Annotated in this window: 43 protein-coding genes and 1 pseudogene (1 of these 44 running past the window's edge); 17 read left to right on the top strand and 27 right to left on the bottom strand. The window is 73.7% G+C overall.

Annotated features, from left to right (window positions below; all coding sequences use genetic code 11):
* Nucleotides 1-761 precede the first annotated feature (761 nt).
* The gene (locus ACQP0T_RS13210; protein WP_433873356.1) at nt 762-2,486 is read right to left on the bottom strand and encodes an AMP-binding protein; all 1,725 of its coding nucleotides are present in this window, start codon (nt 2,484-2,486) and stop codon (nt 762-764) included.
* Nucleotides 2,487-2,677: 191 nt separating this feature from the next.
* Here ACQP0T_RS13210 and ACQP0T_RS13205 point away from each other — a divergent pair, with 191 nt between their 5' ends.
* From ACQP0T_RS13205 to ACQP0T_RS13195, 3 genes are read left to right on the top strand one after another with little or no spacing between them, the layout of a single operon-like run.
* Complete coding sequence (locus ACQP0T_RS13205; protein WP_433873354.1) at nt 2,678-4,519, top strand: glycoside hydrolase family 2 protein; 1,842 nt, start codon at nt 2,678-2,680, stop codon at nt 4,517-4,519.
* Complete coding sequence (locus ACQP0T_RS13200; protein WP_433873353.1) at nt 4,516-5,529, top strand: aldose 1-epimerase family protein; 1,014 nt, start codon at nt 4,516-4,518, stop codon at nt 5,527-5,529. The genes ACQP0T_RS13205 and ACQP0T_RS13200 overlap by 4 nt, the downstream gene beginning before the upstream one ends.
* Before the next feature lie 50 nt (nt 5,530-5,579).
* Nucleotides 5,580-6,419 carry an alpha/beta fold hydrolase gene (locus ACQP0T_RS13195; RefSeq protein WP_433873351.1) on the top strand — a complete coding sequence of 280 codons (840 nt, stop codon included), beginning with the start codon at nt 5,580-5,582 and terminating at the stop codon, nt 6,417-6,419.
* Nucleotides 6,420-6,552: 133 nt separating this feature from the next.
* Here ACQP0T_RS13195 and ACQP0T_RS13190 read toward each other — a convergent pair whose 3' ends face one another.
* Nucleotides 6,553-7,455 carry an alpha/beta hydrolase gene (locus tag ACQP0T_RS13190; protein ID WP_433873349.1) on the bottom strand — a complete coding sequence of 301 codons (903 nt, stop codon included), beginning with the start codon at nt 7,453-7,455 and terminating at the stop codon, nt 6,553-6,555.
* A 115-nt stretch (nt 7,456-7,570) separates the two neighbouring features.
* Between ACQP0T_RS13190 and ACQP0T_RS13185 the strand changes: the two genes are divergently transcribed.
* Nucleotides 7,571-9,112: an acetolactate synthase large subunit gene (locus ACQP0T_RS13185; protein WP_433873347.1), complete on the top strand. Its 1,542-nt coding sequence runs from the start codon at nt 7,571-7,573 to the stop codon at nt 9,110-9,112.
* 51 nt (nt 9,113-9,163) lie between these two features.
* On the opposite strand, the gene ACQP0T_RS13180 is transcribed toward ACQP0T_RS13185, so the two are convergent.
* Both ACQP0T_RS13180 and ACQP0T_RS13175 read right to left on the bottom strand, forming a co-directional pair.
* Nucleotides 9,164-10,228, bottom strand: coding sequence for a 2-oxoacid:ferredoxin oxidoreductase subunit beta (locus tag ACQP0T_RS13180; protein ID WP_433873345.1), 1,065 nt, complete (start codon nt 10,226-10,228; stop codon nt 9,164-9,166).
* On the bottom strand, nt 10,225-12,114 hold the full coding sequence (locus ACQP0T_RS13175; RefSeq protein ID WP_433873344.1) for a 2-oxoacid:acceptor oxidoreductase subunit alpha: 1,890 nt from the start codon (nt 12,112-12,114) through the stop codon (nt 10,225-10,227). The genes ACQP0T_RS13180 and ACQP0T_RS13175 overlap by 4 nt, the downstream gene beginning before the upstream one ends.
* A 390-nt stretch (nt 12,115-12,504) precedes the next feature.
* Here ACQP0T_RS13175 and ACQP0T_RS13170 point away from each other — a divergent pair, with 390 nt between their 5' ends.
* Nucleotides 12,505-13,449: an alpha/beta hydrolase gene (locus ACQP0T_RS13170; RefSeq protein ID WP_433873342.1), complete on the top strand. Its 945-nt coding sequence runs from the start codon at nt 12,505-12,507 to the stop codon at nt 13,447-13,449.
* 120 nt (nt 13,450-13,569) lie between these two features.
* A complete protein-coding gene (locus tag ACQP0T_RS13165; protein ID WP_433873340.1) occupies nt 13,570-14,943 on the top strand; it encodes a dihydrolipoyl dehydrogenase family protein in 1,374 nt (457 codons plus the stop codon).
* A gap of 31 nt (nt 14,944-14,974) precedes the next feature.
* Here the strand turns inward: ACQP0T_RS13165 and ACQP0T_RS13160 are convergent, their stop codons facing one another.
* Nucleotides 14,975-16,204, bottom strand: coding sequence for a PAS domain S-box protein (locus ACQP0T_RS13160; RefSeq protein WP_433873338.1), 1,230 nt, complete (start codon nt 16,202-16,204; stop codon nt 14,975-14,977).
* Nucleotides 16,205-16,347: 143 nt separating this feature from the next.
* Between ACQP0T_RS13160 and ACQP0T_RS13155 the strand changes: the two genes are divergently transcribed.
* The 6 genes and pseudogenes from ACQP0T_RS13155 to ACQP0T_RS13130 all read left to right on the top strand — a co-directional run bounded on the left by ACQP0T_RS13155 (nt 16,348) and on the right by ACQP0T_RS13130 (nt 22,797).
* Nucleotides 16,348-17,034, top strand: coding sequence for a GntR family transcriptional regulator (locus tag ACQP0T_RS13155; protein WP_433873336.1), 687 nt, complete (start codon nt 16,348-16,350; stop codon nt 17,032-17,034).
* A gap of 119 nt (nt 17,035-17,153) precedes the next feature.
* Nucleotides 17,154-17,936, top strand: a complete 783-nt coding sequence (locus ACQP0T_RS13150; protein ID WP_345366643.1) for an enoyl-CoA hydratase/isomerase family protein — start codon at nt 17,154-17,156, stop codon at nt 17,934-17,936.
* A gap of 79 nt (nt 17,937-18,015) precedes the next feature.
* A pseudogene (locus tag ACQP0T_RS13145) lies at nt 18,016-19,932 on the top strand (acetate--CoA ligase family protein); the annotation flags it as partial.
* 139 nt (nt 19,933-20,071) lie between these two features.
* A complete protein-coding gene (locus tag ACQP0T_RS13140) occupies nt 20,072-21,160 on the top strand; it encodes an acyl-CoA dehydrogenase family protein (RefSeq protein WP_433873334.1) in 1,089 nt (362 codons plus the stop codon).
* Nucleotides 21,157-22,119: an acyl-CoA dehydrogenase family protein gene (locus tag ACQP0T_RS13135; RefSeq protein ID WP_433873332.1), complete on the top strand. Its 963-nt coding sequence runs from the start codon at nt 21,157-21,159 to the stop codon at nt 22,117-22,119. Before ACQP0T_RS13140 ends, ACQP0T_RS13135 begins: the two co-directional genes overlap by 4 nt.
* A gap of 66 nt (nt 22,120-22,185) precedes the next feature.
* Nucleotides 22,186-22,797, top strand: a complete 612-nt coding sequence (locus tag ACQP0T_RS13130) for a TetR/AcrR family transcriptional regulator (RefSeq protein WP_433873330.1) — start codon at nt 22,186-22,188, stop codon at nt 22,795-22,797.
* Nucleotides 22,798-22,816: 19 nt separating this feature from the next.
* Here ACQP0T_RS13130 and ACQP0T_RS13125 read toward each other — a convergent pair whose 3' ends face one another.
* Genes ACQP0T_RS13125 through ACQP0T_RS13100 form a run of 6 tightly spaced genes read right to left on the bottom strand, consistent with a single transcriptional unit; the run spans nt 22,817 to nt 30,898 of the window.
* Nucleotides 22,817-24,595 (bottom strand): acyclic terpene utilization AtuA family protein, encoded by a 1,779-nt coding sequence (locus tag ACQP0T_RS13125; RefSeq protein WP_433873328.1) that lies wholly within the window; start codon nt 24,593-24,595, stop codon nt 22,817-22,819.
* Nucleotides 24,592-25,632, bottom strand: coding sequence for a phosphotransferase family protein (locus ACQP0T_RS13120; protein ID WP_433873326.1), 1,041 nt, complete (start codon nt 25,630-25,632; stop codon nt 24,592-24,594). The genes ACQP0T_RS13125 and ACQP0T_RS13120 overlap by 4 nt, the downstream gene beginning before the upstream one ends.
* A 1-nt stretch (nt 25,633) precedes the next feature.
* Nucleotides 25,634-27,316, bottom strand: a complete 1,683-nt coding sequence (locus ACQP0T_RS13115; RefSeq protein WP_433873324.1) for a class I adenylate-forming enzyme family protein — start codon at nt 27,314-27,316, stop codon at nt 25,634-25,636.
* 20 nt (nt 27,317-27,336) lie between these two features.
* The gene (locus tag ACQP0T_RS13110; RefSeq protein ID WP_433873322.1) at nt 27,337-28,257 is read right to left on the bottom strand and encodes an SMP-30/gluconolactonase/LRE family protein; all 921 of its coding nucleotides are present in this window, start codon (nt 28,255-28,257) and stop codon (nt 27,337-27,339) included.
* Nucleotides 28,254-29,639, bottom strand: a complete 1,386-nt coding sequence (locus ACQP0T_RS13105; RefSeq protein ID WP_433873320.1) for a phosphotransferase family protein — start codon at nt 29,637-29,639, stop codon at nt 28,254-28,256. The genes ACQP0T_RS13110 and ACQP0T_RS13105 overlap by 4 nt, the downstream gene beginning before the upstream one ends.
* Nucleotides 29,636-30,898 (bottom strand): acyl-CoA dehydrogenase family protein, encoded by a 1,263-nt coding sequence (locus tag ACQP0T_RS13100; protein WP_369774872.1) that lies wholly within the window; start codon nt 30,896-30,898, stop codon nt 29,636-29,638. Before ACQP0T_RS13100 ends, ACQP0T_RS13105 begins: the two co-directional genes overlap by 4 nt.
* A 189-nt stretch (nt 30,899-31,087) precedes the next feature.
* Here ACQP0T_RS13100 and ACQP0T_RS13095 point away from each other — a divergent pair, with 189 nt between their 5' ends.
* Nucleotides 31,088-31,906, top strand: a complete 819-nt coding sequence (locus ACQP0T_RS13095; RefSeq protein WP_433873318.1) for a crotonase/enoyl-CoA hydratase family protein — start codon at nt 31,088-31,090, stop codon at nt 31,904-31,906.
* A gap of 36 nt (nt 31,907-31,942) precedes the next feature.
* Here ACQP0T_RS13095 and ACQP0T_RS13090 read toward each other — a convergent pair whose 3' ends face one another.
* Entirely contained in the window at nt 31,943-32,836 is an 894-nt protein-coding gene (locus ACQP0T_RS13090; RefSeq protein WP_433873317.1) for a crotonase/enoyl-CoA hydratase family protein, read from the bottom strand.
* A complete protein-coding gene (locus ACQP0T_RS13085) occupies nt 32,821-33,615 on the bottom strand; it encodes an enoyl-CoA hydratase/isomerase family protein (RefSeq protein WP_433873316.1) in 795 nt (264 codons plus the stop codon). Before ACQP0T_RS13085 ends, ACQP0T_RS13090 begins: the two co-directional genes overlap by 16 nt.
* 177 nt (nt 33,616-33,792) lie before the next feature.
* Here ACQP0T_RS13085 and ACQP0T_RS13080 point away from each other — a divergent pair, with 177 nt between their 5' ends.
* Entirely contained in the window at nt 33,793-34,485 is a 693-nt protein-coding gene (locus ACQP0T_RS13080) for a histidine phosphatase family protein (RefSeq protein WP_433873314.1), read from the top strand.
* 12 nt (nt 34,486-34,497) lie between these two features.
* Here ACQP0T_RS13080 and ACQP0T_RS13075 read toward each other — a convergent pair whose 3' ends face one another.
* The 4 genes from ACQP0T_RS13075 to ACQP0T_RS13060 form a co-directional block, all read right to left on the bottom strand.
* Nucleotides 34,498-35,454 (bottom strand): LLM class F420-dependent oxidoreductase, encoded by a 957-nt coding sequence (locus ACQP0T_RS13075; RefSeq protein ID WP_433873312.1) that lies wholly within the window; start codon nt 35,452-35,454, stop codon nt 34,498-34,500.
* 15 nt (nt 35,455-35,469) lie between these two features.
* A complete protein-coding gene (locus ACQP0T_RS13070; RefSeq protein ID WP_433873310.1) occupies nt 35,470-37,005 on the bottom strand; it encodes an acyl-CoA synthetase in 1,536 nt (511 codons plus the stop codon).
* 230 nt (nt 37,006-37,235) lie between these two features.
* Nucleotides 37,236-37,889, bottom strand: coding sequence for a PaaI family thioesterase (locus ACQP0T_RS13065; RefSeq protein WP_433873308.1), 654 nt, complete (start codon nt 37,887-37,889; stop codon nt 37,236-37,238).
* The gene (locus ACQP0T_RS13060) at nt 37,886-38,650 is read right to left on the bottom strand and encodes a crotonase/enoyl-CoA hydratase family protein (protein ID WP_433873306.1); all 765 of its coding nucleotides are present in this window, start codon (nt 38,648-38,650) and stop codon (nt 37,886-37,888) included. The genes ACQP0T_RS13065 and ACQP0T_RS13060 overlap by 4 nt, the downstream gene beginning before the upstream one ends.
* Before the next feature lie 169 nt (nt 38,651-38,819).
* Between ACQP0T_RS13060 and ACQP0T_RS13055 the strand changes: the two genes are divergently transcribed.
* A complete protein-coding gene (locus tag ACQP0T_RS13055) occupies nt 38,820-39,770 on the top strand; it encodes a LysR family transcriptional regulator (protein ID WP_345366681.1) in 951 nt (316 codons plus the stop codon).
* Here the strand turns inward: ACQP0T_RS13055 and ACQP0T_RS13050 are convergent.
* The 5 genes from ACQP0T_RS13050 to ACQP0T_RS13030 form a co-directional block, all read right to left on the bottom strand.
* Nucleotides 39,676-40,560: a LysR family transcriptional regulator gene (locus ACQP0T_RS13050; protein WP_345366683.1), complete on the bottom strand. Its 885-nt coding sequence runs from the start codon at nt 40,558-40,560 to the stop codon at nt 39,676-39,678. The two genes, ACQP0T_RS13055 and ACQP0T_RS13050, sit on opposite strands and share 95 nt — an antisense overlap.
* A 307-nt stretch (nt 40,561-40,867) precedes the next feature.
* On the bottom strand, nt 40,868-42,013 hold the full coding sequence (locus ACQP0T_RS13045; RefSeq protein WP_433873304.1) for an acyl-CoA dehydrogenase family protein: 1,146 nt from the start codon (nt 42,011-42,013) through the stop codon (nt 40,868-40,870).
* 24 nt (nt 42,014-42,037) lie between these two features.
* Nucleotides 42,038-43,171, bottom strand: coding sequence for a thiolase family protein (locus ACQP0T_RS13040; RefSeq protein ID WP_433873303.1), 1,134 nt, complete (start codon nt 43,169-43,171; stop codon nt 42,038-42,040).
* An 89-nt stretch (nt 43,172-43,260) separates the two neighbouring features.
* Nucleotides 43,261-44,802 carry an AMP-binding protein gene (locus tag ACQP0T_RS13035; RefSeq protein WP_433873301.1) on the bottom strand — a complete coding sequence of 514 codons (1,542 nt, stop codon included), beginning with the start codon at nt 44,800-44,802 and terminating at the stop codon, nt 43,261-43,263.
* A gap of 16 nt (nt 44,803-44,818) precedes the next feature.
* Nucleotides 44,819-46,126 (bottom strand): MFS transporter, encoded by a 1,308-nt coding sequence (locus ACQP0T_RS13030; protein ID WP_433873300.1) that lies wholly within the window; start codon nt 46,124-46,126, stop codon nt 44,819-44,821.
* Between the two features lie 278 nt (nt 46,127-46,404).
* Between ACQP0T_RS13030 and ACQP0T_RS13025 the strand changes: the two genes are divergently transcribed.
* Nucleotides 46,405-47,160: an enoyl-CoA hydratase/isomerase family protein gene (locus ACQP0T_RS13025; protein ID WP_433873299.1), complete on the top strand. Its 756-nt coding sequence runs from the start codon at nt 46,405-46,407 to the stop codon at nt 47,158-47,160.
* A 311-nt stretch (nt 47,161-47,471) separates the two neighbouring features.
* Here ACQP0T_RS13025 and ACQP0T_RS13020 read toward each other — a convergent pair whose 3' ends face one another.
* The 4 genes from ACQP0T_RS13020 to ACQP0T_RS13005 all read right to left on the bottom strand — a co-directional run bounded on the left by ACQP0T_RS13020 (nt 47,472) and on the right by ACQP0T_RS13005 (nt 55,864).
* Nucleotides 47,472-48,923: a glutamate synthase subunit beta gene (locus ACQP0T_RS13020; RefSeq protein ID WP_433873298.1), complete on the bottom strand. Its 1,452-nt coding sequence runs from the start codon at nt 48,921-48,923 to the stop codon at nt 47,472-47,474.
* Nucleotides 48,916-53,481 (bottom strand): glutamate synthase large subunit, encoded by a 4,566-nt coding sequence (gltB, locus tag ACQP0T_RS13015; protein ID WP_433873296.1) that lies wholly within the window; start codon nt 53,479-53,481, stop codon nt 48,916-48,918. Before gltB ends, ACQP0T_RS13020 begins: the two co-directional genes overlap by 8 nt.
* Nucleotides 53,482-53,932: 451 nt before the next feature.
* Nucleotides 53,933-55,222 carry a glycosyltransferase family 87 protein gene (locus ACQP0T_RS13010; protein WP_433873295.1) on the bottom strand — a complete coding sequence of 430 codons (1,290 nt, stop codon included), beginning with the start codon at nt 55,220-55,222 and terminating at the stop codon, nt 53,933-53,935.
* A gap of 150 nt (nt 55,223-55,372) precedes the next feature.
* Nucleotides 55,373-55,864, bottom strand: coding sequence for a MarR family winged helix-turn-helix transcriptional regulator (locus tag ACQP0T_RS13005; protein WP_433873293.1), 492 nt, complete (start codon nt 55,862-55,864; stop codon nt 55,373-55,375).
* A 43-nt stretch (nt 55,865-55,907) separates the two neighbouring features.
* On the opposite strand from ACQP0T_RS13005, the gene ACQP0T_RS13000 reads away from it, so the two are divergent.
* Nucleotides 55,908-57,476, top strand: a complete 1,569-nt coding sequence (locus ACQP0T_RS13000; RefSeq protein ID WP_433873291.1) for an FUSC family protein — start codon at nt 55,908-55,910, stop codon at nt 57,474-57,476.
* Nucleotides 57,477-57,530: 54 nt separating this feature from the next.
* Here ACQP0T_RS13000 and ACQP0T_RS12995 read toward each other — a convergent pair whose 3' ends face one another.
* A protein-coding gene (locus ACQP0T_RS12995) for a CsbD family protein (RefSeq protein ID WP_433873289.1) crosses the window boundary here: on the bottom strand, nt 57,531-57,671 show its 3' portion. It continues 45 nt past the right edge of the window; the window shows 141 of its 186 coding nt (coding positions 46-186); its start codon lies off the right edge, out of view; it ends in the stop codon at nt 57,531-57,533.

The raw sequence follows: 57,671 nt of genomic DNA, 5'->3' as shown, positions 1-57,671 counted from the left end.
CACAAAAAGGCAACGCCCATGACAGGCGAGGGCGGCCGAGAAATGCTCAGGCCACACACCAGCACCCGTCACGAACCAGGTCGGCACCTTTGCCATCCCGGTTCGACGCGATTTCTTGCGTCGCTTAACCAACCTAGGCGAAGAAGATCCTGAAGCAAGCGTACGAACGTGTGACAACCATCACCGGAATACGATGATTGCGTGATTCCCCCGATCACCCAGGGTGAATAAATGCGCTGCTACCTGCACAAATTCTAGGGCATTTGAATGCGCGTAACGATCGTGAGAGTGCAGAAATTCGTCGAGTTGTGTACACTCGCGCGCAAGCGTTTACCACATCAACCGCACTCGGGGCAACAGCGGGAACCTGAGAATTCGATGATTTCGGGGGAGCGCGGGGAGTGGCACTTCTCCGCTCCCAGTCGTTGCATCGACGAGCGGAGATCGGATGTTACGATCCACCTCCGCCCGGCGCCAGGATTTTCGGCGAGTTCTTCGCCCCGGATCGCGGTACCGCCGCCGTGCGCCACCCGTTCGGGCGGCCCGGGCCATCGGGAGGTAGCACCGTCCGGCGGTACCGGCGGCCTCCCTACGCCCGTCGCCCGCATCAGCGCCCCGTTCCTCGCGCGGCGGTCCAGTCCGCCCGCCGGGTACCCGGACGCGGCGCGCTGAACCGATCACGCACCAGTGTGGCACGTGACACCGGTGGTGTTGCGCACCGCCCCCGGAGGACGGCGGCCCCGCCGCCCTCCGGGGAGCGGTCAGCTCCGGAGCTCCGGGAAGTCCTCCTCGCGGAACTCGCCGCCGAACCCGGCCGCGTGCGGGCCCTGCTCCTGCTCCCGAGCGCGCAGCTCGACGCGCCGGATCTTGCCCGAGATCGTCTTGGGCAGGTCCGCGAACTCCAGCCGCCGCACCCGCTTGTACGGCGCGAGGTGCTCGCGGGCGAAGCGCAGGATGGACAGCGCCGTGCTCCGGCTCGGCTCGTACCCGGCCGCCAGCACCACGTAGGCCTTGGGCACGGCGAGCCGGATCGCGTCCGGCGCGGGCACCACGGCGGCCTCCGCGACCGCCTCGTGCTCCAGCAGCGCGCTCTCCAGCTCGAACGGGGAGATCCGGTAGTCCGAGGCCTTGAACACGTCGTCGGTGCGGCCGACGTAGGTGAGGCAGCCCGCCGCGTCCCGCGATCCCACGTCACCGGTGTGGTAGTAGCCGCCCCGGGTCACCTCGGCGGTGCGCTCGTCGTCGTCGGCGTAGCCGGTCATCAGCCCGACCGGGCGGGGTTCCAGGGACAGGCAGATCTCGCCCTCGTCAGCCGGTTCACCGGTGACCGGGTCGAGCAGCACGACGTCGAAGCCGGGCAGCGGACGGCCCATGGACCCGGGCTGGACCGGCTGGCCCGGGGTGTTGGCGACCTGGACGCTGGTCTCGGTCTGGCCGAACCCGTCCCGGATCGTCACGCCCCAGGCGCGCCGGACCTGCTCGATGATCTCCGGGTTGAGCGGCTCCCCCGCGCCGACCACCTTGGCCGGCGGCCGGGACAGCCCGCTGAGGTCGGCCTGGATGAGCATCCGCCACACCGTCGGCGGGGCGCAGAAGCTGGTGACCCCGCAGCGCTCCACCTGCTCGAGCAGCGCGGCGGCGTCGAACCGGGTGTAGTTGTGGATGAACACCGTCGCCTCGGCGTTCCACGGCGCGAACAGGTTGCTCCAGGCGTGCTTGGCCCAGCCCGGCGAGGAGATGTTGAGGTGCACGTCCCCGGGTTCCAGCCCGATCCAGTACATCGTGGACAGGTGCCCGATCGGGTAGGAGGCGTGGGTGTGCTCGACGAGCTTGGGCTGCGCCGTGGTCCCCGAGGTGAAGTAGAGCAGCATCGCCTCGTCCGCCCGGGTCGGCCCGTCCGGGCTGAAATCGGTCGCCGCGGCGGCGTTGTCGGCGTAGTGCCGCCAGCCGGGCACCGGCCCGCCGACCGCGATCCGGGTGTAGTCGCCCGGCACGTCGTCGAACTTCGGGGCATCGGCGGCGGTGGTCACCACGTGCCGCACCCGGCCGCGGTCCACCCGGTCGCGCAGGTCGATCGGCCCGAGCAGCGTGGTCGCCGGGATGATCACCGCCCCGAGCTTGATCGCGGCCAGCACGGTCTCCCACAGCTCGACCTGGTTGCCCAGCATGAGGATCATCCGGTCGCCGCGGCCGACGCCGAGCTCCCGCAGCCAGTTGGCGACCTGGTTCGAGCGCCGGGTCAGGTCGCGGAACGACAGCCGCTGCTCCGATCCGTCCTCGTCGACGATCCACAGCGCCGTGCGGTCGTGGCGCTCGCCGATGGTGTCGAACCAGTCCAGGGCCCAGTTGAACCGGTCCGGCGCGGGCCACCGGAACTCGCGGCGGGCGGTGTCGTAGTCCTCGCGGTGGCGCAGCAGGAAGTCGCGGGCCGAGCGGAACGCCTCGCCCGGTGTCGCGGCGTCGTGGGTTCCCGGAACAGCGGTCACGTCCCCATCCTCCTGGTGTCGGCGGCGATGCCCGCCACAACGTAGCCGGACGCCCCCGTCCGGTTCCATCAGACTGCTCCGAATTGCGGGCGTTGATCCACCGGCGTTGACTGTGCGTTCGTTTCTGGTCACTGTTGTTGCCCTGTGGTGATTTCACGCCGCTCCACCGCTCTCGTCCCGGGAGGCCGCCGTTGCGCCGTCGCACCTCGCCGTCGGCCCTGCCCGCCACCGCCCTGCCCGCCACCACCCGGTGCGCCGCGGCGACCGGGGTTCCGGCCGCAGGAGCCGCCGAGCCGTGGCGCCCCGCAGCGCCGCCGCTGTCGACCCCCTGGACCGACCAGGTCGGTCCGGACAACGCCCTGCCGGAGTACCCGCGCCCCCAGTTGACCCGGCCGCGGTGGCGCAACCTCAACGGGCTGTGGGACTACGCGGGCGGCGCGCAGCGCCCGACCCGCACCGACGAACGGATCCTCGTCCCCTACCCGCCGGAATCGGCGCTGTCCGGGATCCGGCGCCACGACGACCACATGCTCTACCGCCGGGAGTTCGCCGTGCCCCGGGACTGGTCCGGCGACCGGGTGCTGCTGCACTTCGGCGCGGTGGACCAGCGCGCCGAGGTCTCGGTCAACGGTCGCGAGGTCGCGGTCCACGAAGGCGGTTGCACCGCCTTCAGCGCCGACATCACCGACGCGCTGCGCCCCGGGCAGCGGCAGGAGCTGGTGGTGGCCGTCGAGGACCGCAACGAGCGCGGCCCCCACCCGGTCGGCAAGCAGCGCGACGATCCCGGCGGCATCCTCTACACCGGCGCGTCCGGCATCTGGCAGACGGTGTGGCTGGAACCGGTGCCGGAGCAGCACATCACCTCGCTGGCGATCGTCCCGGACGTGCCCGGCGGCGGCTTCGAGCTCACCGCGCGCACCGCCGGTCCGGGCGCGCACCGGGTGCAGGCCGTGGTCACCGACGCCGACGGCCGCGAGGTCGCCCGCGCCACCGGACCGGCCGACCGACCGCTGCGGCTGCCCGTGGGCCCGCCCCGGCTGTGGAGCCCGGACGACCCGCACCTCTACGACTTCACCGTGCGGCTGCTGAACGACGCCGCACCGGTGGACGAGGTCGGCAGCTACGCCGGACTGCGCTCGGTCCAGCTCGTCGCGGACGCGCGGGGTCGGCCGCGGCTGGGGCTCAACGGCCGGATCCTGTTCCAGCACGGACCGCTGGACCAGGGCTACTGGCCGGACGGCATCCACACCGCGCCGACCGACGAGGCGCTGCGGTTCGACCTGGAGCAGACCAAGCGCCTCGGGTTCAACACCGTTCGCAAGCACGTCAAGGTGGAACCGGCGCGCTGGTACCACTGGGCCGACCGCCTCGGCCTGCTGGTGTGGCAGGACATGCCGTCGCTGCCCATCGACCTGGCCGACGAGCCGGGCAGCAACCCGCCGCCCGGTCCGGAGGCGCGAGCGCACTTCCGCGCCGAACAGCTCGACCTCGTCGACCAGCTCCGCAACTCCCCCTCGGTGGTCGTCTGGGTGCCGTTCAACGAGGGCTGGGGCGAGTTCGGGACGGCCGCGATCGCCGAGCTGGTCCGCACCGCGGACCCGACCCGGCTGATCGACATCAGCAGCGGGGTGAACTGCTGCTACTCCCTGCCCGACACCGGGGCCGGGGACATCTGCGACGACCACACCTACGTCGGTCCCGGCCGCCCCGAGGTGACCGGCGGACGCGCCTCGGTCGACGGGGAGTACGGCGGTCTCGGCCTCGCCGAAGAAGGGCACCTGTGGCCCGGGGAGACCAACGCCTACGAAATGACCACCAGCCGCGCCGAGCTGACCCGCCGCTACGTCGAGGTCAGCCGGGAACTCCTCGACGTGGTCCGCGACCGCGGGCTCAGCGCCGCGATCTACACCCAGCTCACCGACGTGGAGAACGAGGTGAACGGATTGCTCACCTACGACCGCCGGGTGCTCAAACCCGACCCGGCCACCACCCGGGCGCACAACCGCGCCGTGATCGAGGAGGGCACCCCATGAGCCCCATCAGCAGGCGCACCGCGCTGACCACGGCGCTGACCGCGGCCGGTGTCGCCACCGCGGCACCCGCCCAGGCCGCACCGGAGCAGCCGCCGTCCGGAACCGCCGTCGGACGGCTCCACGAGCTGCGCGCCGGCCGGCACCGCGTGGTGGTCGCCGGGGTGGCGGCGACCCTGCTGTCGTGGCAGGTGGACGGCGAGGAGGTGCTGCTGACCCACGGGCCGGACGATCCCGGCGAGGGCTACCGGGGCAAGACGATCCTGCCGTGGCCCAACCGGATCGACCGGGGCCGCTACTCCTTCGGCGGGCGGACCTGGCAGGTGCCGATCACGGAGCCGTCCCGGGACACCGCGCTGCACGGGCTGATGAACTTCGTCGAGTGGGAACCGGTGCACCACCGGCGCGACCGCGTGGTGCTGCGCTACGCGCTGCCGCCGCACTACGGGTACCCGTTCCCGATGCTGTTCGAGGCCGAGTACGCGGTGGACGACGACGGGGTGCGGGCCACCGTGACGGCCCGCAACACCGGCCGGACCCCGGCGCCCTACGGCACCGCGAACCACACCTACGTCGCGGCCGCGACCGAGCGCATCGACGACGTGGTGCTGGAGCTGCCCGCCCGCACCTACTACCGCACCGACGACCGGCTGATCCCGGTCGGCACCGCACCGGTCGCGGGCACCGGGTACGACTTCCGCACCGCCCGGCGGATCGGGGCGACCGCGATGGACACCGCGTTCACCGACCTGGACCGGGAGCGGGACGGCGAGGCGGTCGTGCGGATGCGGCGGCCGGGCGGCGTCGACGTCGAGCTGCGGGTGGACCGGGCGCACGGCTACCTGCAGGTCTACACCGACGACAGCCCGGAGGGCGAGCGCCCGGCGCGGCAGGGCATCACCGTCGAGCCGATGACCTGCGCGCCGAACGCGTTCGTCACCGGCGACGGGCTGGTGGCGCTGCGACCCGGCGAGCGGCACCGGGCCCGCTGGCGCTACCGCGCGCTGGGCTGAGCGGCTCGCCGGCGTCGGTCCGGCGGCCCGGCGCGCACTACAGTGGCCGGGTGGCCGAACACATCCAGATCCCCACGCCCGCAGGCACCTTCGACGCGCTGAGCGCCGGGCCGGAGGACGGGCGCCCGGTGCTGCTGCTGCACGGCTTCCCGGAGGCCGCGCAGCAGTGGACCGAGCAGCTCGCCGTGCTCGGCGGCGCGGAATGCCACGCCGTCGCACCGGACCAGCGCGGCTACTCCCCCGGCGTGCGGCCGGAGCAGGTGCTCGACTACCGGATGGAGGAGCTCGTCGGCGACGTGCTGAGCATCGCCGGGCACCTCGGCTGGGACCGCTTCGACCTGGTGGGCCACGACTGGGGCGCCGCGGTGGCGTGGGCGACCGCCGCCGCGCACCCGGACCGGGTCCGGACGCTGACGGCGGTGTCCGTGCCGCACCCGGACCCGTTCGGCGACGCCGTCCGCGGCGACGAGGACCAGCAGCAGCGCTCGGCCTACATGCGGGTGTTCCGCACCGCCGGTGCCGAGCGGACCCTGCTCGACGACGGCGCCCGCGCGCTGCGCGGCGTCTACGGCGGCGCCGTCCCGCAGCACCACGTCGACGACTACGTCCAGCGGCTCTCCGAACCCGGTGCGCTGACCGCCGCGCTGAACTGGTATCGCGCGATGCGCTACGGCGGCGGGCGGATCGGCCCGATCGCGGTGCCCACGCTCTACGTCTGGAGCACCGAGGACGTGGCCATCGGCTCCACCGCGGCGCTGGCCACCGCCGACCACGTCACCGGGCCGTACCGGTTCGAGATGCTGGAGGACATCTCGCACTGGATCCCGGAGCAGGCACCGGAGGCGCTGTCCCGGATGCTGCTGGAACACCTGCTGGCGCACCAGGGCTGACACCGGCCGAACCCGGCGAGGTCGATCCGTGCCCGGCGGTCTTCTCGCCCGGCGGTCCCCGGGACGCGAACGGGCCCGGGGCACCGGGACCGCCGCAGCGCGGATTCCCAGCGGAGCGGCGAATCCGCGCCGGTCAGTGGTCCACCGGCAGGCCCGCGGCGAGGAAGCGGATCATGTCCTCGCCGACGACCTCGAAGACGCTCCCGTCGTGGCCGCCCGGCAACACCGAGAGCACCGGGGTGTGCTCGTACCGCGCGGCGAGTTCCTCGGCGCCCGGCAGGAACGGGTCGGCGTCGCCGACCCACAGCCCGACCGGCACGTCGCCGAGGTCCTCGAGCCGCTGCAGCGGATCGGTCCGCACCCACTCCTGCTCGGTGCTGAAGGCCTGCTTCTCCCGCATGTGCTCCCAGGTGACGGGGAGCGCGGGCGCGAGCCCGGCCACCGCGGAGACGGGCCGACCCGCCAGGTTGCGGTCCGCGGCGTAGTTCAGCGCGCCGAAACCACCGGTCGATATCCCGGCCACCGCGTAGGGCAAGCCCTCCGGTCCGCCGAGACCGCGGTCGGACAGCCACCCCGGGAGCTCCTCGTGCAGCACCCGGGACAGATCGCCGTGCCAGTACGGGTTGTACCCACCGTCGACCACGGCGAGCGCGAACGGCGGGACGGCGCCGTCGCGGTGCAGGCGTTCCAGCGACGCGAGCGTGTCGTACGGGATCGGCGTCGGGTTCACCCCGTCGCGGCCGTGCAGGTAGAGCACCACCGGCAGGTCCTCGACGTCCTCGGTCCCGGTCGGGCGCGCGACGTAGAGCTCCACCTCGCGGTCCTGGATGTCGGAGTGCACCAGTTCGCGGGTGATCAACGGGGAATCCTGCTCGGACAGCGCGGGTTCGGCCTCGGCCGCGGGGGGCGGAGGCGGAGCGGGCGCCGGCGGAGGCGGCGGCGCAGCGCACCCGGCCAGCGCGACGGCGGACAGCGCCGCGGCGGTCACCAGGGCACGTCGGCCGGGAACACGGCGTCCGGACTTCAGAGCTCGCACCCCTTCCACGGTACCGGGCCCCGGATCCTTGCCTCGCGGGCAGGCGGCGGAGAGCATGGGCGAGCACAGATCCCGCCCGATCGGCGGGTTCCGCGACGCACGACAGGAGTAGCGCGTGAAGGGTTCCGAGAGCGTGCTGAGCACCGCGGCGGCGGCCGGGATGCGGGTCTGCTTCGCCAATCCCGGCACCACCGAGATGGCCCTGGTCGAAGCCTTCGACGCGACGACCGGCATCCGGCCGGTCCTGGCCCTGGCCGAGGGCGTGGTGACCGGCGCGGCCGACGGCTACACCCGGATGGCGGGCGTGCCCGCGCTCACCCTGCTGCACCTCGGTCCCGGGTTCGCCAACGGGATCGCGAACCTGCACAACGCACGGCGCGGGCGCACCCCGCTGGTCAACCTCATCGGCGAGCACGCGAGCTGGCACCAGGCCGCGGACGCCCCGCTGGCCAGCGACATCGACTCGCTCGCCGCCCCGGTCTCGGGCTGGGTGGGTCGCACCACCTCCGCGGCGCGGGCGGCCGAGGAGTTCGCGGCGGCCCGGCAGGCCGCGCTGCGGGACCGGATGCCCGCCACCCTGATCTGCGCCGCCGACCACATGTGGAGCGACGGCGGCGTCGAGGTCGCCGTGCCCGAGCCGCCCGCCCCGCCCGCGGTGGCGCCCGAGCGGATCGAGGAGGTCGCCAAGCTGCTCGCCGGCGCGGCCCGGCCCGCGCTGCTGCTCGGCGGTGACGCGCTGGACGCCGAGGGGCTGCGCACCGCCGCGCGGATCGCCGCCGCGGTCGGTGCCGAGGTCTTCGCCGAGCGCTCCCCCGCCCGGTTGGAGCGCGGACCGGACATCCCGGCGGTGCGCTCGGTGCCGTACTTCCCGGAGGACGTGCTCGACGCGCTGGACGGCTTCAGCGACCTGGTGCTCGTGGGCACCGGCACCCCGGTGGCCTTCTTCGGCTACCAGGGCCTGCCCAGCTTCCCGGTGCCGGACGGCACCGCGGTGCACCCGCTGGCGGACAAGGGCGACGACGTGCGCGGGGCGCTGCGCGCGCTGGCCGAGGCCGCAGGCGCCGCCGCGACCGCGCCGACCGCTCCCCCGCGCCCGGGACCGACCGCGCCGAGCGGCGCGCTCGACGCCCCCGCCGTGGCCGCGGCGATCGCGCTCACCCAGCCCGACGGGGCCATCGTGGTCAACGAGGGCGTCTCCTCCGGGGGCGCCTACCCGGCCGCGGCCACCGGCGCGCCGGCGCACACCGAGCTGACGCTGACCGGCGGCGCGATCGGTTCCGGGATGCCGATGGCCACCGGCGCCGCGATCGCCTGCCCGGACCGCGCGGTGATCGGCTTCCAGGCCGACGGCAGCGCCGCCTACACCGCGCAGGCGCTGTGGACGCAGGCCCGCGAGGAGCTCGACGTCACCACGGTGATCTGCGCGAACCAGCGGTACCGGATCCTGGAGGCCGAGCTCCGGCGCGCCGGGGTCGACGAACCCGGGCCGGGCGCGACGAGCATGACCAGGCTCGCCGGCCCCGTCCTGGACTGGACGGCGATCGCGCGCGGCTTCGGGGTGCCCGGGGTGCGCGTCAGCACCGGCGAGGAACTGCTCGACGCGCTGCGCCGCGCGCACGCCGAACCCGGGCCGCACCTGATCGAAGCCGTGCTGTGACCTGGTGAGCGGCGCCCACCGGGCGGTGGGCGCCGCTCATCAGGGGTGAACTCAGATCCGCCAGGTGTCGTTGCCGGTGAGCAGCGACTGCAGGTCCGGCGGCGAGGTCCGCTCCTCCTCGGCGACCTGGTCGCGGGCCAGGTCGTCGTAGGTGGGCCGCTGCGCGGCGCGGAAGATCCCGGTGACGGTGGGGTTCAGGTCCTGCCCGCCGAGCCGGGACAGGGCGAAGGCGTAGGACGGGTCGGCGCGGGTCGCGTCGTGCACCACCACGTCGGCCTCGTCCACTTCGGACAGCTTGGCGATCCGCAACGCGCCGGCCCGGTCGGACACGACCGCGTAGCGGGACTCCTCCGGCCCGAAGGTGATCGGCTCGCCGTGCCGCAGCGGGATGATCCGCCGCGCCTTCTCGTCGGCGTCCTTGAGCACGTCGAAGGCGCCGTCGTTGAAGATCGGGCAGTTCTGGTAGATCTCGACCAGCGCGCTGCCCCGGTGCTCGGCGGCGGCGCGCAGCGTCTCGGTCACCCCGGCGCGGTCCGAGTCGATCACCCGGCCGACGAACGAGGCCTCCGCGCCCAACGCCAGCGACACCGGGTTGAACGGGTGGTCCAGCGACCCCACCGGCGTCGACTTGGTGACCTTGCCGACCTCGCTGGTGGGCGAGTACTGGCCCTTGGTCAAGCCGTAGATCCGGTTGTTGAACAGCAGGATCTTCAGGTTGACGTTGCGCCGCAGCGCGTGGATCAGGTGGTTGCCGCCGATCGACAGCGCGTCGCCGTCACCGGTGACCACCCACACCGACAGGTCCGGCCTGCTGGTGGCCAGCCCGGTCGCGATGGCCGGCGCCCGACCGTGGATCGAGTGCATCCCGTAGGTGTTCATGTAGTACGGGAAGCGCGACGAGCAGCCGATGCCCGAGATGAACACGATGTTCTCGCGCTTGAGCCCGAGCGAGGGCAGGAAGCTCTGCACGGCGTTGAGCACGACGTAGTCGCCGCACCCCGGGCACCAGCGGACCTCCTGGTCGGACTTGAACTCCTTCGCGGACTGCTTGGCATCGGTGGTCGGCACACCGGCCAACCCGCCGGTCCCGGGCATGCCCAGGTCTGCGGTCGTCACGCGGACACCCCCTGCACGACGTCGGTGAGCACGTTCTCCAGCTCCTCCGCCCGGAACGGGAGCCCGGCGACCTTGGTGTAGGACTGCGCGTCCACCAGGTACCGGGCGCGGAGCAGCATCGCCAGTTGGCCGAGGTTCATCTCCGGCACGATCACCTTCTCGTAACGCCGGAGCACCTCGCCGAGATTCCCCGGCATCGGGTTGAGGTACCGCAGGTGGGCCTGCGCGACGGAGCGGCCCCCGGCGCGGACCCGGCGGCAGGCGGCGCCGATCGGCCCGAACGAGGACCCCCAGCCCACCACCAGCACCCGGGCATCGCCGTCCGGGTCGTCGACCTCGATGTCGGGCACGTCGATCCCGTCGACCTTCGACTGCCGCAACCGGACCATCCGGTCGTGGTTGTCCGGGTCGTAGGAGATGTTGCCCTTGCCGTCGGCCTTCTCCAGACCGCCGACCCGGTGCTCCAGGCCGGGGGTGCCGGGCACCGCCCACTGCCGGGCCAGCGTCTCCTCGTCGCGCACGTAGGGCCAGAACTCCCCCGAGCCGTCGGTCGCGTTGGGCTCGGCGGCGAAGTCCACCCGCAGGTCCGGCAGGTCGGCCACGTCCGGGACCAGCCAGGGCTCCGAGCCGTTGGCGATCGCGCCGTCCGAGAGCAGCAGCACCGGGGTCCGGTAGGTCAGCGCGATCCGCGCCGCCTCCAGGGCGATGGCGAAGCAGTCCGCGGGCGAGCTCGGCGCGATCACCGGCACCGGCGATTCGCCGTTGCGCCCGTAGAGGGCCTGCAGCAGGTCGGCCTGCTCGGTCTTGGTGGGCAGCCCGGTCGACGGACCGCCGCGCTGGATGTCGCAGATGATCAGCGGCAGTTCCAGGCTGACCGCGAGCCCCACCGTCTCGGCCTTGAGGGCCAGGCCGGGACCGGAGGTCGTGGTGACGCCCAGCGAACCGCCGAACGACGCGCCCAGCGCCGCACCGATGCCCGCGATCTCGTCCTCGGCCTGGAAGGTCGTGACGCCGAAGTTCTTGAGCCCGGCCAGTTCGTGCAGCACGTCCGAGGCCGGGGTGATCGGGTAGCTGCCCAGGAGCACCGGCAGCCCGCTGCGCTGCCCGGCGCCGACGATGCCGTAGGCCAGGGCGGTGTTGCCGGTGATCTGCCGGTAGGTGCCGGTGGGCAGCTTGGCCGGGGCGACCTCGTAGGTGACCGCGAACGCCTCGGTGGTCTCGCCGTAGTTCCAGCCGGTGCGGAAGGCCAGCACGTTGGCCTCGGCGATCTGCGGCTTCTTGGCGAACTTCTCCCGCAGGAACCGCTCGGTGCCCTCGGTCGGCCGGTGGTACATCCACGACAGCAGGCCGAGCGCGAACATGTTCTTGCACCGCTCGGCGTCCTTCTTGCCCAGCCCGGTGCTCTCCAGCGCGCCCTGCGTGAGGCTGGTCATCGGCACCCGGTGCACCGCGTAGGGCTCCAGCTCACCGCTGTCCAGCGGGTCGTGCTCGTAACCGACCTTGGACAGGTTGCGCTTGGTGAACTCGTCGGTGTTGACGATCAGGATCCCGCCGTGCGGCAGGTCGCCGATGTTGGACTTCAGCGCCGCCGGGTTCATCGCCACCAGCACGTCCGGGCGGTCCCCCGGGGTGAGGATGTCGTAGTCGGCGAAGTGGAGCTGGAAGCTGGACACGCCGGGCAGCGTCCCGGCGGGCGCGCGGATCTCGGCCGGGAAGTTGGGCAGCGTCGCGAGGTCGTTGCCGAAGGCGGCGGCTTCCGAGGTGAAGCGATCACCGGTGAGCTGCATCCCGTCACCGGAGTCCCCGGCGAACCGGATCACCACCCGGTTCAGCTTGCGGGATGCGGCCCCACCCGCTCCAGCCGTCGCGGTACCTGAGCCCGGCACCGGCGCGGACCGATGCCCATTCGTCGTGCTCAATTGACCGTTCCCTTTCACCTGCGGGCAACGTCGGTTCTGTGGCGAACGATACAGCCCGGACCCGTTGTCCCTACCCAGAGTAGGGGCGCGGGCACGTCCGCTCCCACCCGCGGTCGCCCCAGGTGCGGAGCCTCCAGCACCGCGGTGCGACCCGGTCCGCCCGGCGTCCGCGCCGGTCATGGCCCCTGGATCGAGCCGGTGCGGCGGACGGCCGAGCGCGCGGTCCGCCGACCGCGGTGATGCGCGTCACGCGCGGTCTGCTCCCAGGATTCGGGAGCACATCGCCGGTTCGGCCTATTCCGCCGCACGTTCGGGTCTAGTTGCATCGCTCGCACACGCCACGCGCAGGAGGACACCATGCCGCTGCACCCGGACGCCGAGCCCATCGCCGCGCTGCTGCGCGAAGCCCTGCCCAAACCGGGCGCCGCGACCCTGGAACCCGAGGAGGTGCGGGCGGCCCTGCGCGCCGGGGCGGCCGACCGGCCCCGCCAGGAGGTCAAGCGCGTCGAGGATCTGCGCATCCCCGGCCCGGCGGGCAACGAGATCCCGGTCCGGATCTACTGGCCGGACGTCCCGGGGGCCGCGCTGCCGGTGGTGGTCTACTTCCACGGCGGCGGCTGGGTGCTCGGCGACCTCGAGACCCACGACGGCGCGGCCCGCGCCCTGGCCAACGCCGCGGCGGCGATCGTGATCTCGGTGGACTACCGGCTGGCCCCGGAGCACCGGTTCCCGGCCGCCGTCGAGGACGCCTACGCCGCGACCCAGTGGGCCGCCGAGCACGCCGCCGAACTGGACGGCGACCCGTCCCGGCTCGCGGTGGCCGGGGACAGCGCGGGCGGCAACCTGGCGGCCGTGGTCGCCCAGCTCGCCGCCCGGGACAGCGGCCCGGACCTGGCGTTCCAGCTCCTCATCTACCCGGTGACCGACCACGACTTCAGCACCGAGTCGTACCTGGACAGCGCCGACGACTGCGTGCTGACCGCCGAGCACATGGTGTGGTTCTGGGACCACTACGCCCCGGACGTGGCCGACCGCGACGACCCGGTGGCCTCCCCGCTGCGGGCGCCCGACCTCGCCGGGCTGCCCCCGGCGCACGTGGTCGTCGCCGAGCGCGACCCGCTGTGCAGCGAAGGGCTGCGCTACGCCCAGCGGCTCCGGCAGGCCGGGGTGCCGACCACCGCGCAGCACTGCCCCGGCCTGTTCCACGGCTTCCTCGGTGCGGTCGACGCCCTGGAGCCCGCCGCGGCGGCCGTCGACGCGGCGCACCGGGCGCTCGCCGACGCGCTGGCCGAGCGGGGCTGACGGCCGCGGCGCGAGTGCGCAGCGGGCGGAAGCCCTCGTCCGGGCGCGTCCGGATGCGGGCGGGCCCGCCCCCGTGGTGGGCTGGACGGTGCACCGGACGCGGACAGCGGGAGGCTGCTCATGGACGCGGAAGTCGACGTCGTGGTCCTCGGGCTCGGACCGGGCGGCGAGGACGTCGCCGGGCGCCTGGCCACGGCGGGGCTCGACGTGGTCGGCGTGGAGTCGCGGCTGGTCGGCGGCGAGTGCCCGTACTACGCCTGCGTGCCGACGAAGATGATGGTGCGCGCCACCGACGCGCTCGCCGAGGCGCGCCGCGTGCCCGAGCTCGGCGGGAGCACCGAGGTGACGCCGGACTGGTCCCCCGTGCACCGGCGCATCCGGGACGAGGCCACGACCGACTGGGACGACACCGCCGCCGCCGAACGGCTCACCGGCAACGGCGCCCGGCTGGTGCGCGGCGTCGGCCGGATCACCGCGCCCGGCGAGGTCGCGGTCCGCACCGACGACGGCGAGCAGGTGCTGCGGGCGCGGCGCGGCATCGTGCTCAACCCCGGCACGGAGCCGACGGCGCCGCCGGTCGACGGGCTCGCGGACACGCCGTACTGGACCAACCGGGAGGCCGTCCGCACCGACCGGGCGCCGGAATCGCTGCTGGTCCTCGGCGCGGGTCCGGTGGGGCTGGAGTTCGCGCAGGTGTTCGCCCGCTTCGGCAGCCGGGTCACCCTGGTCGAGCGCGGGGAGCACGTCCTGGGCTCCGGCGAGCCGGAGGCCGCCGAGGTGCTGGCCGCGGCGCTGCGCGCGGACGGCATCGACGTCCGCGAGGGTGCCTCGGCCGAGCGGGTCGACCACGACGGCGAGGGGTTCCGGATGCGGCTGGACGACGGCACCGAGCTCACCGCGCAGCACCTGCTGGTCGCCACCGGCCGGCGGACCGATCTCGCCGCGCTGGGCGTCGGCGCGGTGGGCATCGACGAGAGCGGCACGACCATCCCGGTCGACGAGCGGCTGCGCGCCGCCGACGGGGTGTGGGCGATCGGGGACGTCACCGGCCACGGCGCGTTCACCCACGTCTCGGTCTACCAGTCGGCGATCGCCGCGGCCGACATCCTCGGGCGCGGGACCGAACCGGCCGACTACCGCGCGATGCCCGCGGTGACCTTCACCGACCCGGAGGTGGCCACGGTGGGGCTCACCGAGTCGCTGGCCGCGGCGCGCGGGCTGCCGGTGCGCACCGGGACGACGCGCCTGGAGGACTCCCCGCGCGGGTGGATCCACCAGGTCGGCGGCGAGGGCGTCATCAAGCTGGTGGCCGACGCCGACCGGGGCGTGCTGGTCGGCGCCACGGTGGCCGGCCCGCGCGGCGGTGAGATCGTCGGCGCGCTGGCCGTGGCGGTGCACGCCGAGGTACCCCTCGCCCGGTTGCGCGGCATGATCCTGGCCTACCCGACGTTCCACCGCGCGATCAGCTCCGCCTTGGCCGACCTGGACGCCTGAGCCCCTTCGCCGACGGCGCCAGGGTGGGCGCTCAGCGCTCGTCGGGGCGCCGCTGCCGCTTGCGCCGGTACATGTCGCGGTCGGCGGCGTGCAGCAGTTCCTCCGGAGAGGCCCGCGGGTCCGAGGTGGTGGCGTACCCGACGCTGCCGGAGAGGTCGACCGGGTCGCCCGCCTGCGTGGTGGACCGGGCGTTGAGCCGCTGCACCACCCGGTCGTGCAGCGCCTCGGCCGCCGCCAGGTCCGGTAGCAGGCTGAGCACCACGAACTCGTCGCCGCCGTAGCGCGCCACGGTGTCCCCGGCCCGCACCGCGCCCTCCAGCCCGCGGGCGGCGGCGATCAGGAGCTCATCGCCCACGGCGTGCCCGTAGCGGTCGTTGACCGGTTTGAGGCCGTCGAGATCGGCCAGCAGCACCACCAGCACGCCGTGCCCGGAGGCGAGCTGCTGGAGGCTGTGGTCCAGCCGGTCGGCCAGCAGCGCCCGGTTGGCCAGTCCGGTCAACGGGTCGTGCAGCGCGAGGTGGGCGAGGTGGGCGTCGACCAGCCGCTGCTCGCCGATGTCCTCGTACTGGCTGACCACGAAGGCGGGGCGGCCGTCGGCGCCGGGGACCGCGGTGGCGCGGATCAGGACCCAGATCGGGTGGCCGTCCTTGTGCCGGTAGCGCTTCTCCACGGTGGCGCTGTCCAGGCCCTCCGTCATCAGGGCGGACAGCGCCGCGAGGCCCTGGGACTCGTCGTCCTCGTAGGTGACCTCGTCGAAGCCCATCCCCACCATCTCCTCGTGGGTGTACCCGAGCATCGAGCAGAGCGCGTCGTTGACCTCGATCCAGTTGCCCTTGACGTCGAGCACCGCCATCCCGATCGGGGCGTTGGCGAAGCTGCGCGCCCACAGCAGTTCGGTCTCCCGGCGCACGGTGATGTCCTGGATCTGGGAGAGGAAGTAGATCGGCTCGCCGTCCTCGTCGCGGACGAACGTGCGCGACACCAGGGCCCACAGGACGGTGCCGTCGGCGCGGAGGTAGCGCTTCTCCAGCAGTCCGCGCGACTCGGTGGGGCCCTCGGGGTCGATGTCGTCCGGGTAGGTGACGTCGCGGTAGTCCCGACCGCAGAGCTCGTCGCAGGTGTAGCCGAGCATCCGGCACATGGCTTCGTTGACGTACAGGTACACGCCCTGCAAGTCGAGGATCGCCATCGCGGCAGCAGCCTGGTCGAACACGCTCTGCCACGGCACCCGGTCGGCGAAGTCGGGCTCCGAGGCTGCCATGAGAACCGCACCATAGCGCTCGGGCGCGGAGGTCGCAGCGCAGCCGGGCGCGCGTCGCCCGGAAGGCCCGGCACCGGGCTTTCCGTCCACTGTGCTCCCCGACCCCGCCGGTGCACTACGCTCGCGACGGTGCGCAACGGGCGGTGGCGGAAGTGACGGCGGGCGGGGCGGCGGGGCGCCCGGCGGACTCGGTGGGCCGCGCCGTCGAGCAGATCCGCCGGATGATGCGCTCCCACGAGCTGCTGCCCGGCCAGCCGCTGCGCCAGGAGGCCCTCGCCGAACGGCTGGGCGTGAGCCGGGTACCGGTGCGCGAGGCGCTCAAGGCGCTGGAGGCCGAAGGCGTGGTCCGGCACCGCCCCAACGTCGGCTACGCGGTGACCCGGTTCTCCGCCGAGGAGCTGCGGCAGGCCTACCTGATGCGGACGGCGCTGGAGGCGGCCGTGCTGCGCGAGCTGCCCCGGCCGGGCGCCGATGCGCTCGCCGAGCTCAGCGCGCTCAACGACCGGATCGCCGAAGCCGCGCAGGCGGTGGACGTGCAGCGGATGATCGCGCTCAACCACGACTTCCACTTCGCGATCTTCCGCAGTTCGGGCCTGCACCTGATCGTCGACGAGATCGAGCGGATCTGGAAGATGACCGAGGTGTACCGGGTGGTGTACCTCTACGACGAGGCGGCCCGCAAGCGCGTGGTGCGCGAACACCGCCAGCTCATCGGCGCGCTGCGGCGCGGCCGGACCGAACGCGCGATCGAGATCATGGACGCCCACCGCGACGCCACCCGCGTCGATCTCGGTGCCGCACCGGGATTCCCCGCCGCGCCGGCGGACTGACCCCGGCTCCCGCGCGCCACCCGGGCTCGGCCCGGATTGCATTCACTTTTGCATGGACTTCCGCCGCCGTGACGTGCTTCACTCCCGGCGGAGGACGTCTGCGGAAGGGATGCCGGGAGATGGCCGATCTGGAGTACACCGCGGCGGACGGCGTGGGCACCATCCTGCTCAACCGCCCCGCCCGCAAGAACGCCTTCACGCTGGAGATGATCGACGACTGGGCCGCCGCGATCCGGTCGGCGCGGTTCGACCCCGAGGTCCGGGTGCTGGTCCTCACCGGAGCTCCGGGCGCCTTCTGCTCGGGGGTGGACCTGGCCGACTTCACCTCCGGCGACAAGACCGTGCTGGACCACAAGCAGGTGCTCACCGAACGCATTCACCAGGTCCCGCTGGCGTTGGAGGACTTCGACAAGCCGGTGCTCGCCGCGGTCGGCGGGGTCGCCGTCGGCGCGGGCATGGACATGGCGCTGATGTGCGACATCCGCTTCGCCGGGGAATCGGCCCGGTTCTCCGAGGGCTACATCAAGGTCGGCCTGGTGCCCGGCGACGGCGGCTGCTACTACCTGCCCCGGCTGGTCGGCACCGCCAAGGCCCTCGAACTGCTGTGGACGGGCGACTTCATCGACGCCCGGACCGCGGTGGAGCTCGGCATCGCCAGCTACCGCTACCCCGACGACGAGCTGCTGGAGCGGACCTACGCGTTCGCCCGCAGGCTCGCCGACGCACCACCGGTGGCGGTCCGGGCCATCAAGCGCACCGTCATGCAGTCGGCGCGCACCGACCTGCGCACCTCCCTGGATCTGATCTCCTCGCACATGGCCGTGGTGCAGTCCACCGACGACTCCGCGGAGGCGATGGCGGCGTTCCGGGACAAGCGCACGCCGACCTTCCGGGGCCGGTGAGGCCGTCGTGGACACCGCGCTCGACAGCGTGCTGCGCCCCCGCTCGGTCGCCGTCGTCGGCGCCTCGCCGCGCTCGGCGATGGCCGCCCGGCTCACCGAACACCTGCGCGGCTTCAGCGGCCCGGTCTACCCGATAAACCCGCGTCACCGGGAGATCGCGGGCCTGCCCTGCTACCCGTCGCTGGCAGCGCTGCCCGGGCCGGTGGACCTGGTGCTGGTGCTGGTGCCCGCCGCGGGCGTGCCCGCCGTCGTCGAGGCGGCGGGCCGGGCCGGGGCCGGAGCCGTGGTGGTGCTGTCCTCCGGGTTCGCCGAGACCGGGGAGTCGGGGCGGGCGGCCCAGGAGGAGCTGGTGGCGTTGGCCCGCCACCACGGCGTGCGCGTGCTGGGCCCGAACTGCCAGGGGCTGATCCACCGCCCCACCGGGCTGACGGCGACCTTCACCGCGGCGGCCTCGGCGGCGAGCCCGGCCGACTCCGGCATCGCCTACGTCGGGCAGAGCGGCGCGCTGGGCGGCAGCTTCCTCGGCCTGGCCCGGGACCGGGGCGTCGGGCTCACCGCGTGGCTCAGCGTCGGCAACCAGGCCGACGTCACCGCCACCGAGGCGGCCGGGGCGCTGCTGGCCGATCCGCACGTGCGGGTGCTGGCGTGCTACTTGGAGGAACTTCCCGACGGCGCGGAGTGGGCGGCGCTGCTCGACCGCGCGGCCGGGACGGGCACGCGGGTCGCGGTGCTGCGCTCCGGCCGCTCGGCCACCGGCCGGCGCGCGGTCGCCTCGCACACCGGGGCGATGGTGCGCGCGGGCACCGCTTTCGACCTGCTCACCGCGCGGTCCGGGGCGGTGCGGGTCGACGACCTCGACGAGCTGCTGGACGCCTCGGTGGCGCTGACCGCCGCCGCGCGGCCCGCAGGCGGCCGGATCGGCGTCGTCACCAGCTCCGGCGGCGCGGGCGGGCTCGCCGCCGACCACGCCGAGTCGGCCGGGTTCGCGCTGCCCGCCTTGGCCGCGCCGACGCGGGACCGGCTGCGACGCCTCATCCCGGACTTCGGCAGCACGGCCAACCCGGTCGACGTCACCGCGCAGGTGATCAACGACGCCGGGCAGCTCGGCGCGGTCTGCGAAGCGGTCGCCGACGACGCCGACGTCGACGCGGTGCTGGTCGTGCTCACCACCCTCGGCGGCCGGGCCGCGGTGGAGATCGCGGAATCGGTGCGCACCGCCGCCGGGCGCACCGGCAAGCCCTACGCGGTCGCCTGGCTGTACTCGCACGAGGAGATCGCGCCCGCCGCCGCGGCGCTGCGGCAGGTCGGCATCCCGGTCGTCGGGACCACCGCGGCGGCGCTGCGGCTGCTCGCCCGACTGCTGCCCGCCGACACCGGACGTCCCGCGGCCACCGGGGCGCCGCGCGGGGCGGCTCCCCTGTTGGCCGCCGCGCGCACCGAGGCGGCGGGCGGGGCGCTGCTGGACGCGCTCGGGATCGCCCGGCCGCGCGGCGCGCTGGTCACCGACCCGGCGACGGCCGCCGACGCGGCCCGGGAGCTCGGCGAGCAGGTTGTGCTCAAGGTCCAGTCCGCGGACCTCGCGCACAAGAGCGAGGTCGGCGGGGTGCTGGTCGGGGTGCCCGCGGGCGAGGCCGCCGCGACGGCCCGGGCGATGCTCGCCGCCGTCACCGACGCCGCGCCCACCGCCGCCCTCGACGGCGTGCTGGTCCAGGAACTGCTGCCCCGCGGGGTGGAACTGCTGGTGTCCGTGCGCGGCGCGGAGCACGGCTACCCGCCGCTGGTCACCGTGGCGTGGGGCGGCACCGCCACCGAACTGCACCGCGACGTGGTCTCCGCGCTCGGCCCGGTGGACCCGGCGGGGGCCACCGCGCTGCTGCGGCGGCTGCGCTGCTGGCCGCTGCTGGCCGGGCACCGGGGGCGGCCAGGCCACGACGTCGCTGCCGCCGCGGCGGCGGTCGCCGCGCTCTCCAACGCCGGGCAGGCGCTCGAACCCGGCGCCGAGGTCGAGATCAACCCGCTCGTCGTGCACCGCGGCGGCGCGGTCGCCGCCGACCTCGTCGCCTCCGGCCCCCGGGAGCAACCACGAGCGGAACGGTGCGGAGGCGGGGCCGCGACGAACGAGAGGAGGCGGTGTCGTGACGGCACCGGAGGAGCTTCGCGGCCAGGTCCGGGAACTGTGCCGGACCTGGCGGGACGCGGAGCGCTACCGGCCGCGCCCGGACGCCTGGTTGCGGTCCTTCGACCTCGAGTTCAGCCGGGAACTGGCCGCGCGCGGCTGGATCGGGATGACCTGGCCGCGCGAGGTGGGCGGGGCCGGGCGGTCCCACCTCGCCCGCCTGGTGGTCACCGAGGAGCTGCTGCGGGCCGGCGCACCGGTCGCCGCGCACTGGATCGGCGACCGGCAGATCGGGCCCTCCATCCTCCGGCACGGCACGCCCCGGCTGCGCGCCGAGATCCTGCCCGGCATCGTCGCCGCCGACCACGTCTTCTGCCTGGGCATGTCCGAACCGGACGCGGGCTCGGACCTGGCCGCCGTGCGCACCACCGCCGCTCCCGTCGACGGCGGCTGGTCGGTGACCGGGCGCAAGATCTGGACCAGCCACGCCCACCGGGCCACGCACGCCTACCTGCTGGCCCGCACCGGGCGCGAGGCGGACAAGCACGCCGGGCTCACCGAGTTCGTGGTCGACATGTCCGCGCCCGGGGTCGCGGTCTCGCCGATCGTCGACATGGCGGGATCGCACCACTTCAACGAGGTGATCTTCGACGAGGTCTTCGTCCCCGGGCACCGGGTCATCGGCGAGGTCGGCCAGGGCTGGCGGCAGGTCACCGAGCAGCTCGCGCACGAGCGCGGCGGGCCGGAACGGGTGCTGTCCACCTACCCGGTGCTGGCCGGGCTCCTGGAGACCGCCGACGACACGGCGGCCGCCGAGATCGGCGAGCTGATCGCCCGGCTGGCCGGGCTCCGCGCGCTGTGCGTGCGGGTGGCCGAGGAGCTCGACGCGGGCCGCGCCCCGGTGCGGGCCGCCGCCACGCTGAAGTACCTCGGCACCGCCTTCGAGCGCGACGTGCTGGACGTCGCCCGCCGCGCCGCGGGCGGTGATCCGGTGGCCCCGGACGACCCGCTGGGCGAGGCGCTGCTGGCCTCGCCCGGCTTCGGCATCCGGGGTGGTGCCTCCGAAGTGCTGCTGTCCCTGCTCGCCAAGGAGGAGGCCCGCCGATGAGCGAGCGGAACCCCCTGATCGCCGACGTCGCCGCCGACGTGCTGGGCGGCATCACGGAGCAGGCGCCGGAAGGTGCGGTGCACCCGGTGTGGCCCACCCTGGTCGAGCTGGGCTGGCCGCAGGTGGGCGTGCCGGAGGACGCGGGCGGGGCCGGCGGCTCGCTGGGCGACCTGGTGGAGCTGATCAGCGCCACCGCCGCCAGCGGCGTCTCGGTCCCGCTGGTGGACGCGGCGCTGTCCCACTGGCTGCTGGGCGAGCGCTGCTCGGGACTGGTCGTCGCGGTGGAATCGCTGCGGGCGGTGCCCTGGGGGCGGCACGCCGACCGCGTCCTGCTCCGGCCCGCCGACGGCCCGGCGCGGTTCGTGGACCCGGCAGCCGCCGAGGTGGTGCCGGGACTGGACCTGGCGGGCGCCCCGCGCGACGAGATCCGCCCGGGTCCGGACGCCTGCTCCCCCGCACCGGAGGTCGCACCGCACCGGGCGGTGCGCGCCCGCGCGGGGGTGCTCAACGCGGCCGCGCTGCTGGGCGCCGCGCGCGGTGCCTACGAGCTCACCCGGCGGCACGTCACCGAACGCGAGCAGTTCGGCCGTCCGCTGGTGGCGATCAAGGCGGTGGCGAGCGGGCTGGCCGAGATGCAGGTCCGGTTGGTGGCGGTGGCGGCCGTCGTCGACCGCGCCGTGGCGGCGCACGAGCGGGGCACCGCCGAGGAGGCGTTCGCGGCGACCGCGGCGGCCCGGATCACCGCCGCGGGCGCGGCCACCGACGTCGCCGCGGCGGCGCACCAGTTGCACGGCGCGATGGGCGTGACCCGCGAGCATCCGCTGCACCACCGGACGCGCAAGTTGTGGGCGTGGCGCGACGACGCGGGCAGCGAGTGGGAGTGGTCGCTGCGGCTGGGCCGGGAAGCCCTGGCGGCGGGCGAGATCGGGGTGTGGGAGCGGTTGACCGGCCCCGGGTGAGCACCGCGTCGCCCGCATCGGGGAGCGACGGTCGTTGCCGCCCGGCCCAGCCCGTATCCTGGGATCGTGGCAACGGAATCCGCGTCCCCCACCGCCATCCCGCGCGGCCGAGGCGGGGATGCGCTGACGGTCGCCGCGCGGGAGATCTTCGCCGAACGCGGGTACCACGGCACGTCCATCCGGGACATCGCCAAGCGCGCCGGGTTGAGCCTGTCGGCGCTGTACTACTGGCACTCCAGCAAGCAGGAGCTGTTCGTCGGGCTCATCGAGGACAGCGTCAACGACTACTTCCAGACCTGCGACACCGCGCTGCGCTCCTGCGGCGACGATCCGGCGGAGCGGTTGGCCGCGATCGTCCGGGCCACGGTGGACTACCGGGTGCGGCGCCGGGTGGAGAGCACCATCGCCGCGCGCGAGATCCGCAACCTGGAACAGCCGCACGCGCAACGGCTCGCCGACCTGCGGGAGTCGGCCACCCGGTTGTTCCAGGAGATCATCGACGAGGGCATCGCGCGGGGCGTGTTCGGCTGCGCCCACGCCACCGACGCGCGGCGGGCCATCCAGGCCTCCTGCAACGCGATCTCGCAGTGGTACGACCCGGACGGTGACGTGAACCCCGCCGAGCTGGCCGATCGCTACGTCGCCATCGCCGAGCGGATCGTCGGGCTCACCCGCTGAAGTTCCGCCGCGCGCGGGTTCAGGGCGGGGGCGCGATCGCCCCGGTCAGGTCCACCGGGACGTCGACGTGGCGCGCCCGCAGGTACTCCCCGACCGCCTTGCCGATCGGGTCGACCCGCAGGTTGCTCGACCCGCCGGTGCCCAGCAGCCCGCGCAGCACGAAGTGCACGGCGCGCAGCTCGGGGAACTCGTGGCGGACCACCTCGACATCGGCGGCCTCGGGCATCAGGCGGCGCAACCCCGCGGTGCTGAGCAGGTCGCGCAACCACGGCCAGGCGCGCGGATCCGGCACCCACAGCCCGACGTTGCTGTTGCCGCCCTTGTCACCGCTGCGGGCGTGCGCGAGCGCGCCCAGCGGCAGGCGGCGGGTCGGCCCCGGCGACGGCGGGCCGGGTTCCGGGTGCACCGGCTGGGCCTGCTCGGCGGTGGCCGCCGGCGGCGGGACGCCCAGCCGCTCGCCGCCGTCGAGCACCACCCGGTGCGGCACGGCCTCGACCGCGAGCAGCGCGGGCCAGTAGTCGATCCGCGGCCGGGCGGTGCTCGCCTGCCGGGCGGCGGTGTCGGTGTAGAAGCCGGGGATGCTGGACAGGAAGAGCCCGCCGAGCCCTTGGACGAGGTCGTCGAGCGGTTCGGGATCGGGCCCGGCCGCCATCACCCGGATCTGCGCGGTGGCTTCCCACTGCGTCCGGGGGTCCACCGCGGGGACGCCCAACGCGGTGACGTCGACCTCGACGTCGGGCCGCTCGCCGAGCAGCGCCGCCACCTGCGCCCGGACCAGGGCGACCTTCTCCTCGACCGCCAGCCCGGTCGCGTAGAGGGTGTGCACGACCTGGTGGCCGATCGGGGCGAACGCGGCGACCTTCGTGGTCGGCGGCGGCGGTGACCCGGTGACCCCGGACAGCTCCACCCGGTCGGGTCCGATCGTGCGCAGCCGCACCGTATCGAGGTGCGCGGTGACGTCGGGGTTGAGGTACCTCGGTCCCTGGATCTCGTAGACGAGCTGGGCGGTCACCGTGTCGGCGGTGACCATCCCGCCGTGCCCGGTGTGCTTGGTGATGACCGCGGTGCCGTCCGCGGCGATCTCGGCGACCGGGAACCCCGGTTCGACCGCGCCCGGGACCGCCGTGAAGCCGGAGAAGTTGCCCCCGGTGGCGTGCGGCCCGCATTCGATGACGTGCCCGGCGACGACCGCGGCGGCCAGCCGGTCCCAGTCCGCCGGGTCCCACCCGTGCCACCAGGCCGCCGGGCCCGCGGTGAGCGAGGCGTCGGTGACCCGGCCGCAGACCACGACGTCGGCGCCCGCGCGCAGCGCCGCGGCGATCCCCCACCCGCCCAGGTAGGCGTTCGCCGCGATCGGCCGCACGCCCCAATCCGACAGCGGCGCACCGGTGTCGAGGTGGGCCAGCGCGTGCCCGTCGGCCCGCAGCCGGTCGAGCTCCGGCAGCACGTCGTCGCCTTCCACGTGCGCCACCCGCAACCGCACGCCCCGCGCCGCGGCCAGCGCGCGGACGGCCTCGGCCAGCCCCGCGGGGTGGAAGCCGCCCGCGTTGGCCACCACCCGGCAGCCCCGCTCGGCCACCGCGCCGAGCTGCGGCCCGAGCTGGTCGAGGAAGTACTCCACGTACCCCTTCGACGGGTCGGCGCGGTGGCGGGAGGCCAGCATCGCGAGGGTGAACTCGGCGAGGTAGTCGCCGACCAGCACGTCGACCGGATCACCGGCCAGCACGTCGGCGAGGGCGCTGCGCCGGTCGCCCAGGTAGCCGGAGAAGTTGCCGATGCGCACCGGCCGCCGCGTCACCGCGCACCGCCGGTGAGGCCGAGCTCCTCGACGGCCCGCCACGCGGCCTCGGCCTGCCGCCGCTCCCGCGCGTCCTCGCCCCGCGCGGTGTAGCCGTCGTCGCCCATCACCCCGGCCTGGTAGCGGGCCCGGACCCCGGCGGTGATGCACGCCGAGCGCCAGCGCTGGAACGCCACGTAGTAGGGCAGGTCGGTGACGTCGCGGCCGGTCAGCTCGACGTAGCGGTCCACCAGCTCCCGCCTGCGGGGGAAGCCCGGTTCGACGGTCGGTCCCGGGGTGGTCGGCGGGGCGGCGTCGTCCGGTTCGGCCCACGAGGAGATCAGCCAGCCCAGGTCGGCGAGCGGTTCGCCGAGGGTGGCCAGTTCCCAGTCGAAGACCGCCAGCACCGCGCCGTCGGCGGCGAAGGACAGGTTCCCGGGCCGGAAGTCGCCGTGCACGATGCCGTTGGTCTGCTCCGGCACGCCGGAGGCCAGCGCGTCGTGCACCGCGTCGAGCAGCGCGAGGTCCGGCGCCCCGGACTGGTGCACCTGGCGCCGCCACCGCCGGAGCTGCCGGTGCAGGTAGCCGTCCCGGCGGGCGGCGTCCCCGAGCCCCACCGCGTCCGGATCGACCCGGTGCAACGCCGCGAGGGAGTCCACCACCGCGAACCCCGCGGCGCGGCGGGCCTCCGGCGGGAAGGGCCGGGCCGCCTCGGCGTCGACGAGCACGGTGCCGTCGACGTAGCCCATCACGTAGAACTCCGCGCCGGTGACCGCCGCGTCGGCGCAGTAGGCCAGCGGTTCCGGGACCGGGACCGGGGTGCCGGCCAGCGCCGAGATGAACCGCCACTCGCGGCCCATGTCGTGCGCGGTGCTGAGCACTCCTCCGGTGGGCGGGCGGCGCAGCGCCCGCACCGACCCCGCCGCGTCGGTGAGCCGGTAGGTGAGGTTGGACCGGCCGCCGGAGATCAGCGCGAACTCCACCGGGGGCACCAGGTCCGGCACGTGCTCGGCCAGCCAGCGGGTCACCGCCACCGGCTCGATCCCGCGCAGTTCCATCTCAACTCCTCGCGACGGCATCGGTGATCTGCTCGCGCAACCGGCGCTTGAGCACCTTGCCGGTGGTGGTCCGGGGCAGCTCCCCGGCGTGGAAGACGACGTGCGCGGGCACCTTGAACGCGGCCAGCCGCTGCCCGACGTGCGCGCGCAGCGCCGCGGCGTCGACGTCGGACCCGGAGCGCGCGGTCACCACCGCCACCACCTCCTCGCCGAGCTCGCGGTGCGGCACGCCCACGACGGCGGCGTCCACCACGTCGGGGTGCTCGAACAGCGCGGCCTCCACCTCGGCGCAGTAGACGTTCTCCCCGCCGCGGATCACCACGTCCTTCATCCGGTCGACCACGTGCACCCAGCCGTCCTGGACGTGGCCGAGGTCGCCGGTGCGGAACCAGCCGTCGACGAACGCAGCCGCGGTCGCCTCGGGGTTGTTCCAGTAGCCGCGGACCACGTTGGGCCCCCGGAACCACAGCTCGCCGATCTCCCCGTCGGCGACGTCGGCACCGGTGGCGGGGTCGACGATCCGCAGGTCCGTGCCGGGGGCGCAGCGCCCGACGCTGTCCGGCCGCTCCTGGTAGGCCTGCCCCGCATTGCTCACCACGGCCGAGGTGGTCTCGGTGAGCCCGTAGCCGTTGGCCGCCGAGGTCACCGGGCCCAGCGCGCCCACCCGCCGCACCAGGTCCGGCGGGATCGGCGCGCCGCCCATGTTGACGCCCTCCAGCCGGGACAGGTCGGCGCCGTGCTCCACGAGGTCGCGCACCACCGTCGGCACGCCCGCCACCGTGGTCAGCGCTTCCCGCTCGATCAGCTCGGCCGCCTCCGCCCGGTCCCAGCGGTACATCGTCGCGATCTTGACCCCGGCGAGGGTGGCGAAGCACAGCGTGGTGAGCCCGGCGATGTGGAAGATCGGGAAGGTCAGCAGCGCGCCCGCCGGGGGATCGTCCGGACCGGCCGGGGGCGGGAACTCCCCGCCGTTGGCCAGGGCGGCCCCGACCCGGCGGGCCACCACCGTGTTGAGCACGTTGGTGCAGTGGTTGCGGTGCGTGCCGACGGCGCCCTTGGGGCGTCCGGTGGTGCCCGAGGTGTAGAGGATGGTGGCGTCGTCGTCGGGACCGATCGCCACCTCCGGCAGCGCGGCGTCGCCGGGCAGTGACGCCAGCAGCTCGTCCCAGGCGCGCACGCCGCGCCGCGACCCGCCGCCGCGCACCTCCACCACCGGCACGTCGGTGTCCAGCAGCGCGGTCCGCTCGGCGTCGGCGAAGATCAGCCGGGCACCGCAGTCCTCGATGCCGAAGCGCAGTTCGGCGGCGCTCCACCAGGCGTTGAGCGGCACCGCGATCAACCCGGCGGCCTGCACCGCCCAGAAGATCGGCGCCCACTCCGGGTAGTTGCGCATCGCGATCGCCACCCGGTCCCCGGAACCGAGGCCGTACTCCTCGCGCAAGCACCGGGCCAGTCCCGCCACGCGGCGGAAGTGCTCGCCGAAGGTGCACCGGTCCGAATCGCCGTAGACCAGGAAGTCCCGGTCCCCGTACCCCGCGCTGAAGGCGACCACGTCGCGCAGGGTTTCGAGCGGTCCGCCGTACACCCGCATCGGGATGCCCCGGATCTCGCGTTCGACGATCGCGAACTCCCCGCCCGGACCGGTGAGCTCGTCGACCAGCCGTTGCCGCTGTTCCTCCGACACCGCGCTTCCTCCCCTCCGGTTCATGCCTGGTGCTGGAGCGCCAGCCCCGGCCTCGGCCACCGCACCGCGTAGAGCAGCCCGCGGCCCGACGAGGTGAGGTAGGCCGTGCGCAGGTCGGGGCCGCCGAAGCAGATGTTGGTGACGTGGAAGTCGTGCTCGGGCACCCCGACCACCTCCAGCAGCTCCCCCGCCGGGGACAGCACGCTGATCGCACCGGTGCCCAGCGTGGCCACGCAGACGTTGCCCGCGCCGTCCACCGCGAGCGAGTCCAGCAGCTGGTAGCCGTCGAAGCCGTGCAGCAGCGCCGCGCCCGCCGGTCCGCGGCCGGTCCGGCGCAGCAGGCCCGGCCCCGCCACGTCCCAGTACCAGACCCGGCCGGTGGAGGTCTCGGCGACGTAGACCCGCGAGCCGTCCGGCGCGAGCCCGACGCCGTTGGGCTCGGTCAGCGGATGGGCGATCTCGGCGATCCGGGACCCGTCCGGCAGCGCGTAGTACAGCCCGCCCCGGTCGGTCTCGCGCTCCCGGCGCTTGCCGAGGTCGGTGAAGTAGAAGCCGCCGTGGGCGTCGAAGACGAGGTCGTTGGGGCCGCGCAGGCCGCGGCCGTCGACCTCGGTGTAGAGGTCGGTGACCGCGCCGTCGGCGGTGACCCGCTGGATCCGGCCGCCGATGTAGTCGGCGGGCTGGTGCCCCGGCACCATCCGGCCCCCGATGTCGAGCCACTCGAAGCCGCCGTTGTTGCACACGTAGACCGCGCCGTCGGGGCCGATGGCCGCACCGTTGGGACCGCCGCCGCACTCGGCGACCACCGACACCGTCCCGTCGGGCGCCACCCGCGACAGCGTGCCGCGCTTGATCTCCACCAGCAGGACGGAGCCGTCGGACATCGCGATCGGACCTTCGGGGAACAGCAGGCCGGACGCGATCAGGTGGACCTCGGTCATGACGTTCCTCCCTGCCGTGGGTCGGTCCCGTGCCGCGGGTTGGCCACCGCGAGGCGGTCGAGCACCGACCGCCACACCGCCTCGGCCACCCGCGGGTCCTCGGCGCGCACCTCGCCGCGCCGGATCGCCCCGGCCAGCGCCGCGGTGCCCGGGAAACCCAGCGCGGCCAACCGGTCCCGGTGCGCGGCGTCCGGTCCGGCCCCGTGCCGCAGCTCCCGCTCGACGACGGCGAGCGCGTTGGCCGCGACCCGGCTCTGGAACCGGAGGTGGCCGCGCTGGCCGGGCAGCACCTCGTCGCGGAGGAACCCGGCCACCGCCGCGACGAGGTCGGCCGCCGAGGGACTGCCGTGCAGCTCGGCGCGCGCATCCGGTACCGCCTCCGGGGCCGGGGCGGGCCGGGGGAGGGCGAGCTCCTCCAGCAGGTCGTGCTCCTGCTCGCACACCCGGCGGCCGATCGCCGCGAGCTCCACCGAGGGTTGCGCCCCGCTGAGGTGGCGTTCGGCCTGCGCCCGGCAGATCACGCCCCACCGGGCGGTGCCGAACACCTCCCACCAGCGCAGCGCCGCCGGGTCCGGCCGCCGCCCGGCGACCTCGGCGTAGCCGTCGAGCAGCTCGTCGCGGGTGCCGAAACCGCCTGCCGGGGAAGCGGATCCGAACCGCCACGCCTTGACGCACAACCAGCCCAGGTCCTCCACCGGATCGCCGAGGTGCACCAGTTCCCAGTCCAGCACGGCCCGCAGCCCGGTGCGGTCGACGAGGAGGTTGCCGGTGCGGAAGTCGCCGTGCACCACCGCGGGTTCCGGTGCGGGCGGGCGGTGCTCGCGCAACCAGCGGAAGGCGATCTCCACGGCGGGCAGCGGTTCGCCCAGCGCGTCGTAGTCGGCGATCAGCCGCTCCAGCGGGTCCTCGGTGGACAGACCGGGCACCGCCTCCGGCGGGATGCGGTGCACCAGCGCGGCCTGCCTGCCGAGCTCGCGCGCCAGCCCGCGGCGGGCGTCGGCGTACTCCTCGTCGCGCAGCAGGCGGCGCGCGATGCTCTCCCCGCCGACCTTCCCGGTGATCAGGTACGGCGCCCCCAGCACGCCCGGATCGGTGCCGTGGTCGACCATCTCGGGGACGGCGACCCCGGACCGGGCCGCCGCGGCCAGCGCCGCGGCCTCCCGGGCCATGCCCTCGGGCCGGGGTGCGCGCACCGGATCGCGGCGCAGCACCAGCTCCCGGGCACCATCCGCGCCCTCGGGGCGCGCGGCGAACAACCAGGTCTCCCGGCTGGCCCCGCCGCTGGCCCGCTCCAGCCCGGTGACCCGCACCGGGGCGCCGAGCACCCGGTGCAGCCGCGCCCCCAGCGACCGCGCCAGCTCGTCCGGATCGTCGGCGTTCATCGGCCACCGGTGCGGTGGGGCCCCGCGAACCCGAACAGGTAACCGGCCACCTTGCGCATCTGGATCTCCTCGGAACCCTCGGTGATCCGGTAGCGGCGGTGGTGGCGGTAGATGTGCTCGAACGGCGTGTGCCGGGTGTAGCCGAGTCCACCGTGGACCTGCATCGCGCGGTCCGCCGCCTCGCAGGCCAGCCGGTTGGCCCGGTAGTTGCACATGGACACCCGGTCGCTGATCTCCGCGTGCGGGGTGCGGTCGAGTTCCCAGGCGGTCTTGCGCACCAGGCCGCCTACCAGCTCGACGTCGGTCCGCAGTTCCACCAGCGGCCACTGCACCGCCTGCCTGCGGGCCAGCGGCTGCCCGAAGGTGACCCGCTCGCGGGCGTAGGCGACGCTGCGGTCGATGCAGTGCCGGGCCACGCCGACGCCGGAGGCCGCCTGGCGGATCCGGTTCTCGTGCACGAAGTGCTGCGCCAGCTCCAGCCCGCCGCCGATCTCGCCGAACACCGCCTCGGCGGGCACCCGGACGTCGCGCAGGGTCACCTCGGCGTGGTCGGTGGGCATGTTGAAGGTCCACCAGTGGAAGTCCACCGAGAAGCCCGCGGCGTCGGTGGGCACCAGGAACGCGGTGATGCCCCGCGCGTCGCCGGGTCGGCCGGAGGTCCGGGCGAACACGATGTCGTGCGTGGCCGAGTGCATCCCGGAGTTGAACCGCTTGACGCCGTTGAGCACCCAGTCGGTGCCGCGGCGCTGCGCGGTTGTCTCCAGCCAGGTCGCGTCGCTGCCGTGGTCGGGCTCGGTGAGGCCGAAGGCGATCCGCCGGGTGCGCGAGAGCACGCCTTCGACGAACTCCGCGCGCTGGGCGTCGGTGCCGAAGGCCAGCAGCATGTGCACCACCGGGAAGTTGCCCACCACGGAGGATTCGTTCTGCAGGTCGTTGTGCAGCCCGAGGCCCCGCGCCGCGAGGTGATCGCGGATCACCGCCATGTCGAGGTTCCCGCCACCGCAGCCCCCGACCGATTCGGGGAGCCCGTAGCGCAGCCAGCCCGCCGCGTCGGCGCGCCGGAACATCTCGCCGAGCAGTTCCTCCCACTCCCGGCTGGGCGTGCCGCCCGCCTCGACGTCGGTGCGGGCGAATTCCCTGCGGTGGTCGAAGAACCGTTGGTTGTCGTCCTGCTCCTGCAAGGGACGGATCTCGGCTTCGATGAAGGCGTCGAGCCGTTCCAGCCGGTGCACGAGTGCGGTCGGAAGCTCGAAGTCCACGTGGACCTCCCCTAAACGCTCGTTCAGTGACCTTAGACACGTCAGCTCGGCGAGCACAAGGGTGCGGATGGTGCCCGGGTGCGGCTTGACGCACCGGGCGCCTCGCCTTAGCGTGCGCGAATCCCCCGCCGTCGCACCGGATTCCGCCCTCGCGGGCGGATCGTCGGCGGCCGTCCCGCAGGAGGAGCCGTGAGCGCAGCCGAAGCCCGCGTGTCGTGCACCGTCACCGACGGTGTCGCCGACGTCCGGCTGGACCGCCCGGACAAGCTCAACGCGCTGGACCAGCCGATGTTCGAAGCGCTGGTCGAGACCGGACTGCGCCTGGCCGAGGAACCGGCGGTCCGCGCGGTGGTGCTCTCCGGCAACGGCCGGGCGTTCTGCGCCGGCCTGGACTTCGGGGCCTTCCGGGCGATGGCCGACGGCACCCGGTCGGCCGAGCGCATCCCGGCGACCGACCGGCCGATCGGACCGGCGCGGGCGCGCGGGCAGCAGGCGGCGCACGTGTGGACCGCACTGCCGGTGCCGGTGATCGCCGCGATGCACGGCGTCGCCTACGGCGGCGGCCTGCAGATCGCCCTGGGCGCCGACATCCGGTTGGTCGCCCCGGACGCCCGGCTGTCGGTGATGGAGGTCCGCTGGGGACTGGTGCCGGATATGACCGGCAGCCAGCTGCTGCCGGAGCTCGTCGGCCGCGACGTCGCCAAGGAGCTGACCTACACCGCCCGGGTGGTCAGCGGCGAGGAGGCCGCCGCGCTCGGCCTGGCCACCCGCACCGAACCCGATCCCCGGGCCGCGGCCCTGGCGCTGGCCACCGAGATCGCCGAGCGGAGCCCGGAGGCGGTGCGCGCCGCCAAGCGGCTGCTGGAGGCCGCGGGCCGGGTCGACCTGGCGACCGGCTACGAGGCCGAGCAGCGCGAGATCACCGCGCTGATCGGAACGCCGAACCAGGTCGAGGCGGTCGAGTCCGGGATGGCCGGGCGGCCACCGCGGTTCACCGACCCGGCCTGACCGCGCGTCGTCGGCCCCGCCTTCCCGGGCGGCGGCTCACGTCCCGCCGGGGCGCGACGGCCACTGCGGCACGAACTCCGGGAAGTCCGCGCTGGGGCTCAGCGGGAACCGCGCCGGGCGCTTCTCCAGGAACGCCGAGACCCCCTCGGCGGCGTCGGCCATCGCACCGAGCCGGTTCATGCCGAGCGAATCGAGCCGGTGCGCCTCCCAGGGGTCGTCGGCGCCGAGCATCCCCCACAGCAGTTGCCGGGCCACCGCCACCGAGACGCCGGAGGTGTTGTCCGCGATCTCCCGGGCCAGGGTGCGCGCCGCGGGGAGCAGCTCCTCGTCGGGCACCACCCGCGAGACCAGCCGACCCGACAACGCCTCCTCGGCGCTGAAGATCCGGCCGGTAGCGACCCACTCCATCGCCTGCGAGATGCCCACCACCCGGGGCAGGAACCAGGTGGACGCCGCCTCCGGGATGATCCCGCGCCGGGCGAAGACGAAACCGAACCGGGCTGAGCTCGCCGCGATGCGGACGTCCATCGGCAGCGTCATGGTCACCCCGACACCCACCGCCGCGCCGTTGATCGCGCCGATCACCGGCTTGCGGGAGGCCGCGATGCGCAGCGCCACGGTGCCGCCGCCGTCGCGGGGCACCCCGTCCACCTCCCCGGACTCCCACCGCGCCCGCGCGCGTTCGTCGCCGGCGGCGTGGTCGAAGGTGCCCGCGCCGTGGCTGAGGTCGGCGCCCGCGCAGAACCCGCGCCCGGCGCCGGTCACGATGACCACCCGGACCTCGTCGTCGGCATCGGCGGCATCGAACGCCTCGATCAGCTCACCCCGCATCACGTGGGTGAAGGCGTTGAGCTTGTCCGGCCGGTGCAGGGTGATCGTCGCGATCCCGTCGGCCACCTCGTACTGGATCTCGTTCACGACGCGCTCCATCGTCCGGTGAAGGTCGGTTCGGTCTTGTTCACGAACGCCTCGCGGGCGGCCGGGGCGTCGGCGGTGGCGAAGTTGACGGTCTGGGCGCGCGCCTCGTTCTCCAGCGCCTCGCGGTAGCTCTGGTGGGACCCGGCGTGCAGCAGCGCCTTGTTCTGGGCCACCGCGATGGGCGGGGCCTGCGCGAGCCGGGCGGCCAGCTCGTCGACGAACCCGTCGAGCTCGTCGGCCGGCTTCACCCAGGTGACCAGGCCGAGCTCGCGCGCCTCCTCGGCGCCCACGAAGTCGCCGAGCAGCGCCAGCCGCTTGGCCTGCTGCATCCCGACGATCCGGGGCAGCAGCCAGGAACCGCCGAAGTCCAGCGACAGCCCGCGCTTGGCGAAGATCTGGGAGAACCGGGCGTCCGGCGCGGCGACGACCAGGTCGCAGCCCAGCGCCAGGTTCCAGCCGGCGCCCACCGCGACCCCGCGCACCTTGGCCACGACCGGCTTGGCCAGTTCGTGCAGGGCCAGCGCGATGTCGTTGATGTGGTGCATCCGGTGCAGCGGGTGCCGCTCGCCCCGGTCGGAGCCGAGGTCCGCCCCGGCGCAGAAGTCCCCGCCCGCGCCGGTGAGCACCAGCGCGCGCACCTCGTCGTCGGCGCCGACGTCGCGCAACGTCGCCAGCAACCGCTGCCAGGTCGGCCCGTCGATCGCGTTCTTGCGCCGGGGCCGGTTGATCGTCACCGCCAGCACCGGTCCGGAGCGCTCCAGCAGGACCGACTCCGCCTCGTCACCGTCCACCGCACTCGCCACGTCGCGCCTGTCCCATCGTCGGGGCACCGGTCGCGCCGGTGCTCGGCCGGACCTGATCAGTCGTTAAGTTATCACCCGGCGCCGCCCGGACCCAAGTGCCGGATGCTTGAAAACCCGCTGGCACGCTGGAAAAGTGCGCTGCGCGATCCGCGAACGGAGGCGACCATGTCCGCAGTGGAGTACCGGCAGCACCGCTTCAGCGCACCGCCCGGCTCGACCGAGGTGCTGCTGATCCGCCACGGCGAGTCCGCCCCGGCCCGGCCGGACCGGCCGTTCTCGCTGGTCGACGGCCAAGGCGATCCCGAACTCGCGCCCACCGGCGTGGCGCACGCCCGGGCGGTCGCCGACCGGCTGGCCGGCGAAGGGCTCGACGCGCTGTACGTGACCACGCTGCGCCGCACCGCCGAGACCGCCGCACCGCTGGCCGCCCGCCTCGGCGTGCAGCCCCGGGTGGAGGCCGGTCTCCGGGAGGTGCACCTGGGCAGTTGGGAAGGCGGCCTGCTGCGGCGCAAGACCGCCGAAGGCGATCCGGTCGCGGTGCGGCTGCGCGCCGAGCAGCGGTGGGACGTCATCCCGGGCGCGGAGACCAACGAGGCGTTCGACGCCCGGGTCGCCGCCGCGCTCGACCGGCTGCACGGGGATCACCCGGACCAGCGGATCGCGGTGTTCACCCACGGCGGCGTCATCGCCGCCGCGCTGGCCCGCGCCACCGGCTCGCGCCCGTTCGCCTTCCTCGGTTCCGACAACGGTTCGCTGTCCCAGCTCGTGCTCGCCGGCCCGCAGTGGATCCTCCGGCGCTTCAACGACACCACCCACCTCGGCGGCGGGTTGAGCCAGGCCCCGCAGGGCCTGACCTGAGCCCGCGGCCTCCTACCGCAGGCCGAGCGCGCGGATCGCCTCCCCCGGGTCCCCCGAGGCGGACAGGGCGAGCACCGGCGTGGTGACGCCGTTGTCGACGTACTGCTGCACCCGCTCCCGGCAGTAGCCGGCGGGGCCGTGCACCACGAGCTCGTCGACGACCTCGTCCGGGATGGCGGCCAGCGCCTCCTTGCGCTCCCCGCGCTCCCACGCCGCCCACATCGGCTCCAGCCGTTCGCGACCCAGCCACTCGTGGAACGCCCGGTAGACCGGGACGTTGAGGTAGGCGGTGATCATCCGGCGGGCGATGCCCCGCGCGGTGTCCGGCTCGACGTCGGGCATCACGAAGATCCGGGCCGCGATCTCCTTGCCGGTCCCGCCCTGCTGTACGTGCGGCACCACGGTGCGCACGTCCTCGGCCGAGAGCCAGTTGATGATCGCCCCGTCGCCCTCCCGGCCGGCCAGCCGGAGCATCCCCGGGCGCAGCGCGGCGATCAGGATCGGCGGCGGCTGGTCCGGGACCAGCCCGGCGGTGAAGCCGCGGACCTCGAACGTGTCGTAGCGCTCGGTGACCTTCTGCCCGGTCCACGCGGCGCGCAGGAAGCGCACCGTGTCGCGGACCCGCTTGTAGGGTTCCTCGAACGGGATGCCGTTCCACTTGCCGACGATCACGTCCGAGGAGGTGCCGACGCCCAGCGCGAAGCGGCCGGGTGCCGCCGCGGCCAGCGTCGCCGCGCTCATCGCCAGGGTCGCCGGACCCCGGGTGTAGACCGGCACGATCGCGGTGCCCAGCCGCAGTTCCGGCGCCCAGGTGGCGGCCAGGGCCAGCGGGGTGAAGGCGTCCGCCGCACCGCCCTCGGCCGACCACACGTCGGTGTAGCCCAGGTCCGGCAGTGCGGCGATGAGCTCCCGCTGCTCGGCCAGCGGCCGTTCCGGCAGCGGGATGGTGATGCCCCAACGTTGCGCCACGGGTGGTCCTCTCGATCAGCTCGCGTACCGCTTCTTCAGCTCGCCCTTGACGAGCTTGCCCGTAGGGGTGCGGGGCAGCGCGTCGACGAAATCCACGCTGCGCGGCGTCTTGTAGTGCGCCAGCCGGTCCCGCACGTGCCGCAGGATGCGCTCGGCCAGTTCCGGCCCCGGCTCGGCGCCCGGCGCCGGGCGCACCACGGCCTTGACCGCTTCGCCCATCTCCTCGTCGGGCACCCCGATCACCGCCACGTCGGCCACCTCGGGGTGCAGCGCCAAGGCGTTCTCGACCTCCTGCGGGTAGATGTTCACCCCGCCGGAGATGATCATGAACGCCTTGCGGTCGGTGAGGAACAGGTAGCCGTCCTCGTCCAGGTAGCCCAGGTCGCCGACGGTGGCCCAGCCCGGGTGCTCGGGGTGCCTCGCGGACCGGGTCTTCTCCGGGTCGCCGAGGTATTCGAAGGTGAGCTCGTCGCGGGCGAAGTAGACGGTGCCCACCTCGCCCGCGGGCAGCTCCCCGCCGTCGTCGTCGCAGATCCGCAGCTCGCCGAGCAGGCCGGTGCCGACCGAACCGGGCTTGTCCAGCCAGCGCGCCGAATCGATCAGCGTCATGCCGATGCCCTCGGTGGCCGCGTAGTACTCCCACAGCACCGGGCCCCACCAGTCGATCATCGCCCGCTTGACGTCCACCGGGCACGGCGCGGCGGCGTGCACCGCGACCCGCATGCTGGACAGGTCGTGGCGGGCGCGGACCTCGGGATCGAGCTTGAGCATCCGGACGAACATGGTCGGTACCCACTGGCTGTGCGTGACCCGGTGGTGCTCGACGGCGCGCAGCGCCTCCGCCGGGTCGAAGCGCTCCATCATCACCACGGTGCCGCCCACCGCCTGCACGGAACCGCAGTAGCGCAGCGGTGCGCTGTGGTAGGCCGGAGCCGGGGACAGGTACACCATGCCGGGGCCGAACCCGAACGCCTGCTGCAGCAGCGAGGACAGGCCGCCCTCGTCGGGCTCGTCGACCTCGCGGTCCGGCAGCGCCGGTTTGATCCCCTTGGGACGACCGGTGGTCCCCGACGAGTACAGCAGGTCCGCACCGGCCGGTTGGTGCGCCGGTCGCTCCGCGGAGGCCGCCGCCAACGCCTGCTCGTAGTCCCCGTGGCCGGGGACCGCACCGCCGTGCGCGAGCAGCAGCTCCACCCGGGGCAGCCGTTCGGGCAGCGCCGCGGCGACCTCCGCCAGCGCCGCCGAGCTGATCAGCGCCCGCGCGCCGGAATCGTCGATGATGTAGGCGGCTTCGTCGGCGCCGAGGTGGCTGTTGACGGCGCACACGTAGAGCCCGGAGCGCAACGCCGCCCAGTACACCTCGGACACCTCGGGGCAGTTGTCGCTGAACAGCGCGACCACGTCACCGCGGCGCAGGCCGCGCCGCCGGAGCACGTCGGCCAGCCGCAGCGAGCGGTCGTCGAGCTCCCGGTAGGTCAGCGTCCGGCCGGAACCGGACATGATCACGGCCGGACGATCGGGGGCGGTGGCTGCATGAACACCTGGATACATGCGGTTTCCTCCTCGAACCCGCGTGCTGTGTGCCGGTGACCCGCACCCGTCCGTCCACAGCGGCCGGAGGCGGTGCCGCATCGCGGATTGTCGCGCGCCGCGGCACTGCGGGGCATCGGCCGAATCGGGCATCCGCCCGCTCCCGCCGCATCGTCCGTCCACTCGGGATGGACGCGCGCTCCCGCGGTGCCGGTGCTCCCGGACTGCCGGGTCCGCCGCGCGGACCGCGCCTAGAACGCCTCGCCGACCAGTTGCTCCTCCTCGATCGCGCCGAACAGGCGCCGGGCCTGCTCGGCGGTGGGCAGCACGAAGTTGCCCTCCGCCTCGACCAGCACCACGTCCGGCTCGGCGGCGGTGGCGATGGTGCCCACCGAGGACGTCCACCGCTGCCCCGGGCCACCGTCGAGCACCCGGCCCACGATCCGCAGCGGGGTGGCCAGCGGAACCGGCGCGCGGTAGCGCATCGCGAGCTTGGCGGTCATCGCGGGCCGCCCGAACCAGGCGGCGTGGGCGTGCCCGAGGATCTGGTCCAGCAGCGTCGCGCTCACCCCGCCGTGGACGTAGCTCGGCGGCCCCTCGTAGGCGAGTCCGAGCTCGACGGTCCCGATCGCCGCGCCGTCGACGAGCTCGACGGTCATCGGCGGGGACATCGGGTTGCCCTGCCCCACCACCAGGTTGTAGACGCGCTGCGGCGGCCCGTCCTGGTCCACCGCGGCGGCCTCGCCCGGTTTCCGGCGGACCGCGGTCAGCTCCGGCAGCACCTCCCGGAGCCGGGCGGTGACGTCGTGCAGCGCCGCGGTGGGGACCTCGGTGGACACCGCGGCGTCGGTGAGCCGCCGCAGCACCTCGCCCAGCTCGGCGGCCGCCTCGCGACGGGCGCTCATTCGCCCCGCCAGACCGGCGCGCGCTTCTCGGCGAAGGCCCGCGCGCCCTCCTGGGCGTCGGCGGAGGCCATCACCGGCGCCATGATCTCCTGCTGCCACCGGAACGCCTCGGCGTCGGTCCAGGACACCGCACCGGCGACGATCTGCTTGGTGGCGCGCACCGCCAGCGGGCCGTTCACCGCGATCCGCGCCGCGAGCGCGCGCGCCCCCTGCAACGCCTCGCCCGGTTCGGTGAGCGAGTTGACCAGGCCGTGCTCGTGGGCGGCTTCAGCGGACAGCGGGTCGCCGGTCAGCGCCAGTTCCATCGCCAGCTGGTAGGGCAGCGTCTTGGGCAGCCGCAGCAGGCCGCCCGCGCCCGCCACCAGGCCGCGCTTGACCTCGGGGATGCCGAACTTGGCCTCCCGCGAGGCGACGACGAGATCGCAGGCCAGGGCCAGTTCGCAGCCGCCCGCCAGCGCCCAGCCCTCGACTGCGGCGATCAGCGGCTTCGACGGCGGGCGTTCGGTGATCCCGCCGAACCCGCGACCGGGGACCGACGGCCGCTCCCCCCGCGTGAAGGCCTTGAGGTCCATGCCCGCGCAGAAGGTGCCGCCCGCGCCGGTGATGACGCCGATGACCGCGTCGGAACGGCTCTCGAGCTCGTCGACCGCCGCCGCCAGCCCCTCGGCCACCGACAGGTCCACCGCGTTGCGGGCCTCGGGGCGGTTGATCGTGATGACGGCGACGCCGTCCCCGATCTCGGTCAGGACGCTCCCACCCACGCTGCTTCCTCCGTCCATCGACGTCGATGCGGACTTCCCAGTCTGACCGGCGGTCGCTCCTCAGTCCAGACCGACCGTCCGGTTCGCCGCAGAGCGACGGCCGCACGCGCCGTGAGCCCGGACCAATGCGAACCTGTCCGCCGCCCGGAGGCGGGGCTATGCTGCGCGGATGGACCTGCGGCTGGTGGAGTACTTCATCGCCGTGATCGACCACGGCAGCGTCACCAAGGCCGCCAAGGCGCTCTACATCGCCCAGCCCTCGCTGTCGCAGGCGATCCGCACCCTGGAGCGGCAGCTCGGCGTCCAGCTCTTCCACCGCACCGGCAGGCAGCTCGTGCTCACCGCCGACGGGCACGCCTTCGCCGGTCCCGCGCGGCGCATCCTGCACGACGTCGGGCGGGCCCGCAGCGCCGTGGACGCGGTGCGCGGGAGGAGCAGCGGGCAGCTCGACATCTCCACCCTGGCGACGCTGGCCGCCGACCCGCTGCCGGAGCTGGCCGGCCGGTTCCGGCAGCAGCACCCCGGGGTGCTGCTCAACGTGGCCGACCCCGGTGGCTCGGCCGGGGTGGTCAGCGACGTGCGGCGCGGCCACGCCGAGCTCGGCCTCACCGACATGCGCGCCCGGGTCGATTCGCTGCGGGTCCGGCCGCTGTGCAGCCAGGAGATCGCCCTGGTGCTGCCACCGGAGCTGGCCGAGGGTCTGCCCGATCCGGTACCGCTGTCCGCGCTCGCCGGGACACCGCTGGTCATGGAATTCACCGACACCACCACCCGGACGCTGGTCGACGACGCCCTGGAACCGGCCGTGCAGGCCGTGGCGGTGGAGTGCGCGCACCGGCAGGCCATCTGGCAGCTCGTCGAGCACGGCGCCGGCGCGACGTTCCTGCCCCGGGGGCTGGCCGAGCGCGAGCTGTCCGGCGTCGAGGTGCGGGCCACCGTGCCGGAGATCCGGCGGGAGGTCGGAATCGTGTTCCGCGCCGGTGCGCTGTCCCCGGCCGCCACGGCGTTCCTGGAGGTCGCCGGGGTCAGCCCGGCGGAGACGGCATCGCCAGGTTCAGGAACGCCCGACCGGCCGGGGACAGCCGCACCGGGTCGTAGACCACCCCGTACGCCTGCTTGATCGGCGGCCGCACCGAGCGCACCACGGCGCCGCGGCGGGCGGCGCGCTCGGCCATCGGCCGGTACACCACGGTCGCGCCGACCCCGGTCAGGACGAACGGCACCATCACCTCGCGGTGCTGCACGATCGCGGAGGGCCGGGTCCGCTTGTGCGCGGCGCTGAGCGCCCGCTCCACCTGGGTCCGCCCGGAGGCGCCCTTGGGCACGATCACCAGCGGCAGGTCCGGCAGCTCCGCCAGCGGCAGCGGATCGCGGTCGGGAACCTCGGTCCCGGGCGGGAAGACCAGCCAGTACTCGTGCTCGCCGAGCTCGCGCACCTCCAGGTCACCGGAGGTGGTGACCGGCAGGTGGCAGATCACCATCTCGCAGTGGCCCTCGCGGATCAGCGCGGCGCACGCCTCCTCGTCGCGCAGGTCCCCGATCCGCAGCGAGACGTTCGGGTAGCGCTTGCGGAACCGGCCGACCAGGTGCGCCATCGGATCGAACGCCAGCGAGGCGGACACGTGCACGTCCAGCCGTCCGCGCGGCAGCCCGGCCGAGTCCACCAGCGCGCCCTCCGCGGCCACCACGTCGCGCAGCACCTGGCGGGCCGGACCGACGAAGGCGCGGCCCGCCGAGGTCAGCACCATGCCGCGGCCGATCCGGTGGAACAGCTCCACCCCCAGCTCGCGCTCCAGGCCGCGCACCGCCTGCGACACGGTGGGTTGCGCCAACTGGAGCGCACCCGCCGCAGCGTTGATGCCCTTGTGATCGACGACCGCCAGGAAGTACTCGACCTGGTGCAGCTCCACACGGGCACTGTAGTGCTCCGCACGACCCGCACCGCTGTGTCACGCACCACTCCCGCGCCCCCGCCAGGCAAGCGGCGAAGCCCTCGCCCACACACACGCCCGAAACCCGACCACCGTCAGGCAAGCGGCGAAAGCCGCTTCCGCTTTGCCCCACCTAAGCAACCGGCACCGCCGCGGGTTCTCAGCGGCCTTCTCGCGAGGACGCCCTGACGCTGTGTACGTGTTTGGTACATGAGGAAGGGCGCCCGGAGCGAGAAGGCCGCTGAGGTTCCGCCACCGGCACCGGCATGCAACGGGACCACAACCCTCACAGACCAAGCGATTTGGCTACTATTGTCTTGAGCACCTCGGTGGTCCCGCCGAAAATGCGGGTGACCCGCGCGTCGGCGTACATCCGGGCGATCGGGTACTCCAGCATGAAGCCGTAGCCACCGTGCAGTTGCAGGCAGCGGTCGATCACCCGGGACTGCAGTTCGGTGCAGTACACCTTCACCTTGGCGGCGTCGGCGCCGCTGAGCGTTCCGGCGTCGTGCTCGTCGAGCGCCTTGTCCAGCACCGCCCGTCCCGCCTCGATCTCGATCTCGCAGCCCGCCAGTTCGAACTTGGTGTTCTGGAAGGACGACACCGGGTTGCCGAAGACGGTGCGCTCGCGCACGTAGTCGAGGGTCTGGCGCAGCGCGGATTCCGCCGCCGCCTGCGCGGCCACCGCGATGCCCAGCCGTTCCTGCGGGAGGTTCCCGGTCAGGTACCGGAACGCCGCGCCCTCCTCGCCGAGCAGGTTGGCCACCGGGACCCGCACCGAGTCGAAGAACAGCTCGGCGGTGTCCTGCGCCTTGAGCCCGAGCTTGTCCAGGTTGCGGCCCCGCGTGAACCCGTCCATGCCGCGTTCGACGACCAGCAGCGACAGCCCGTCGCGGCGGTCCTGCCCGGCACCGGTGCGGGCCACCACGATCACTAGGTCGGCGTTGATCCCGCCGGTGATGAAGGTCTTGGCGCCGTCGAGCACGTAGTGGTCGCCGTCGCGGGTGGCGGTGGTGGCCATGCCCGCGAGGTCGGAGCCGGTGCCGGGTTCGGTCATCGCGATCGCGCTCATCAGCTCGCCGCCGGCCAGGCCGGGCAGCCACCGGCGGCGCTGGTCCGCGTCGCACAGCGAGGTGAAGTACGGGACCACGACGTTCATGTGCACCGACAGCCCGCCGATGCCGACGCCCGCGCGGGCCGCTTCCTCGGTGACCACCGCGTTGAACTTGAAGCTGGTCGAGCCACCGCCGCCGTACTCCTCCGGCACCTGCAGGCCCGGGATGCCGAGCGCGCCCGCCTTGACGAACAGCTCGCGCGGGACCACGCCCCGGCGCTCCCACTCCGGGAACTGCGGCACGACCTCCTTGGCCAGGAAGTCCCGGACCACCTCCCGGAAGGCGTCGTGTTCGGTGGTGTAGGCGGTGCTGCGCATCGGTCCTCCCGGTTCGTCGTCTGCCTACAGCAGTTCGAGGACGGTGGCGTTGGCCAGCCCGCCCGCTTCGCACATCGTCTGCAACCCGTAGCGGAGGCCCCGGTCGCGCATGTGGTGCGCCAGCCTGGTCATCAGCACCGCGCCGGAGGCGCCGAGCGGGTGCCCCACGGCGATCGCCCCGCCCAGTGGGTTGAGCCGGTCGGGCGCTGCGCCGGTCTCGGCCGCCCAGGCCAGCGGGACCGGGGCGAACGCCTCGTTGACCTCGTAGGCGCCGATGTCGTCGAGGCCCAGCCCGGACTTGCGCAGCGCCTTCCTGGTCGCGGGCAGCGGCGCGGTCAGCATGATCACCGGGTCGGCGCCGGCCAGCACCGAGGTGTGCACCCGGGCGATCGGCGACCAGCCGCGCCGCGCGGCGATCTCGCCGGTGGTGAGCAGCAGCGCGGCGGTGCCGTCGGAGATCTGCGAGGAGTTGCCTGCCGTGATCACCCCGTCCGCGCGGAACGCGGGGCGGAGCCCGGCGAGCTGGTCCGGGGTGGTGGTCCGGCGGACGCCCTCGTCGGCGTCGAGCGCACCGGGTACCGGCACGAGCTGCCCGTCCAGCGCACCGGAGTCGCCGGCCGCCGCGGCCCGGCGGTGGGATTCGAGGGAGTAGTCGTCGAGCCGCCGGCGGGACAGACCCCAGCGCTCGGCGACCAGTTCCGCCCCGACGCCCTGGTTGAAGCCCCCGACGCCGAACCGCTCCAGCACCGACTCCGGCATCGGCCGGCCGTCCTGGTTGGCCGCGCCCATCGGCACCCGGGACATCGATTCGACCCCGCCCGCGACGACGATGTCGTGCTGACCGGCGATGATCCCGGCCGCGGCGGCGTGCACCGCCTGCTGGCCCGATCCGCACCGGCGATCCACCGAGGTGCCGGGCACCGAGGTCGGCCATCCCGCGGCGAGCACCGCGGTCCGGGCGATGTTGCCCGCTTGGTCGCCGACCTGGCCGACGCAGCCCCACACCACGTCGTCGATGTCGGCGGGGTCCAGCCCGAGGCGGCCCACGAGCGCGTTGAGCGCGTGCGCGGACAGGTCCGCGGGGTGGATGCCGGACAGCGCGCCGCCGCGCTTGCCGACCGGGGTGCGCACCGCGTCGACGATGACCGCGTCCCGCATGACGACTCCTTCCCACGACCTCGGTCGAATCAACCACCGCGCCCGGCCCGCCGCAAAGACCGGGCCCGGAACAGCGCGATAGGCCGCACCTATGCGCTCCAGTACGGGGCCCGCAGCGACCGGCGGGACAGCTTGCCGGTGTCGGTGCGCGGCAATTCCCGGTCGAACCGGTAGCGGCGCGGGACCTTGAACCCGGCGAGCCCGGCGCGGCAGTGCGCGTCGAGCCGGTCGGCGAGCCCGTCGGCCGCTTCCGGAGCGGGTTGCACGACGGCCAGCACCGACTGGCCCCACTCCTCGTCCGGCACGCCGATCACCGCGGCGTCGACCACCTCGGAGTGGGACAGCAGCACGCCTTCGACCTCGGCCGGGTAGATGTTCACCCCGCCGGACAGGATCAGGTCGGTGCGCCGGTCGCACAGGAACAACCAGCCGCGCTCGTCGAGGTAGCCGACGTCCCCGGCGGTGATGAAGCCGCCGTGCCGGGCCGCGGCGGTCTTGGCCGGGTCCTTGAAGTACTCGATGCCGGAGATGCCGGAGCGGAAGTACACCGCGCCGATCTCCCCCGGCGGCAGCGGGTCGCCCTGCTCGTCGAGGATGCGGACCTCCGCGCCGGGCAGCGGGTGGCCGACCGAACCCGGTGCGGACAGCCATTCGGCCGCGGTCAGCGCGGTGGCCGAGCCCTCGGTGGCACCGTAGAACTCGGCGACCACCGGCCCCAGCCACTCGATCGCCCGCCGCTTGACCTCCACCGGGCACGGCGCCCCGGCGTGCACCACGCTGCGCAGCGAGGAGGTGTCGTAGCGGGCGCGGACCGCGGCGGGCAGCCGGAGCATCCGGTGCAGCACGGTCGGCACCGTGAAGGTGGTCGTGACCCGGTGCCGCTCGACCAGCGCCAGCACCGGTTCCGGATCGCGGCTGCCCGCCAGCACCACGGTGTGCCCGAAGTGCAGCGCCGTGGTGGCGAAGGTGCCGGGCGCGGCGTGGTGCAGCGGGGAGAGCACCAGGTGCGTCCCGGTACCGGGGTGGATGCCCAGCCGCGCCATGAAGTCGAGGTGGTACCGGCCGAGGCGGGGCGGCCCGCCGGTCAGGGGGCGGCGCACGCCCTTGGGACGACCGGTGGTCCCGGAGGTGTAGAGCATCACCTCCCCGGCGGTGCGGTCCTCCGGCGGGCTCGCGGGCATCCCGGCGAAGAGCTCCTCGTAGTCCCGCCAGCCCGGGACCGCGCCGACGGTGAACCGGCGTTCCGGCGGGACGTCGGTGGTGTCCAGCGCGGGCCCGCACCGCGGCGCCAGGTCGGCGTCGACGACGACCAGCGCCGCTTCGCTGTTCTCGACGGTGTAGCCGATCTCCGGTTCGGCGAGGTGGTGGTTGATCGGGGTGAAGTACGTCCCGGTCTGCCAGGTGGCCAGCCGCAGCTCGAAGTAGGCCGGGCCGTTGCCGATCACCGCGGCGACGCAGTCGCCCCGCCGCAGACCGGCGGCGCGCAGTCCGCGGGCGAGGCGGTCGGCCCGCGCGGCGAGGCGCTCGTAGCTGGTCGCCCGGCCGTGCTCGTCGATCAGCGCGGTGCGGCGGGGGTGCTCGCGGGCTTCGGCGAAGAAGTCGAGCCGGGGCTGCTGGGACGTGTCGGGCATGCGGACCTCCTGGTCGTCAGCCGAGGATCCGGCGGGCGTCGCGCTCGGGGTTGACCAGCAGGCCCATCACGATCCCGCCGACGACCACGGTGAGCCCGAAGACCTGGAACGCCTGGGCGTAGCCGGCGGCGGGCTCCGCGGCGGCGTCCACCAGCGCACCGGTCAACGCCGGGGCGAACAACCCGGACAGCGTTTGCACCGCCAGGAACAGGCCCAGCGCACCGGGCTGCTGGCGCACCGGGCTGATCTGCGAGACGACCGCGTTCATCACCGGCAGGGCCACGACCATGAACCCGTAGGCGACCACCACGATCGTCACCGCCGCCCACGCCGGTCCGATGTAGGGCAGCGTGGCCAGCAGCGCACCGCCGACCAGCAGCGCCCCCGCCGGGACCAGCCCGCGCTGCACCCGGCTGCTGGCCCCGCGCGAGACCATCCGGTCGGTGAGCCAGCCGACGCCGATCATGCCGATCATGCCGGTGATGCTGGGCAGGCCGAACATGCTGCCCGCTTCCAGCCGGCTGAAGCCCAGGCCCACCTCGAAGTAGGACGGGAGCCAGGTCAGGATCACCGACACCATGCCGTAGACGCTGAAGGTGCCGAGGGCGCCGCCGATGAAGCTGCGGCTCAACGCGATCCGGTGGAACGGGACCGTGCGGGTGTCGTCGGCGGGCGCGGCGGCCAGCGCGCTCCTGCCGCGCGGGGTCGCGTACGGGCCTTCGCGGCCGATCAGCAGCCAGGCCAGGCACCACACCACGCCGACCAGCGCGAGCGTGAGGAACGCGGCCCGCCAGCCGAAGGACACCACGATCACCGTCAGCAGCGGCGCCACCGCGATCTTGGCGATGGAGGCGCCGGAGTTCAGCCACGCGGCCGGCAGGCTGCGCTTCTCCTTCGGGAACCACTCGAAGGCACCGGCGCTGGCCATCGCGGTCGCGGGCCCCTCGGCCGCGCCCAGCGCGATCCGGCTGATCAGCAGGGCCGTACCGGTCGCCGAGACCAGTACCGGGACCTGGGTGACCGACCACAGCACGGCCAAGGCGAGCAGCACCCACTTGGTCTTGACCCGGTTGGCCAGGAACCCGACGGCCACGCCGCTGATGCTGTAGAGGAAGAAGAAGGCGCTGCCGATGAAGCCGATCTCCGCGGCGCTGAGGCCGAGGTCGTCCTGCAGCGGCTGGGCCACGATGCCGAGGACGGCCTTGTCCGCCCAGTTGACGATCATGAAGATCACCAGCATCCCGGTGATCGTCCAGGCCATCATCGGCCGGTACCCGGGCGGCCCCTCCCCGGTTCGCGCGGTGCGCTCGGTATCGGCGGTCATCGCGGGTTCCTCCGCTCGTCGGAAACGACTGGTGCGCGGCCCCTCCCGGGCGGCCCGGCGGCGCGGCACGGTCATTCAACGAGACGCGCATCACACGGTCAAAGATGCGGGGTCGAACGTTCGGATAGGCGGCCACTATGGACGCCCCGGGCCCGGCGCGCGGAGGTCCGCAGAGCCCGCGCCGAACACCGCGATAGGCCGCCTCGATGGCGCGCGGGCTCGACCGGTGACGGCGGATCTGGTTCCGTGGGCGGTCGGATCGACGAGAGGAACCGACGATGAGCGCGATCGAGACGTGGTGGGACGCGGGCACGCGGTGGATCCGCTTCGACCGGCCGGACAAGCTCAACGCCCTCACCGTCGACGAGCTCCGCGCCGTGACCGACCTGCTCACGGGTGCCGAGGAGCCGGAGGCCGTGGTGTTCACCGGCACCGGCGAGCGCGCCTTCTCCGCCGGGATGCACGTGGATTCCTTCGTGGACCTCGACCCGGACGGCGCGCGGGCGCTCATCACCGCGGTGCGCGACTGCGTCGCGGCGGCCCGGACGGCACCGTGCCCCACCGTCGCCGAGGTGGGCGGCTACTGCCTGGGCGCGGCGTTCGAGCTGGCGCTGGCCTGCGACGTCCGGGTGGTCGCCGAGCACGCGGCGTTCGGCCTGCCCGAGATCCGGGTCGGGGTCCCCTCGGTGGTCGACGCCGCGCTGCTCCAGCAGCACGTGGGGCTCGGCAAGGCCAAGGAGATGATCCTGACCGGCGAGGTGTACCCGGTCGCCGCGGTGCCGGGCCTGGCCGGTGAGCTCGTGCCCGCCGCCGAGCTGCGCGCGGCGACCCGGCGGATGCTGTCCCGGCTCACCGGGCACAGCAAGGTGGCCGTGGCCGCGCAGAAGCGCTTGTTCGAGACCTGGCAGAACACCTCCCTGGCCGAGGGGATCGAGGCCAGCGTCGAGGAGTTCGCCGCCGTGTTCGCCGACCCCGGCACCGCCCGGGCCGTCCAGGCCCGCCGCGCCCACCTCACCCGTTCGGGAGAGGAGTGAGGGGCCCCTTGCCCACGTTAGGGGTCCTTTTCAGAATGCGGCGGAGCCGCATGCGGTGCGGCCGTCGGCTTGCACCGCGGCGGGTTCTCAGCGGTCTTCTCGCGAGGACAGCGCCGACGCCGTGTACGTCGTGGGTACATCAGGAGGCGATCGGCGCAGCGAGAAGACCGCTGAGGTTCCGCCACCGGCACCGCCACGCAAGCCGTTCTGAAAGCGGTCCTTACTCGGACGAGGGCGCCCCTCACCTGGTCACCTCGGGGCGGGGGCTCGGCATTGAGCCATCCCGCCGCCGAGGTGGTTCGGGGACCGGCTCAGGTCAGCGGCCGGTCGGTGGGCTCGATCGGCGCGGGCAGCACGTCCCGCCCGGTGAGGTAGCGGTCCACGCCCGCCGCCGCGGCGCGGCCCTCCGAGATCGCCCACACGATGAGCGACTGACCGCGCCCCATGTCGCCCGCGGTGAACACGCCGTCGACCGAGGACATGAAGTCGCCACCGCGGGCCACGTTGCCGCGCTCGTCGAGGTCCACGCCCAGCGAATCCAGCAGGCCCTCGCGTTCCGGCCCGGTGAACCCCATCGCCAGCAGCACGAGCTGGGCGGGCAATTCCCGCGAGCTGCCCTCCACCGGGACGAAACCGCCGTCCTCGCGGCGGACGTCGACGAGCTCCAGCGCGCGCACCCGGCCCGCGCCGTCGTCGAGGAACCGCTCGGTGTTGACCGAGAACAGCCGTTCCCCGCCCTCCTCGTGCGCCGAGGACACCCGGTAGATCATCGGGTAGGTCGGCCACGGGTGGGCGTCGGACCGCGTGGCGGGCGGCATCGGCATGATCTCGAGCTGGGTCACCGACTTCGCGCCCTGCCGCAGCGCGGTGCCCAGGCAGTCCGCCCCGGTGTCACCGCCGCCGATGATCACCACGTCCTTGCCCTCGGCGTGGATCGGCGCGCGGGCCAGGTCGCCCTCCTGCACCCGGTTGGACAGCGGCAGGTACTCCATCGCCTGGTGGACGCCGTCCAGCTCGCGGCCCGGCGCGGGCAGGTCGCGGGTCCTGGTCGCGCCACCGGCCAGCACCACGGCGTCGTAGTCGGCGCGGAGCCGCTCCACGGTGACGTCCACCCCGACGTTGACGCCGGTGCGGAACTCGGTGCCCTCCGCGCGCATCTGCCCGATCCGGCGGTCCAGCCGACGCTTCTCCATCTTGAACTCGGGGATGCCGTAGCGCAGCAGCCCGCCGACGCGGTCCGCCCGCTCGTAGACCACCACGCCGTGCCCGACCCGGGTCAGCTGCTGCGCCGCGGCCAGCCCCGCCGGACCGGACCCGACCACCGCGACCTTCTTGCCGGTGCGGGTGCGCGGCAGCATCGGCCGCACCCAGCCCTCGTCCCACGCCCGGTCGATGATCTCGATCTCGACCTGCTTGATGGCCACCGGATCGGCGTTGATCCCGACCACGCACGCCGCCTCGCACGGGGCGGGGCACAACGTCCCGGTGAACTCCGGGAAGTTGTTCGTGGCGTGCAGGCGTTCGGCGGCGTCGCGCCAGTCGTCCCGCCACACCAGGTCGTTCCACTCCGGGATCAGGTTGCCGAGCGGACAGCCCTGGTGGCAGAACGGGATCCCGCAGTCCATGCACCGGCCGGCCTGCCCGCGCAGCCGGTCCTGCTCGAACTCCTGGTAGACCTCGCGCCAGTCCTTCAGCCGGAGGTCCACCGGACGGCGGCTCGGCGTCTCCCGGGGAGTCGTGATGAAGCCCTTGGGGTCAGCCATGTGCGGCCTCCATGATCGCCTCGTTGACGTCGCGCCCGTCGCGCTCGGCGGCCGACTGCGCGGCCAGCACCCGCTTGAAGTCCTTCGGCATCACCTTGCCGAAGCGCTCCACCTGGCCGTCCCAGTCCGCCAGCAGCGCGCGGGCCACCTGCGACTCGGTCTGCTCGTAGTGGCGCCGCACCCGGTCGTGCAGGAACTCCCGGTCGGAGTCGGCCAGCGGGTCCAGGTCGACCATCTCGGCGTTGACCCGCAGCGGATCGAGGTCCAGCAGGTAGGCGACGCCGCCGGACATCCCGGCCGCGAAGTTGCGGCCGGTGCCGCCGAGCACGACGACGCGGCCGCCGGTCATGTACTCGCAGCCGTGGTCGCCGATGCCCTCGACGACGGCGATCGCCCCGGAGTTGCGCACCCCGAAGCGCTCCCCGACCACACCGCGCACGAACAGCTCACCACCGGTCGCGCCGTAGAGCAGCACGTTGCCCGCGATGGTGTTCTGCTCGGCGGCGAACGGCGCGGACTGGTCCGGCCGCACCACGATCCGGCCGCCGGACAAGCCCTTGCCGACGTAGTCGTTGGCGTCCCCGAGCAACCGCAACGTGACCCCGCGCGGCAGGAACGCGCCGAAGGACTGGCCCGCCGAACCGGTGAAGGTCACGTCGATGGTGTCGTCGGCCAGCCCTTCCGAACCCCACCGCCGGGTCACCTCGGACCCGAGCATGGTGCCGACGGTCCGGTTCACGTTGCGCACCGGGATGTCCAGCCGAACCGGGGTGCCGTCCTTGATCGCGCCCTCGCAGAGCTGGATCAGCGTGTTGTCCAGCGCCTTGTCGAGCCCGTGGTCCTGCTCGGTGGTGCGGTGCCGCGCAGCCCCGGCGGGCAGCTCGGGCACGTGCGTGACCGGCGCGAGGTCGAGGTCGCGGGTCTTCCAGTGCCGCTGGGCTTCGGAGGTGTCGAGCAGCTCGGCGTGCCCGACCGCCTCGGCCACGGAGCGGAACCCGAGCTGCGCCAGGTACTCCCGCACCTCCTGGGCGACGAACTCGAAGAAGTTCACCACGTGCTCGGCCTTGCCGGAGAACTTCGCGCGGAGCTCGGGGTTCTGCGTCGCCACGCCCACCGGGCAGGTGTCGAGGTGGCAGACCCGCATCATGATGCAGCCCGAGACGACCAGCGGCGCGGTGGCGAAGCCGAATTCCTCGGCGCCCAGCAGCGCCGCCACCACGACGTCGCGGCCGGTCTTGAGCTGACCGTCGGTCTGCACCACGATCCGGTCCCGCAGCCCGTTGCTCAGCAGCGTCTGCTGCGTCTCGGCCAAGCCGAGCTCCCAAGGGCCACCGGCGTGCTTGATCGACGACAGCGGTGAGGCGCCGGTGCCGCCGTCGTGCCCGGAGATGAGCACCACGTCGGCGTGCGCCTTGGACACGCCCGCCGCCACGGTGCCCACACCGACCTCGGAGACCAGCTTGACGTGGATCCGCGCCCGGGGGTTGGCGTTCTTCAGGTCGTGGATGAGCTGCGCGAGGTCCTCGATCGAGTAGATGTCGTGGTGCGGCGGCGGCGAGATCAGCCCGACGCCGGCCGTGGAATGCCGGGTCCTGGCGATCCACGGGTACACCTTGTGCCCCGGGAGCTGGCCGCCCTCGCCGGGCTTGGCGCCCTGCGCCATCTTGATCTGGATGTCGTCGGCGTTGACCAGGTACTCGCTGGTCACCCCGAAGCGCCCCGACGCGACCTGCTTGATGGCCGAGCGGCGGGAATCCCCGTCCGGGTCCGGGGTGAAGCGGTCGGCGTCCTCCCCGCCCTCACCGGTGTTGGACTTGCCGCCCAGCCGGTTCATCGCGATCGCCAGCACCTCGTGCATCTCCTGGGAGATGGAGCCGTAGGAGATCGCGCCGGTGGCGAACCGCTTGACGATCTCCGAGACCGGCTCGACCTCCTCGATCGGCACCGGCTTGCGCGCGCCGTCGCGGAACCGGAACAGCCCGCGCAGCGTCAGCAGGTCCCGGGACTGGTCGTCGACCGCGCGGGTGTACTCCTTGAAGACCTCGTAGCGCCCGGTGCGGGTGGAATGCTGGAGCTTGAACACCGTCCTGGGGTTGAACAGGTGCGGCTCGCCGTCCCGCCGCCACTGGTACTCCCCGCCGACGTGCAGGTCGCGGTGCGGCGTCCGCACCTCGTCGCCCGGGTAGGCGCGGCGGTGCCGGTGCGCGACCTCCTCCGCGAGCACGTCGAACCCGACGCCGCCCAGCCGCGAGGTGGTGCCCGTGAAGCACCGCTCGACGACCTCCGCACCGAGCCCGATCGCCTCGAAGATCTGCGCGCCGGTGTAGGAGGACACCGTGGACACACCCATCTTGGACATGGTCTTGCGCACGCCCTTGCCCAGCGCCTTGATCAGGTTCGCGGTGGCCTGCTGCTCGGTGACGCCGTGCACGACCCCGCTGCGGACGAGGTCGGCCACCGTGGCCATCGCGACGTACGGGTTCACCGCGGCGGCGCCGTAGCCGATCAGCAGCGCGACGTGGTGCACCTCCCGCACGTCCCCGGCCTCGACGACCAGGCCGACCTGGGTGCGCTTCTTCTCCCGCACCAGGTGGTGGTGCACCGCTCCGGTCACCAGCAGCGACGGGATCGGCGCGCGCGCCGAGTCGGCGTCCCGGTCGGAGAGCACCAGCACGTGCGCGCCCGCGTCCACCGCCGCCGAGACCTCGTCGCAGATCTCCTCCAGCCGGGCGCGCAGCGCCGCGCCCCCACCGCCGACCCGGAACGTCGCGTCGACCACGGCGGGCCGCAGCCCGGGCCGGTCCCCGTCGTCGTCGAGGTGCACGATCTTGGCGAGCTGCTCGTTGTCCAGCACCGGGAACGGCAGCACGAGCTGGCGGCAGGCGTCCGGGTCGTGGGCGAGCAGGTTGTGCTCCGGCCCGACGTGGGTGGCCAGCGAGGTCACCAGCTCTTCCCGGATCGCGTCCAGCGGCGGGTTGGTGACCTGGGCGAACAGCTGGGTGAAGTAGTCGGAGAGCTGCCGCGGCCGCTCGGAGAACGCCGCGTAGGGCGCGTCGTTGCCCATCGACCCGATGGGCTCGGCGCCGGTGGTGGCCATCGGCGTGAGCAGGACGCCCAGCTCCTCCTGGGTGTAGCCGAAGACCTGCTGGTCGCGGGTCAGGCCCTCCGGGGTGGGCAGCTCGCGCTCCCGGTCGGGCAGGTCGGCCAGCCGGACCACGCCCGCGTCCAGCCACTCCTGGTACGGGTGCTCGGCGGCCAGCTCGGACTTGATCTCGTCGTCGTCGACGATCTTGCCGGCCTCGGTGTCGACCAGGAACATCCGGCCGGGCTGCAGGCGGCCCTTGCGCACCACCTTGTCGGCGTCGACGTCGAGCACCCCGACCTCGCTGGCCAGCACGACCAGGCCGTCCTCGGTGACCCAGTAGCGACCCGGCCGCAGGCCGTTGCGGTCCAGCACCGCGCCGATCCGGGTGCCGTCGGTGAAGGCCACCAGCGCGGGCCCGTCCCAAGGCTCCATCAGGTAGTTGTGGAACTCGTAGAACGCCCGCCGCGCCGGGTCCATCTCGGCGTGGTTCTCCCACGCCTCGGGGATCATCATCAGCACCGCGTGCGGCAGCGACCGGCCACCGAGGTGCAGCAGCTCCAGGACCTCGTCGAAGGTCGCCGAGTCGCTGGCCCCGGGCGTGGCGATCGGGTAGAGACGTCGCAGGTCACCGGGGATCAGGTCGGTGTCGAGCATGCTCTCCCGGGTCCGCATCCAGTTGCGGTTGCCCTTGAGCGTGTTGATCTCGCCGTTGTGCGCGATGAAGCGGTACGGGTGCGCCAGCGGCCACGACGGGAACGTGTTGGTGGAGAACCGCGAATGCACCAGGCCGATCGCGCTGGCGAAGCGCTCGTCGCGCAGGTCGGGGAAGAACGCGGGCAGCTGGGCCTCGGTGAGCATCCCCTTGTAGACGATGGTGCGGGCCGACAGGCTCGGGAAGTAGACGTCGGCCTCGTGCTCGGCGCGCTTGCGCACGCAGAACGCGCGGCGCTCGAACTCCAGCGCCGATTCGCGGTGCGCGCCGTCGGTGCCGTGGCCGAGGAAGAGCTGCCGGAACGCCGGCATCACCGAGCGCGCGGTGCTGCCCGCGGCGTCCGGGTCGACCGGCACCGCGCGCCAGCCCAGCAGCGACAGGCCCTCTTCGGCCACGATCCGCTCGATCGCGGCGACCGCCTCCGCGGCGGCGGCCTCGTCCGCGGGCAGGAACGCCGTCCCCGCCGCGTAGCCACCGGCCTCGGGCAGTTCGAAGGGCACCACCGCGCGGAAGAACTCGTCCGGGACCTGGGTCAGCAGCCCGACGCCGTCACCGGTGTCGGGGTCGGCGCCCTTGGCACCGCGGTGTTCCAGGTTCCGCAAGGCGGTCAGGGCTTTGCCCACCAGGTCGTGGCTGCGCCTGCCGCGCAGGTCGGCCACGAACGCGACACCGCAGGCGTCGCGCTCCTGGGAAGGATCGTTCAGACCTCGGGGCTCGGCGCCACGCTGCGCCTGATTTCTCAACACATGAGACTGGGGCATCGGACCTCCCGTCGTCAGGCCGCCGGGCGTTTCCGCGCACGAAGCAGCGACGAACTACCCGCTAGGGGCCTTTTTGGGGGTGCTGACAAAAGGATGCGCCGTTGCACTCTCGGTCAGTTTGAGGCACTCTACATACCCAGCGACCGGAAGGCTACCGTTAAGTAGCACGACGTTACGATCACGTGACGCGATCCCGAAGCCGCCTGATCAAGCCGTCGAAAACAGCGTGACCTCGATCGATCCGAATCCGCACGTCCGTCCACATTCGACTGCCGAAGTCCGCCGAGTGGGATGGTTCACGCAAGCTCGAAGCCTTCGGGTTCGGTTCAGGGACCGCCGATCCCGTGACGCACCGCCGCGATGCGGGCACCAGCGGTGAGAAATGCACCGGAAACGAATTGCACCCGAATGCCGAATCCCGATTCGCGGCGGTGCGGGCGGAATGCCGGATTCAGCGGGCGGCGCTCATCGGCGGGTACCGCCGCGACCGCCGCCGGGCCTCGCGCGCGGCGAAGCGGGACAGCAGCACGACCAGCAGCAGCCCGAACAGGAGGTAGGGATTGCCGATCAGGTGCTGCGCGGCGGTCCACGGCGGCCCGGCGGGCTGGTCGCGGAACGTCGCGGTGACCGCCGCGACGACGCCGAGCACGAACAGGGCCAGCCAGCCCGGACTGCGCAGCCGCAGGGCGCAGCCCAGCAGCACCAGCAGCCCCGGCACGCACCACACCCAGTGGTCCGACCACGAGGTCGGCGAGATGAGCAGCCCGAGCAGCGCGTTGGCGGTCACCGCCAGCACCGGCTCCACCCGCCGCATCGCCATCAGCACCAGCACCGCGCACACCAGGCAGCCGACCACCCACAGCGCGGTCTGCACCCCGGAGGGCAGGTCGGTGCGCGCCAGCGCCCCGGCGATGGACTGGTTGGTGTGGAACGCCGACCCGCTCACCCCGTGCGCCGGTCCGGTGCCGAACCAGTAGGAGAACGCGGCGCGGTAGTCGAGCACGAATCCCACCAGGGTCGCCCCGACACCGGTGAGCACCGCGACCAGCATCGCCCGGAAGTCCTTGCGGACCAGGAAGAACAGCACGAAGATGGCCGGGGTCAGCTTGATCGCCGCCGCGATGCCGATCAGGGTTCCGCGCGGCCAGCGCGGGTGCCGCACCAGCGTGTCGAGCACGACCAGGCCCAGCAGCGCGATGTTGACCTGACCGAGGCCGAAGGACGAGTGGACGGGCTCCAGGAACAGCGTCAGCGGCAGCAGGGCCATCGCCACGGCGAGGGCGCCCTGCCGCCCGACCGATGGCCACAGATGCCGGGTGACCAGGTACAAGGCCGCGCCCAGCGCCGCCAGGTCGACCGCGTACAGGGCGAACAGGCCGACCGAGAACGGCAGCAGCGCGAACGGCAGCAGCGGCAGCAGCGCGAACGGCGGGTACACCCACGGCAGGACCCGGCCGATGCTCACGGTGGGCGCGGAGTTGACGATGTCCCCGCCGTCCAGCCAGGTGTGCACCGCCCAGCGGTAGACCTGGTAGTCGATCCCGCTGCCGCTGTGCAGGCCGGCCCTGCCCAGCAGCACCATGACGGCCAGCGACGCCAGCAGGGCTGGCACCGAGACCGCGATGATGGTCCGGGACCGCCCCACGACCACCGCGCGGAGCCGCTCCGGCAGGTCGCCGAGGTCCAGGACGGCCCGACCGGATTCGAACTGCACCGGAGCCAACTGAATCCCTTCGTCCACGCGGCCCGGAGGTAACGGTTCACCCGTGCGTGGTCGTCCGATCACGCGGAGCCAGGGCGGAGCCGCGGTACCCGCCCCTGGAGAACCGCAAGACCTTAACGCACCGGCCGCAACGCCCTCCGGCAGCGACGCGGCCGGGTCACCGCACCGTTATCCGAGCGTCCGCTCGACCCCGGCCAGCGCCTTGGCGAGCAGGGTGCCGAGCCGCGCCATCTCGTCCTCGGTCAGCGCGTCGAGCACGCCGCGCTCGCGGACGACCTGCTCCGGGAACAGCCGGTCGATCAGCTCGTAGCCCTCCTCGGTGAGCCGGACGTCGACCTCCCTGCGGTCCCGGGCCGAGGTCGCCCGGCTGATCAGGCCGAGCGATTCGAGCCGGGTCAGCCGCTTGGTGGTGGCCGCGCCCGAGGACAGCGTCTCCCGGGTCAGCTCGCTGGGGCGCAACCCTCCCCCGGCCCGGCGCAGCGCGCTGAGCACCTCGAACTCCGCACCGGTGACCCCGTCCTCGGCCAGCGCGGTCTCGTTCACCTGTTTGAGCAGCGCCGTGAGGCGCAGCACCCGGCCGACCACGCCGACCGAGGAAACGTCCAGGTCGGGGCGCTGCCGCCGCCACTGGTCCTGGATCCGTCCGACCGCATCGTCCAACGGGACTCCTTTTACCGGTAAAACACCTGATAATATTTTACTCGTGAACCAACAGTCGAGCCGCTGGAGCACCGCCCTGCACCATCTCAAGCACGTGCTGCGCGCCCGCGACGCGCTGCGCGTGACCACGCCGATCGGCGGCGTCCTGGTACCCGCGTTGCGCGTCGGCGTGTCGATGGCGATCCCGATCCTGCTGCTGGTCTCGCTCGACCGGATCGACCTGGTGCCCTTCGCCGCGCTGGGCTCGTTCACCTCGCTGTACTGCCGGGTCGACACCTACTCCCGCCGGGCCTGGCTGCAACTGCTCACCGCGGTCGGCATCGTGGCCGGGGTGGCGGTCGGCGCGATCACCTCCGCCGCCTCCGGCGGAGACATCGCCAAGGTCCTCGCGGTAGCGGCCGTGGCCACCGCCGCCAAGCTGTTCTCCGACTCGCTGGCGTTGGGCGCCCCCGGCGGGCTGATGTTCGCCTTCGCCGCCGGAGCCGCCGCGTACGTGCCGCAGCAGTGGTCCGACGTCGCCCTGCACGTCGGGGTGGCGGCCGGATCGGCCGCCCTCTCCTACGCGCTGAGCATGGCAGGCGGGGTGCTGCACCCCAGCGGGCCGCAGCGGGTCGCCACCGCCCGCGCCGCGTCCGCGGTCGCCGACCACTTGGAGCGGGGCACCCCGGCGTCCCGCCACCACGCCCACGCCGCCGTGCAGCGCGCGATGGGCACGCTCAGCAGCGGCCGCGCCACCCACGACCAGCTCCGCGGGCACCTGCTGCACGCCCGGCGGGTGCTGCACCGCCCGGAACCGGGTGCCGCCGCGACGCTGCGGGAACTGGCCGCGCGGGTGCGGCGCGGCCGGGTGCCGGAATCGGGGGGCCCGGGCGCGGAGGTCGAGGTCCGGTCGCCGCGCCGCCCCCCGTGGCAGGCCGTCCAACCGCACCTGCCCAACGCCGCCCGGATGGCGGTCGCCGCGCTGGTGTCCGGTCTGCTGGTCGCCGCGGTGCACCCCGACCACGCCTACTGGGCGGTGGTGTCGGCCAGTTCGGTACTGCAGGCCACCAACGCCACCGGAACCTGGCACCGGGCGTTGCAGCGCATGTGCGGCACGGTGGCCGGCGGCCTGATCACGCTCGTGGTGTTCAGCTTCGACCCGGGCCCGCTGGTGATCATCGCGGTCGTGGTCCTCGCGCAGGTCGCCGCCGAGCTGGTGGTGATGTCCAACTACGCGCTGGGCCTCACCTTCGCCACCCCGATCGCGCTGTCGCTGGTCGCGCTGCGCCAGCCCGGCGAGTCCTTCGCGCTGGTGACCGAGCGGGTGGGTACCACGCTGGTGGGCGCGGCCATCGGTACCGCGGTCAGCCTGCTGCTGATCAACCGGCACATCGCGCACCGCCTGGAACACGCCCTGCTGCGCTGCGAGCGGGCCCAGGCCGAACTGCGGTCCTGCGATCCGGAGCGGCTCACCCCCGCCCGGGCGGGCCTGCTGAGCTCGGTGTTCGCGCTGCGCGACGCGCACTCGCTGGCCGACGGGGAGCTGTGGCCGCGGCAGAAGCGCACCCAGGAGGTGCTGGACACCGAGCACCGCGCGTACGAGCTGCTGGCCGAATCGGTCCCGGTGCGCTGACCCGACGCGGCTCCCCGGGCGGAATGCCCGGGGAGCCGCGCGGATGACGGGTGGTCAGCGGTCCTTCTTGCCCGTGACCGCGTCCTTGATCTTCTCGCCGGCCTGCCTCAGGCTGCTCTTCGCCTGTTCGGCCTTGCCCTCGGCCTGCCACTGCTCGTTGCCGGTGGCGTCGCCGATCCTCTCCTTGGCCTGGCC

The sequence above is a fragment of the Saccharopolyspora sp. CA-218241 genome, assembly GCF_050954615.1.
Lineage (GTDB): Bacteria > Actinomycetota > Actinomycetes > Mycobacteriales > Pseudonocardiaceae > Saccharopolyspora > Saccharopolyspora cebuensis.
This window is presented reverse-complemented; position numbering and strand designations above follow the sequence as displayed.

Excerpts from the sequence above, each read along its gene's own strand:
- ACQP0T_RS13200 (WP_433873353.1), top strand. The coding sequence starts at position 4,516 with ATGAGCCCCATCAGCAGGCGCACCGCGCTGACCACGGCGCTGACCGCG.
- ACQP0T_RS13170 (WP_433873342.1), top strand. The coding sequence starts at position 12,505 with ATGCCGCTGCACCCGGACGCCGAGCCCATCGCCGCGCTGCTGCGCGAA.
- ACQP0T_RS13165 (WP_433873340.1), top strand. The coding sequence starts at position 13,570 with ATGGACGCGGAAGTCGACGTCGTGGTCCTCGGGCTCGGACCGGGCGGC.
- ACQP0T_RS13160 (WP_433873338.1), bottom strand. The coding sequence starts at position 16,204 with ATGGCAGCCTCGGAGCCCGACTTCGCCGACCGGGTGCCGTGGCAGAGC.
- ACQP0T_RS13150 (WP_345366643.1), top strand. The coding sequence starts at position 17,154 with ATGGCCGATCTGGAGTACACCGCGGCGGACGGCGTGGGCACCATCCTG.
- ACQP0T_RS13135 (WP_433873332.1), top strand. The coding sequence starts at position 21,157 with ATGAGCGAGCGGAACCCCCTGATCGCCGACGTCGCCGCCGACGTGCTG.
- ACQP0T_RS13120 (WP_433873326.1), bottom strand. The coding sequence starts at position 25,632 with ATGGAACTGCGCGGGATCGAGCCGGTGGCGGTGACCCGCTGGCTGGCC.
- ACQP0T_RS13110 (WP_433873322.1), bottom strand. The coding sequence starts at position 28,257 with ATGACCGAGGTCCACCTGATCGCGTCCGGCCTGCTGTTCCCCGAAGGT.
- ACQP0T_RS13105 (WP_433873320.1), bottom strand. The coding sequence starts at position 29,639 with ATGAACGCCGACGATCCGGACGAGCTGGCGCGGTCGCTGGGGGCGCGG.
- ACQP0T_RS13090 (WP_433873317.1), bottom strand. The coding sequence starts at position 32,836 with ATGGAGCGCGTCGTGAACGAGATCCAGTACGAGGTGGCCGACGGGATC.
- ACQP0T_RS13080 (WP_433873314.1), top strand. The coding sequence starts at position 33,793 with ATGTCCGCAGTGGAGTACCGGCAGCACCGCTTCAGCGCACCGCCCGGC.
- ACQP0T_RS13070 (WP_433873310.1), bottom strand. The coding sequence starts at position 37,005 with ATGTATCCAGGTGTTCATGCAGCCACCGCCCCCGATCGTCCGGCCGTG.
- ACQP0T_RS13065 (WP_433873308.1), bottom strand. The coding sequence starts at position 37,889 with ATGAGCGCCCGTCGCGAGGCGGCCGCCGAGCTGGGCGAGGTGCTGCGG.
- ACQP0T_RS13055 (WP_345366681.1), top strand. The coding sequence starts at position 38,820 with ATGGACCTGCGGCTGGTGGAGTACTTCATCGCCGTGATCGACCACGGC.
- ACQP0T_RS13045 (WP_433873304.1), bottom strand. The coding sequence starts at position 42,013 with ATGCGCAGCACCGCCTACACCACCGAACACGACGCCTTCCGGGAGGTG.
- ACQP0T_RS13040 (WP_433873303.1), bottom strand. The coding sequence starts at position 43,171 with ATGCGGGACGCGGTCATCGTCGACGCGGTGCGCACCCCGGTCGGCAAG.
- ACQP0T_RS13035 (WP_433873301.1), bottom strand. The coding sequence starts at position 44,802 with ATGCCCGACACGTCCCAGCAGCCCCGGCTCGACTTCTTCGCCGAAGCC.
- ACQP0T_RS13030 (WP_433873300.1), bottom strand. The coding sequence starts at position 46,126 with ATGACCGCCGATACCGAGCGCACCGCGCGAACCGGGGAGGGGCCGCCC.
- ACQP0T_RS13025 (WP_433873299.1), top strand. The coding sequence starts at position 46,405 with ATGAGCGCGATCGAGACGTGGTGGGACGCGGGCACGCGGTGGATCCGC.
- ACQP0T_RS13020 (WP_433873298.1), bottom strand. The coding sequence starts at position 48,923 with ATGGCTGACCCCAAGGGCTTCATCACGACTCCCCGGGAGACGCCGAGC.
- gltB (WP_433873296.1), bottom strand. The coding sequence starts at position 53,481 with ATGCCCCAGTCTCATGTGTTGAGAAATCAGGCGCAGCGTGGCGCCGAG.